At 70.0% G+C, this 56369-nt stretch carries 52 protein-coding genes, 1 pseudogene and 1 riboswitch; of the genes and pseudogenes, 29 read left to right on the top strand and 24 right to left on the bottom strand.

Annotation, left to right across the window (positions count from 1 at the left end):
* Positions 1 to 48 precede the first annotated feature (48 nt).
* Positions 49 to 390, bottom strand: a complete 342-nt coding sequence (locus ACWDV4_RS25235; protein ID WP_449983281.1) for an RNA polymerase-binding protein RbpA — start codon at positions 388 to 390, stop codon at positions 49 to 51.
* Between the two features lie 182 nt (positions 391 to 572).
* On the bottom strand, positions 573 to 1715 hold the full coding sequence (locus ACWDV4_RS25240; RefSeq protein ID WP_449983284.1) for a hypothetical protein: 1143 nt from the start codon (positions 1713 to 1715) through the stop codon (positions 573 to 575).
* A 266-nt stretch (positions 1716 to 1981) separates the two neighbouring features.
* Here ACWDV4_RS25240 and ACWDV4_RS25245 point away from each other — a divergent pair, with 266 nt between their 5' ends.
* From ACWDV4_RS25245 to gcvP, 4 genes are all read left to right on the top strand, one after another.
* Entirely contained in the window at positions 1982 to 2392 is a 411-nt protein-coding gene (locus ACWDV4_RS25245; protein ID WP_449983287.1) for a group I truncated hemoglobin, read from the top strand.
* A 2-nt stretch (positions 2393 to 2394) separates the two neighbouring features.
* Positions 2395 to 3567, top strand: coding sequence for a globin domain-containing protein (locus ACWDV4_RS25250; RefSeq protein ID WP_449983290.1), 1173 nt, complete (start codon positions 2395 to 2397; stop codon positions 3565 to 3567).
* 10 nt (positions 3568 to 3577) lie between these two features.
* Positions 3578 to 4318: a DivIVA domain-containing protein gene (locus ACWDV4_RS25255; protein ID WP_449983293.1), complete on the top strand. Its 741-nt coding sequence runs from the start codon at positions 3578 to 3580 to the stop codon at positions 4316 to 4318.
* Positions 4319 to 4460: 142 nt separating this feature from the next.
* Positions 4461 to 4558, top strand: a riboswitch (glycine riboswitch).
* 82 nt (positions 4559 to 4640) lie between these two features.
* Positions 4641 to 7481 (top strand): aminomethyl-transferring glycine dehydrogenase, encoded by a 2841-nt coding sequence (gcvP, locus tag ACWDV4_RS25260; protein ID WP_449983295.1) that lies wholly within the window; start codon positions 4641 to 4643, stop codon positions 7479 to 7481.
* Positions 7482 to 7566: 85 nt separating this feature from the next.
* On the opposite strand, the gene ACWDV4_RS25265 is transcribed toward gcvP, so the two are convergent.
* The gene (locus tag ACWDV4_RS25265; protein ID WP_184538567.1) at positions 7567 to 7767 is read right to left on the bottom strand and encodes a DUF5999 family protein; all 201 of its coding nucleotides are present in this window, start codon (positions 7765 to 7767) and stop codon (positions 7567 to 7569) included.
* A 125-nt stretch (positions 7768 to 7892) separates the two neighbouring features.
* On the opposite strand from ACWDV4_RS25265, the gene ACWDV4_RS25270 reads away from it, so the two are divergent.
* On the top strand, positions 7893 to 9107 hold the full coding sequence (locus ACWDV4_RS25270; protein WP_449983298.1) for a chorismate-binding protein: 1215 nt from the start codon (positions 7893 to 7895) through the stop codon (positions 9105 to 9107).
* A gap of 16 nt (positions 9108 to 9123) precedes the next feature.
* Here the strand turns inward: ACWDV4_RS25270 and ACWDV4_RS25275 are convergent, their stop codons facing one another.
* From ACWDV4_RS25275 to ACWDV4_RS25290, 4 genes and pseudogenes are all read right to left on the bottom strand, one after another.
* Positions 9124 to 9708: a GNAT family N-acetyltransferase gene (locus ACWDV4_RS25275; protein ID WP_449983301.1), complete on the bottom strand. Its 585-nt coding sequence runs from the start codon at positions 9706 to 9708 to the stop codon at positions 9124 to 9126.
* Positions 9709 to 9790: 82 nt separating this feature from the next.
* Positions 9791 to 9922 (bottom strand): annotated as a pseudogene (locus tag ACWDV4_RS25280) (pyridoxamine 5'-phosphate oxidase family protein); the annotation flags it as partial.
* Between the two features lie 29 nt (positions 9923 to 9951).
* A complete protein-coding gene (locus ACWDV4_RS25285) occupies positions 9952 to 11253 on the bottom strand; it encodes an SWIM zinc finger family protein (RefSeq protein ID WP_449983304.1) in 1302 nt (433 codons plus the stop codon).
* Positions 11250 to 13898, bottom strand: coding sequence for a DEAD/DEAH box helicase (locus ACWDV4_RS25290; protein WP_449983307.1), 2649 nt, complete (start codon positions 13896 to 13898; stop codon positions 11250 to 11252). The genes ACWDV4_RS25285 and ACWDV4_RS25290 overlap by 4 nt, the downstream gene beginning before the upstream one ends.
* A 482-nt stretch (positions 13899 to 14380) precedes the next feature.
* Between ACWDV4_RS25290 and ACWDV4_RS25295 the strand changes: the two genes are divergently transcribed.
* Complete coding sequence (locus tag ACWDV4_RS25295; RefSeq protein WP_449983310.1) at positions 14381 to 14764, top strand: hypothetical protein; 384 nt, start codon at positions 14381 to 14383, stop codon at positions 14762 to 14764.
* A gap of 102 nt (positions 14765 to 14866) precedes the next feature.
* On the opposite strand, the gene ACWDV4_RS25300 is transcribed toward ACWDV4_RS25295, so the two are convergent.
* Both ACWDV4_RS25300 and ACWDV4_RS25305 read right to left on the bottom strand, forming a co-directional pair.
* Positions 14867 to 15616, bottom strand: coding sequence for an isocitrate lyase/PEP mutase family protein (locus ACWDV4_RS25300; RefSeq protein WP_449983313.1), 750 nt, complete (start codon positions 15614 to 15616; stop codon positions 14867 to 14869).
* Positions 15613 to 16275: a hypothetical protein gene (locus ACWDV4_RS25305; protein ID WP_449983316.1), complete on the bottom strand. Its 663-nt coding sequence runs from the start codon at positions 16273 to 16275 to the stop codon at positions 15613 to 15615. Before ACWDV4_RS25305 ends, ACWDV4_RS25300 begins: the two co-directional genes overlap by 4 nt.
* Before the next feature lie 128 nt (positions 16276 to 16403).
* On the opposite strand from ACWDV4_RS25305, the gene ACWDV4_RS25310 reads away from it, so the two are divergent.
* The 3 genes from ACWDV4_RS25310 (at position 16404) to ACWDV4_RS25320 (ending at position 18543) form a co-directional block, all read left to right on the top strand.
* Positions 16404 to 17039, top strand: coding sequence for a helix-turn-helix domain-containing protein (locus ACWDV4_RS25310; protein WP_449983511.1), 636 nt, complete (start codon positions 16404 to 16406; stop codon positions 17037 to 17039).
* A 96-nt stretch (positions 17040 to 17135) separates the two neighbouring features.
* On the top strand, positions 17136 to 17645 hold the full coding sequence (def, locus tag ACWDV4_RS25315) for a peptide deformylase (RefSeq protein ID WP_449983319.1): 510 nt from the start codon (positions 17136 to 17138) through the stop codon (positions 17643 to 17645).
* 85 nt (positions 17646 to 17730) lie between these two features.
* Positions 17731 to 18543: a TIGR02452 family protein gene (locus ACWDV4_RS25320; RefSeq protein WP_449983322.1), complete on the top strand. Its 813-nt coding sequence runs from the start codon at positions 17731 to 17733 to the stop codon at positions 18541 to 18543.
* Between the two features lie 198 nt (positions 18544 to 18741).
* Here ACWDV4_RS25320 and ACWDV4_RS25325 read toward each other — a convergent pair whose 3' ends face one another.
* On the bottom strand, positions 18742 to 19509 hold the full coding sequence (locus ACWDV4_RS25325) for a sulfite exporter TauE/SafE family protein (RefSeq protein WP_449983325.1): 768 nt from the start codon (positions 19507 to 19509) through the stop codon (positions 18742 to 18744).
* Between the two features lie 236 nt (positions 19510 to 19745).
* Between ACWDV4_RS25325 and ACWDV4_RS25330 the strand changes: the two genes are divergently transcribed.
* Complete coding sequence (locus tag ACWDV4_RS25330) at positions 19746 to 20540, top strand: endonuclease/exonuclease/phosphatase family protein (RefSeq protein WP_449983327.1); 795 nt, start codon at positions 19746 to 19748, stop codon at positions 20538 to 20540.
* Positions 20541 to 20768: 228 nt separating this feature from the next.
* Here the strand turns inward: ACWDV4_RS25330 and ACWDV4_RS25335 are convergent, their stop codons facing one another.
* Complete coding sequence (locus ACWDV4_RS25335; RefSeq protein ID WP_449983330.1) at positions 20769 to 21347, bottom strand: TetR/AcrR family transcriptional regulator; 579 nt, start codon at positions 21345 to 21347, stop codon at positions 20769 to 20771.
* Between the two features lie 131 nt (positions 21348 to 21478).
* Positions 21479 to 22480 carry a tyrosine-type recombinase/integrase gene (locus ACWDV4_RS25340; protein ID WP_449983333.1) on the bottom strand — a complete coding sequence of 334 codons (1002 nt, stop codon included), beginning with the start codon at positions 22478 to 22480 and terminating at the stop codon, positions 21479 to 21481.
* Between the two features lie 88 nt (positions 22481 to 22568).
* On the opposite strand from ACWDV4_RS25340, the gene ACWDV4_RS25345 reads away from it, so the two are divergent.
* Positions 22569 to 23330 carry a class I SAM-dependent methyltransferase gene (locus ACWDV4_RS25345; RefSeq protein ID WP_449983335.1) on the top strand — a complete coding sequence of 254 codons (762 nt, stop codon included), beginning with the start codon at positions 22569 to 22571 and terminating at the stop codon, positions 23328 to 23330.
* A gap of 118 nt (positions 23331 to 23448) precedes the next feature.
* On the opposite strand, the gene coaD is transcribed toward ACWDV4_RS25345, so the two are convergent.
* Entirely contained in the window at positions 23449 to 23886 is a 438-nt protein-coding gene (gene coaD / locus ACWDV4_RS25350) for a pantetheine-phosphate adenylyltransferase (protein WP_449983338.1), read from the bottom strand.
* Between the two features lie 237 nt (positions 23887 to 24123).
* Here coaD and ACWDV4_RS25355 point away from each other — a divergent pair, with 237 nt between their 5' ends.
* Complete coding sequence (locus tag ACWDV4_RS25355) at positions 24124 to 25116, top strand: LLM class flavin-dependent oxidoreductase (protein WP_449983340.1); 993 nt, start codon at positions 24124 to 24126, stop codon at positions 25114 to 25116.
* A gap of 55 nt (positions 25117 to 25171) precedes the next feature.
* Here the strand turns inward: ACWDV4_RS25355 and ACWDV4_RS25360 are convergent, their stop codons facing one another.
* Positions 25172 to 25900: an SDR family oxidoreductase gene (locus ACWDV4_RS25360; protein WP_449983343.1), complete on the bottom strand. Its 729-nt coding sequence runs from the start codon at positions 25898 to 25900 to the stop codon at positions 25172 to 25174.
* 98 nt (positions 25901 to 25998) lie between these two features.
* On the opposite strand from ACWDV4_RS25360, the gene ACWDV4_RS25365 reads away from it, so the two are divergent.
* The 3 genes from ACWDV4_RS25365 (at position 25999) to ACWDV4_RS25375 (ending at position 29493) form a co-directional block, all read left to right on the top strand.
* Positions 25999 to 26484: a peroxiredoxin gene (locus ACWDV4_RS25365; RefSeq protein ID WP_449983346.1), complete on the top strand. Its 486-nt coding sequence runs from the start codon at positions 25999 to 26001 to the stop codon at positions 26482 to 26484.
* A 97-nt stretch (positions 26485 to 26581) separates the two neighbouring features.
* Positions 26582 to 27277 carry a hypothetical protein gene (locus ACWDV4_RS25370; protein ID WP_449983349.1) on the top strand — a complete coding sequence of 232 codons (696 nt, stop codon included), beginning with the start codon at positions 26582 to 26584 and terminating at the stop codon, positions 27275 to 27277.
* 74 nt (positions 27278 to 27351) lie between these two features.
* Entirely contained in the window at positions 27352 to 29493 is a 2142-nt protein-coding gene (locus tag ACWDV4_RS25375) for a WD40 repeat domain-containing protein (protein ID WP_449983352.1), read from the top strand.
* 195 nt (positions 29494 to 29688) lie between these two features.
* On the opposite strand, the gene cydB is transcribed toward ACWDV4_RS25375, so the two are convergent.
* Both cydB and ACWDV4_RS25385 read right to left on the bottom strand, forming a co-directional pair.
* Positions 29689 to 30684 (bottom strand): cytochrome d ubiquinol oxidase subunit II, encoded by a 996-nt coding sequence (cydB, locus tag ACWDV4_RS25380; protein WP_449983354.1) that lies wholly within the window; start codon positions 30682 to 30684, stop codon positions 29689 to 29691.
* Positions 30685 to 30699: 15 nt separating this feature from the next.
* Positions 30700 to 32115, bottom strand: a complete 1416-nt coding sequence (locus ACWDV4_RS25385; RefSeq protein ID WP_449983357.1) for a cytochrome ubiquinol oxidase subunit I — start codon at positions 32113 to 32115, stop codon at positions 30700 to 30702.
* Between the two features lie 183 nt (positions 32116 to 32298).
* Between ACWDV4_RS25385 and ACWDV4_RS25390 the strand changes: the two genes are divergently transcribed.
* Complete coding sequence (locus ACWDV4_RS25390; protein ID WP_449983360.1) at positions 32299 to 33084, top strand: lysophospholipid acyltransferase family protein; 786 nt, start codon at positions 32299 to 32301, stop codon at positions 33082 to 33084.
* A 63-nt stretch (positions 33085 to 33147) separates the two neighbouring features.
* Here the strand turns inward: ACWDV4_RS25390 and ACWDV4_RS25395 are convergent, their stop codons facing one another.
* Positions 33148 to 33687, bottom strand: a complete 540-nt coding sequence (locus tag ACWDV4_RS25395) for a LuxR family transcriptional regulator (RefSeq protein WP_449983363.1) — start codon at positions 33685 to 33687, stop codon at positions 33148 to 33150.
* Complete coding sequence (locus tag ACWDV4_RS25400) at positions 33684 to 36254, bottom strand: LuxR C-terminal-related transcriptional regulator (RefSeq protein ID WP_449983366.1); 2571 nt, start codon at positions 36252 to 36254, stop codon at positions 33684 to 33686. Before ACWDV4_RS25400 ends, ACWDV4_RS25395 begins: the two co-directional genes overlap by 4 nt.
* Positions 36255 to 36460: 206 nt before the next feature.
* On the opposite strand from ACWDV4_RS25400, the gene ACWDV4_RS25405 reads away from it, so the two are divergent.
* From ACWDV4_RS25405 to ACWDV4_RS25425, 5 genes are all read left to right on the top strand, one after another.
* Positions 36461 to 37978, top strand: coding sequence for a dynamin family protein (locus tag ACWDV4_RS25405; RefSeq protein WP_449983368.1), 1518 nt, complete (start codon positions 36461 to 36463; stop codon positions 37976 to 37978).
* 28 nt (positions 37979 to 38006) lie between these two features.
* Complete coding sequence (locus ACWDV4_RS25410; protein WP_449983371.1) at positions 38007 to 39905, top strand: dynamin family protein; 1899 nt, start codon at positions 38007 to 38009, stop codon at positions 39903 to 39905.
* Positions 39902 to 40585 (top strand): hypothetical protein, encoded by a 684-nt coding sequence (locus ACWDV4_RS25415; protein ID WP_449983374.1) that lies wholly within the window; start codon positions 39902 to 39904, stop codon positions 40583 to 40585. The genes ACWDV4_RS25410 and ACWDV4_RS25415 overlap by 4 nt, the downstream gene beginning before the upstream one ends.
* Positions 40586 to 40691: 106 nt before the next feature.
* Positions 40692 to 41459 (top strand): glycerophosphodiester phosphodiesterase, encoded by a 768-nt coding sequence (locus tag ACWDV4_RS25420; RefSeq protein WP_449983377.1) that lies wholly within the window; start codon positions 40692 to 40694, stop codon positions 41457 to 41459.
* A gap of 19 nt (positions 41460 to 41478) precedes the next feature.
* Complete coding sequence (locus ACWDV4_RS25425; protein WP_449983380.1) at positions 41479 to 42867, top strand: MFS transporter; 1389 nt, start codon at positions 41479 to 41481, stop codon at positions 42865 to 42867.
* Here the strand turns inward: ACWDV4_RS25425 and ACWDV4_RS25430 are convergent.
* Positions 42830 to 43303, bottom strand: a complete 474-nt coding sequence (locus ACWDV4_RS25430; protein ID WP_449983383.1) for a hypothetical protein — start codon at positions 43301 to 43303, stop codon at positions 42830 to 42832. The two genes, ACWDV4_RS25425 and ACWDV4_RS25430, sit on opposite strands and share 38 nt — an antisense overlap.
* Positions 43304 to 43419: 116 nt before the next feature.
* Positions 43420 to 44670 (bottom strand): serine hydrolase domain-containing protein, encoded by a 1251-nt coding sequence (locus ACWDV4_RS25435; RefSeq protein ID WP_449983386.1) that lies wholly within the window; start codon positions 44668 to 44670, stop codon positions 43420 to 43422.
* Between the two features lie 115 nt (positions 44671 to 44785).
* Between ACWDV4_RS25435 and ACWDV4_RS25440 the strand changes: the two genes are divergently transcribed.
* The 4 genes from ACWDV4_RS25440 to ACWDV4_RS25455 all read left to right on the top strand — a co-directional run bounded on the left by ACWDV4_RS25440 (position 44786) and on the right by ACWDV4_RS25455 (position 48768).
* Entirely contained in the window at positions 44786 to 45442 is a 657-nt protein-coding gene (locus ACWDV4_RS25440) for a response regulator transcription factor (RefSeq protein ID WP_449983390.1), read from the top strand.
* Positions 45439 to 46551: a sensor histidine kinase gene (locus ACWDV4_RS25445; RefSeq protein WP_449983393.1), complete on the top strand. Its 1113-nt coding sequence runs from the start codon at positions 45439 to 45441 to the stop codon at positions 46549 to 46551. Before ACWDV4_RS25440 ends, ACWDV4_RS25445 begins: the two co-directional genes overlap by 4 nt.
* Positions 46552 to 46709: 158 nt before the next feature.
* Positions 46710 to 47399 (top strand): thymidine kinase, encoded by a 690-nt coding sequence (locus tag ACWDV4_RS25450; protein WP_449983514.1) that lies wholly within the window; start codon positions 46710 to 46712, stop codon positions 47397 to 47399.
* 4 nt (positions 47400 to 47403) lie between these two features.
* Positions 47404 to 48768 (top strand): CoA transferase, encoded by a 1365-nt coding sequence (locus tag ACWDV4_RS25455; protein ID WP_449983396.1) that lies wholly within the window; start codon positions 47404 to 47406, stop codon positions 48766 to 48768.
* Positions 48769 to 48804: 36 nt separating this feature from the next.
* Here ACWDV4_RS25455 and ACWDV4_RS25460 read toward each other — a convergent pair whose 3' ends face one another.
* Positions 48805 to 49263, bottom strand: coding sequence for an Rv0361 family membrane protein (locus ACWDV4_RS25460; protein ID WP_449983399.1), 459 nt, complete (start codon positions 49261 to 49263; stop codon positions 48805 to 48807).
* Between the two features lie 159 nt (positions 49264 to 49422).
* On the opposite strand from ACWDV4_RS25460, the gene ACWDV4_RS25465 reads away from it, so the two are divergent.
* Positions 49423 to 51129, top strand: a complete 1707-nt coding sequence (locus ACWDV4_RS25465; RefSeq protein WP_449983402.1) for an acyl-CoA dehydrogenase family protein — start codon at positions 49423 to 49425, stop codon at positions 51127 to 51129.
* Between the two features lie 94 nt (positions 51130 to 51223).
* The gene (locus tag ACWDV4_RS25470; protein WP_449983405.1) at positions 51224 to 51595 is read left to right on the top strand and encodes a VOC family protein; all 372 of its coding nucleotides are present in this window, start codon (positions 51224 to 51226) and stop codon (positions 51593 to 51595) included.
* Between the two features lie 53 nt (positions 51596 to 51648).
* On the opposite strand, the gene ACWDV4_RS25475 is transcribed toward ACWDV4_RS25470, so the two are convergent.
* On the bottom strand, positions 51649 to 52500 hold the full coding sequence (locus tag ACWDV4_RS25475; protein WP_449983408.1) for a nitroreductase/quinone reductase family protein: 852 nt from the start codon (positions 52498 to 52500) through the stop codon (positions 51649 to 51651).
* Positions 52501 to 52884: 384 nt separating this feature from the next.
* Complete coding sequence (locus ACWDV4_RS25480) at positions 52885 to 53859, bottom strand: LysR family transcriptional regulator (RefSeq protein ID WP_449983411.1); 975 nt, start codon at positions 53857 to 53859, stop codon at positions 52885 to 52887.
* A 109-nt stretch (positions 53860 to 53968) separates the two neighbouring features.
* Between ACWDV4_RS25480 and ACWDV4_RS25485 the strand changes: the two genes are divergently transcribed.
* Together ACWDV4_RS25485 and ACWDV4_RS25490 are read left to right on the top strand one after the other, a co-directional pair.
* Complete coding sequence (locus tag ACWDV4_RS25485) at positions 53969 to 54595, top strand: LysE family translocator (protein WP_449983414.1); 627 nt, start codon at positions 53969 to 53971, stop codon at positions 54593 to 54595.
* 66 nt (positions 54596 to 54661) lie between these two features.
* Positions 54662 to 55252: an alpha/beta fold hydrolase gene (locus tag ACWDV4_RS25490; RefSeq protein ID WP_449983417.1), complete on the top strand. Its 591-nt coding sequence runs from the start codon at positions 54662 to 54664 to the stop codon at positions 55250 to 55252.
* A gap of 31 nt (positions 55253 to 55283) precedes the next feature.
* On the opposite strand, the gene ACWDV4_RS25495 is transcribed toward ACWDV4_RS25490, so the two are convergent.
* Complete coding sequence (locus tag ACWDV4_RS25495) at positions 55284 to 56291, bottom strand: tyrosine-type recombinase/integrase (protein ID WP_449983420.1); 1008 nt, start codon at positions 56289 to 56291, stop codon at positions 55284 to 55286.
* Positions 56292 to 56369: the final 78 nt, after the last annotated feature.

Below are 56369 nucleotides of genomic sequence, written 5' to 3' on the forward strand. Positions count from 1 at the left end.
GTCGTTACCGGGAATTCCCGGTAACGACGGCGGCGATACGCCTGTCGATCAGGCCCGGCCGCGCCGGGTCCGGACCTCCTGGAGCCGTTCGGAGAGGATGTCCTCCAGCTCGGCGACGGAACGACGCTCCAGCAGCATGTCCCAGTGGGTACGCGGCGGCTTGGCCTTCTTCTGCTCCGGCTCGTTACCGTCGACCAGCCGGGCCACGCTGCCGTCGAACTTGCATTCCCAGGTGGTCGGTACCTCGGCGTCGACGGCAAAGGGCACCTCGAACTGGTGGCCCTTGGCGCAGAGGTACTCGCGAGTCTGGCGCGGCGCGAGCTCCGTGTTGCGGTCGGACTCGTAGCTGACCGCTCCCAGACGACTTCCGCGCAGCATGCGCTCGCCCATGGTCGGTTTCCCCCTTGTTTCCGGTGCTGGTCTTCTTGGTGTAACGACATGTCCCGGGCGGGCGATTCCCGCTGCGACAGGAAAGGTACCCGGAAAAGCTACCTGTGGTGCAACGATGCGAGCGTAGCCGGCCATTGCGACTGGTGAGTCGCCTCACCCGGTTCCCGCTGCCGAACGTCACCTCACGCGGTGCCACCGCCGTCGCTGGCGGGCCGGACAGCAGCGGCACCGAGGCTGGCCAGCGCGGCGGCAAGATCGCCGACCTGCGCCGACAGCTGTGCCGCCCGGGCTGCGGTGGCGTCACGATCTGCTTCCGCCGCGCGTAGTCGTACGGCCAGCTCGGTGAGGCGCCCCTCGAGGCCGGTGGCGCCGTCGCGGGCGGTGCGCAGTTCACCCCGGGCCTGGTCCAACTCGGCGGTGGTCCGGTCCAAGGTGACGCGGGTTCGGTCAAGTTCCCCGGTCGCCGTGGCCGCCGTGGCTCGGGCCTGCTCGGCGGCGACGCGGGCCAGTTCCACCTCGCCCCGGGCGGTCACCGCGTCGCGGGCGGCGGCCTCGGCCGCGTTGCGCGCCTCGACGGCGACCGCCTGGAAGTGGCTGGCCTGGCCGAGCGCCTCCGTCGCCGTGTGGGCGGCCCGTTCGGCGTCGCCGCGGGACGCGTCCCGTTCCCGGGTCAGCTCAGCGATCTGCCGTTGCGCGGCTTCGATCCGGCCACGCAACGCCTGCACGTCCTGGCGGGCGGCGTCGCGGTCCTGCTCGGCCTGCGTCCGTAGGGCCTGTGCCGCGCTGGCCGTGCGCTGCGCCTCGTCGCGGGCGGTCTGCGCTTCGGTCGTACGGTGGTGGGCCTCGGCGGTGGCCTGGGCGGCAGTAGCGGCGTCCCGGCGGGCGGCGTCGCGTTCGGCGGTGGCGTTCTGCGTCTCCTGCCGTGCCTCGGTGGCGGTACGGCGGGCCGCCTCGGCGTCCCGGCGGGCCTCGTCGCGTTCGGTCTGGGCGGCGGCGACCTGGGCGGCTGCCTCGGCCCGTACCTGCGCGAGTTGCCGTTCCACCCCGGCCGGGGACAGTTCCGCGTGCAGCGCCTCGGTCAACGTGTCGACCACCTGGTCGAGGCGGTCGACCGCCTCCCAGGTGCGGGCGACCTGGCCGGCCAGCCCGGGGGCGTTGCGGTGCCGCATCCGGCTGTTACGGGAGGCACGCTGGCAGGCCCCGTCGTTGTCCCGGCAGTAGCGGAACGGGCGGCCGGCGGCGGCCCGCTGCGGCACCGGCCGCCCGCAGTGTCCACAGGGGCGGGTGACGGCGGGCGACTCGTCGATGGGGGCCTGGGTGTCCATTGCCGCGGAAGTCTAGTGCCCGGCCTGCGAGCGGCCTCGGGCCACCACGGGTGCGACGCGTCCAGGGCGGACAGGTGCCGGGCCGAGTCCCGAAGTTCGATCTTGTCCCGGATAAGACGCTACGGGCATGACACGACATGATCCGCACGCTATCGTCCGACAGGCGGCTTTTGGCGTCGACCCAGCAACAGGCAGGGAGGCCCCTGCACGGTCGACGCCAGCCACGTTCCCACCCGGACAACCCCTCCATGCCGGAAGGACACACCGTGACGGAAGTTGACGCAGACGCCACCCGTACCGCCCCGGGCAGCGCACCGAAGTCGCACTACGAACGCATCGGCGGAACACCTGCCGTGAAGACTGCTGTCGAACTGTTCTACGACCGCGTACTCGCCGATCGCGACCTGGTGGGCTACTTCGGGAAGACCGACATGGTGGAGCAGCGGCGGCACATGGTGCTGATGCTGACGGCCGTGCTCGGTGGCCCGAACAACTACACCGGCCGCAGCCTGACCGAGGCGCACCAGCCGTTGAACATCCCCGTCGAGCACTACGCCCGGGTGGGACAGCACCTGGTCGCGACCCTGACCGCACTCGGGGTGCCGGCCGATGTCCTGGCTGACGTACAGGTGGTCCTCGCCCAAGTCCAGGACCAGGTTGTGGCAACCGGGCACTGACCGTGGACATCGCCCGACTCAAACAGAGCTGGTCCCTGGTCGCTGCCCACGGCGACCAGGTGCCGCTCTACTTCTATTCGACGCTGTTCCTCACCCACCCGGACACCCGGCAGATGTTCCCGACCAACATGGCGGGCCAACGGGACCGGCTGGTCACCGCGCTGGGCCACATCGTGTCCCACGTGGACCAGCTCGACCAGCTCGTGGGCTACCTGCAGGACCTCGGCACGGACCACCGCAAGTTCGCGGTGGCGGCCGAGCACTATCCCGCGGTGGGCGAGGCGCTGGTGGCCACCCTGCAACACTTCCTCGGCGACCAGTGGACCGACGAACTCGCCCAGGACTGGACCGGGGCGTACGGGCTGGTCGCCCAGGTGATGACCGACGCGGCCAAGGCGGCGGAGAATGTCGCCCCACCCTGGTGGGTCGGCGAGGTCGTCGCACACGACCGGTGCGGCTTCGACGTCGCGGTGCTCACCCTGCGTCCGCAGTACCTGCTGCCCTTCGTACCTGGGCAGTCCGTCGGGGTGTCCATCCCCGCCGCCCGGGCGTGGCGCTACTACTCGCCAGCCAACGCACCCCGGTCCGACGGCACCCTCGAACTGCACGTGCGGGCCGCCCCCGGCGGGGTGGTCAGTTCCCGGCTGGTCTACGGCATCAACGTCGGCGACCAGCTGCACCTGGCCGCCCCGGTCGGGCAGCGGCTGACCCTGACCCGGGCCGGCACCAGTGACCTGCTGCTGTTGGCCGACGGCACCGGCTGGGCCCCACTGAAGGCACTCGTCGAACAGGTCGCCGGGACGGGACCGGGCCGGCGGGTCGACCTGTATGTGGGTGCCCGATCCCGGATGGAGTTCTACGACCGGGATGCGATCGACAAGCTGGCCGCCGCGTACCCGTGGCTGCGGGTCAGCTACGTCGTCGGGGCCGACCCGGCCCACCCCGGCGAATCCACGCACGTCATTGACCGGGTTCTGGCTGACGGTGACTTCCGTTCGCGGCACGTCTACCTGTGCGGGTCGGACCCGATGGTCGTCGGGGCGGTCGACCGGTTGCTCCGGGCCGGCTACCACAGCGGTCAGCTGCACCACGAAAGGTCCGGTACGCACTGGTACGGGCCGAGTTGGCGTACGGCCAGCGGTCCACTGGAGAACAGGTCTGCTTCCGAGGCATAGGAGGTGCTCAGTGAGCGCAGCCCCGATCAGCCGATACGACGGCACCCAGATGTCCGGCTTCACCACCACTGCCCGGATCCGCATCACCGCCGACCGGGTCCGCCGATGGGAGTTCGACTCCTCGTCGTTCACCCGCCGTGGCTACGACCATCGGGATGTGGACCGGTTCCGCCTTCAGGTGGCCGACGAATTCGACCTGCTGGCGGCGCAGATCGCCGATCTGCGGGCGGAGAATGAGCGGCTGCACGACCACGTCGAGTTGCACCGGCACGGGGTGCTGGCCAGCTCCCAGGCAAAACAGCCGGCGGCCAAGGAGGTCAACCTGCTTTCCTCGGCCCAGCGGGAGGCCGAACAGATCATCGCCCAGGCCCACGACTACGCCCGGCGGGTGGCCGAGTACGCCCGCACCCAGTACGAAAGCTATCTGCGGGCCGCCGCCGAGGAAGCCCGGCAGGAGGCCGAGCGGGCGGTACAGGAGTACCGCGCCTCGGCCGGGGCGCGGTTCGACGATTCCGTCGCCACCCGGGAGGCGTTGCGGATCTTCGGCGAGATGATGATGTCGCACATGCAGGCCGCGGCCCAGCATCTCAGTGAGGGCCGGGAGCAGCTGGCCCGCACCATGGGCCGGCTCGACGTTCCACCCGGTCCCACGCCACCCGGCCCCACCCCGGCTGGCCCCGTTCCCGTTGTGGCGCGGGACGGGGGTGGCCCGGCGGCGTTGCCCCGCAACGAGCCCCGCTGGGTGGGCTGACGAACCACACGAATCCGGGGCCGGCGCGATGTCGCGCCGGCCCCGGATTCGTGCGCTGACCAAGAAAGGAGACAGGCGACCGCACACCGTACGGGTAGATCATCAACCGCTGATCAGGGCTGGTACCGTGGCCAGTGCCGGTACCACCCACGCGGGAGAGACCACCTGAAACCGTTCAGGCGGCGCCGAAGGGGCAAATCCTCCCCGGAACCTCTCAGGCAAAAGGACCTCGTGGGCAGGCGCTGTGGAGCGTCTCCACCTCGCGTGGACGCGACAGAGGGGGAGGCCGCCCTGTCGACCTCGCCCTCCGGGAGCGCCCCCGATGACCGCTGAACCCTTCGTCGTCCGCCACATCGGCCCGGACCCCGGCGAGGAACGCCGGATGCTGGAGACCGTGGGCTACGCCTCCGTCGACGAGCTGATGGACGCCGCGATCCCCGAGGTGATCCGCTGGCACGGCACCCTGGACCTGCCGCCAGCCGCCACCGAGGCCGAGACCATCGCCGAACTGCGGGCCATCGCGGCCCGTAACACCGTGGCGGTGTCGATGATCGGGCTCGGCTACCACGGCACCCACACCCCGGCGGTGATCCGCCGCAACGTGCTGGAGAACCCGGCCTGGTACACCGCGTACACGCCGTACCAGCCGGAGATCAGCCAGGGCCGGCTGGAGGCGCTGCTCAACTTCCAGACCATGGTCACCGACCTGACCGGGCTGGCCACCGCAAACGCTTCCATGCTCGACGAGGGCACCGCCGCGGCGGAGGCGATGACCCTGGCCCGCCGCGCCGCCAAGACCAAAAGCCCGGTGTACGTCGTCGACGCCGACACCCTGCCGCAGACCATTGCGGTGATCGCCACCCGGGCCGAGCCGCTCGGCATCGAGGTGCGGGTGCTGGACCTAGCCGCCGAGGCACTGCCGGAGGAGTTCTTCGGCCTGCACCTGCAGTACCCGGGCGCATCCGGTGCGGTACGCGACCACACTGCCCTGACCAGCGCCGCGCACGCCGCCGGGGCCCTGGTCACCGTCGCCGCCGACCTGCTCGCGTTGACCCTGCTGCGCTCGCCGGGGGAGATCGGCGCCGACATCGCCGCCGGCACCACCCAGCGTTTCGGCGTACCGCTGGGCTTCGGTGGGCCGCACGCCGGCTACCTGGCGGTACGGGCCGGCCTGGAGCGGATGCTGCCCGGCCGTCTGGTCGGGGTGTCCCGGGACGCGGACGGCAACCGGGCTTATCGGCTGGCGTTGCAGACCCGCGAGCAGCACATCCGCCGGGAGAAGGCGACCAGCAACATCTGCACCGCCCAGGTGCTGCTGGCCGTGATGGCCAGCATGTACGCCGTCTACCACGGCCCGGACGGGTTGACCGCGATCGCCTGGCGGACCGGCACGCAGGCCGCGACCCTGGCTGCCGGGCTACGCGCTGGCGGGGTCACCGTCGCTCACGACGACTTCTTCGACACCGTGACCGCCGTGGTGCCCGGCCGGGCGGAACAGGTGGTGGCTGCCGCCGCCGAGCAGGGCATCAACCTGCGGCTGGTCGACGACGACCGGGTGGGGATCGCCTGCGACGAGACCACCACCGAGGCGCACCTGGCGGCGGTCTGGGCGGCCTTCGGGGTGCCCCGGTTCACCGGTCGGGCCGAACCGGCGCTGCCCGCCGGCCTGGCCCGCGGCAGCGACTTCCTGACCCACCCGGTGTTCCACGCCCACCGGTCGGAGACGGCGATGCTGCGGTACCTGCGGCGGCTGGCCGACTCCGACTACGCCCTGGACCGGGGAATGATCCCGCTGGGCTCGTGCACGATGAAGCTCAACGCCACCACCGAGATGGAGCCGGTGAGCTGGCCGGAGTTCGCCGACATCCACCCGTTCGCGCCGGCCGAGCAGACTGCCGGCTACCGCGATCTGGTGGCCTCCCTGGAGGGCTGGCTGGCCGAGGTGACCGGCTACGACGCGGTCAGCGTGCAGCCCAACGCCGGCTCGCAGGGGGAACTCGCCGGCCTGCTCGCGATCCGTGGCTACCACCGGGACCGGGGCGAGGGGCACCGTGACGTGTGTCTGATCCCGTCGTCGGCGCACGGCACCAACGCCGCCAGCGCGGTGATGGCCGGCATGCGGGTGGTCGTGGTGGCTTGTGACACCGAGGGCAACGTCGACCTGGTCGACCTGGACCGCAAGATCGAGGCGTATCGGGACGTCCTGGCCGCGATCATGGTGACCTACCCGTCCACCCATGGGGTGTACGAGACGGGCATCGCTTCGCTGTGCGCCAAGGTCCACGACGCTGGGGGCCAGGTGTACGTCGACGGCGCCAACCTCAACGCGCTGCTCGGGTTCGCCAAGCCGGGTGCGTTCGGTGCCGACGTGTCCCATCTCAACCTGCACAAGACGTTCTGCATCCCGCACGGCGGTGGGGGTCCCGGGGTCGGTCCGGTCGCGGTCCGGTCGCACCTGGCCCCGTACCTGCCCGGCGACCCGCTGACCGCCGCCACCGCCGAAGGCGATGCGACCGTAGCCCGGCCGGCGATTTCCGCAGCTCGGCACGGGTCGGCCGGCATCCTGCCCATCCCGTGGGCCTACCTGCGGATGATGGGCCCGGATGGGCTGGCTCGGGCCACCGGCGCGGCGGTGCTGGCAGCCAACTATGTGGCGGCCCGGCTACGCGGGCACTACCCGGTGCTCTACAGCGGCAACAAGGGGCTGGTCGCGCACGAGTGCATCCTGGACCTACGACCGTTGACCAAGGCGACCGGGGTGAGCGTGGACGACGTGGCGAAGCGGCTGATCGACTACGGGTTCCACGCGCCGACCATGTCCTTCCCGGTGGCGGGGACGCTGATGGTGGAACCGACCGAGAGCGAGGATCTGGCGGAGTTGGACCGGTTCTGCGACGCGATGATCGCGATCCGGGAGGAGATCGACCGGGTCGGGTCGGGGCAGTGGCCGGCGGGGGACAACCCGCTGTCCAACGCGCCACACACGGCGGGGATGGTCACCGCCGACGAGTGGAACCGCCCGTACCCGCGATCGGTGGCGGCCTACCCTGCCGGGGTGGATCGGGCGGCGAAGTACTGGCCGCCGGTACGTCGTATCGACGGTGCGTACGGCGACCGTAACCTGGTCTGCGCCTGTCCGCCGCCGGAGGCGTTCGAGAACTGAGCGGCGTGCGCATCGGGGCGGGTCCGGTCGGAGGGCCCGCCCCCCGCTACGTCACCGACAGCGGCGACTACCGCCAGTAGCGGGATCAGGCGGCCAGTGCGTGCCGGGCCGGGCCGCGGTGCGGGGCGATCGGGCTGCCGTCGGGCAGTAGCTCACCGGTGTCCTCGAACACGATCACACCGTTGCAGAGCAGACTCCATCCCTGCTCAGGAAAGCAGGCGATGACCCGGGCAGCATCTCGGTCGGTTGCTTCGGCGGAGGGACAGGTGGGCTGGTGCTGGCACATCGGGGATCTCCGGACTGTGGGGGGTGCTGTGGCATGGTTCACATGACCAGTGACGCACAGTACCAAGCGAAACCGCACTACATCGAGCAATATCCGACAGCAACCCCGCAGAATCCACCCAACGGATGAGGCAGATAGGTCCACTCGTCGTGCGAACACTGACAGCCCCGGCAGTCGTACCGCCGTTGTGCGCCGGATTCCTGCGGGAACGTGACCGGTTGCAGTGGTGGGTGGGCGACGGCGGCGACCCGGCCGTCCTGGCCGGCGACTTCCTGGCCGGCCACGGGCTCGCCAGGCAGCTGACCGGAAACCTTCCGTCCGTCGTCCGGCCCGGCACCGCCGCCCATGATCCGGGCGCACCCTGCGGAGCGGCCCTGTTCATCTCCGCCGCCGCCAGCGCGATCCTGGCCGGTGCCCCCACCTGCCCGCCCAGCCCGGCACCGGCCGTACCCGACCTGGTGATGGTCGTCTACGAACACCACCAGGCACCCCCCGAACCGGCGACCACCATCGGGGGCGCCCCGACCGGCTGGCGGCTCGGACCCTGGCAGGCGAGCTGGACCGCACAGCAACACGCCGACGCCGTCGAGGCGGCCAGGGCCGCCATCGGCCGAGGCGACGTCTACCAGGTCAACGTGGTCGGACACAGCGCCGCGCCGTACACCGGTGATCCGCTGCCCGCCCTGGCCCGGCTCAGCCGGCTACCCGGGGCCCGTTACGGCGGGGTGCTCACCGGCCCCGGCTGGGCCATCGGCTGCGCCTCACCGGAAACCCTGGTCGAGGTCACCGGCGGGCGGGCCATCACCCGGCCGATCAAGGGCACCCGACCGGCCACCGATACCGGCCGCCGGGAACTGCTCGCCTCCACCAAGGAACGCGCCGAACACGTCATGATCGTCGACCTGGAACGTAACGACCTGGCCCAGGTGGCGCGTACCGGGTCGGTGCGGGTCGACGAGCTGTACGCCGTACGCCGCTGGTGTGACCTGTGGCAGGCGGAGTCGACGGTGTCGGCGCAGCTCGCCGACGGCGTCGGCCTGGCCGACCTGCTGCGCGCGGTCTGCCCCGGCGGGTCGGTCACCGGCGCCCCCAAGCTCGCCGCGCTGGACCAGATCGCCGCCCTGGAACCCGTCGGCCGGGGAGCCAGCATGGGCGCGTTCGGCTGGGTCGGAACCGACCGCATCGACCTGGGGTTGACCATCCGCACCGTCGCGGTCGACACCGACCGGGTCCACCTGTGGGCCGGCGGCGGGATCACCTGGGGCAGCGACCCGCACGCCGAGGTGGCCGAGGCGGCGGCCAAGGCCGCGCCGATCCGCGCCGCCCTGGCCACCCCGTGAACCGCACACCACCCGATCAGCGGCCCCCGCCGGCCACCCATTCGTCCCGGGTCAACGCGTACTCCACCTCGCCGTGCTCGCTGCCCGGAATCGGCTGCGGCCACTCCGGATGGAAGGTACGGACATAGCGCAGGCCGGCCTTCTCCATAACCCGCCGGGAGCCGATGTTCACCGCCATCGTCTCGGCGTACACCCGCTTGACGTCCCCCTCGGTGAACCCCTTGTCGATCAGTGCCCGGGACCCTTCGGTGGCGTACCCCGTGCCCCACGCACAGCGGCGCAGCCGGTAGCCCAGCTCGATCCCGTCCCGGCGGCTGCCGTCCGAACGTGTCTCCTGCTGGTATGGGCGGAAGTGGAACCAGCCAACGAACTCGCCGGTTGCCTTCTCGACGGCCGCCCAGAAGCCGTACTCCTCGTACTGGTCGTAGTAGCCCAAAAACCTCGGGATGATCTCGTCGCGGACCACCTGCCGGGGCGTGGGCTCACCACCGGTCAGGTACCGCATCACCTCCGGGTCAGCATTCAGATCCACGAGGTTGCCCACATCGTCGACGGTGAACCGGCGCAAGACCAACCGCTCGGTCTCCAGAAATATCTGCACCGGAACATGCTCGACAGCACGCTCACCGGCCGCAACACGATTACCGGCTTACCCCAGCCGGGTCCCGGGACCATAACTGACGCGGTGAGACGGTGGCCAGCACGCACATGTTCTGCGACGACAGCAGGTTGAGGATCCGCTCCGCCAACTGCTCGCGGGGCAGTCGCTTCTTCGGGGCCGGGCCGACCAGCCACGGGTTCGCCACGTTGACCATGAGGAACCCTACCCCTGAAGCCCCACCTGTCACGCGTCGAGTAGCTCGGCGAGCGCGGCGGCCGGATCGGGGCGGTACGGGCCCGCCGGCCACCAGTCACCCGTGTTCTCCTCCCGGTACGGATACCAGCGTCCGTCTGGCCCGTACCGCACCTGCACCCCCCGTCCAGGCAGGGTCCACCGGTTGCGCCACACCGTCACCTCCGGCGGATCCTCGCCCTCCCAGCCACTGGCCAAAGCCGCGGCGGCCCGAGCCAGCACCGCCCTCGGTGGACTGGCCGGCGTCTCCAGCACATCCAGGCCGGCGGCCCCGCCGTACTCCCAGGCCCGGGCGGCCCGGGCCAGGTCCACCGCGACCCAGCCACCGGCCCGGCACAACCGGGCCGCCACCGCAACGTCCGGATACGACGCGGCCAGCCGCACACTCTCGCGCCACAGGTCGGTCTCCCCGGGCGGGCTACCGACCCCGTCCCAGGCGAGCAACTGCACCGCCCGGGTCGCGGCATCGGCAGCGAGCATCCGCAGGGCGTCCGGATCCACCCCCGGCGCGGCCGGCACACCCGGCCACGTCCCACCAGCGGGCAGGGCAGGCGGGTCGGCCGGCAGCGGCGGCACCGGCCGGGCGTACGCCTCGAGCGCTGGCGTGCCCGACCCGACCAGACCGGAACCGGCGTCCAACCCGACATCCCGACCGACCGCGCCAGCATCAGTGTCCGCCCCGACCGGAGCAGCGGTGGTCGGCCCCACCCGCACACTGCGCCGCCGCACCGCGTCGCGCACCTCCTGCTCACTGCGTCCCCGGATCAGCAGCAACACGAACGGGTCCGCGTCGAGCAGCCAGGCCACCTGGTAACACAGCGCGGCCGCGTGCCGGCACGGAAACTCCCAGTCCGGGCAGTCGCAGTCCGGTTGCAGGTCACCCAGACCGGGAAGCAACCGCACCCCGGCGTCGTCGGCGGCAGCCACCAACTCGCGGGGCATCTCCCGGTCCAACAGCGCCGCAACGTGCCCGGCCTTACGCGTCACCTCGTCAAGAAACCGGGCCCACTCGGCGTCGGTCAACGGTTCGACCCGTACCCGGGTCTGGTAGTCGACATCCTCGGTGCCGTCGTGCACCGACGCGGCGATCCGGCCGGGGGAGACGGTGATCGCCCCAACCCGGCCGGTGCCCGCGTACCGCCGGCCCTGCCGCAGCGGCTCCCGATCCAGAGACGTGTCCTCCAACGCCCGCACCCAGGCGGTGCCCCACCAGGTACGGGCCCGCCGCCCGCCGCGCCCGGCCGGCGGAAACGCCGGAAAGCCACGCACCGGCCCGTCGTCGAACGTACTCACGGTGCCCTCCGCAACTCGACCAGCTCCGCCAGTTCGGCATCGGTCAACTCGGTCAACGCCGCCTCCCCAGACCCCAACACCGCATCAGCCAGATCCTGTTTGGCGGCCAGCATCGCGGCGATCCGGTCCTCCACAGTGCCCTCGGCGATCAGCCGGTGCACCTGCACCGGCCGGGTCTGCCCAATCCGGTACGCCCGGTCGGTGGCCTGCTGCTCCACCGCCGGATTCCACCACCGGTCGTAGTGCACGACATGATCGGCACGGGTGAGGTTCAACCCGGTACCGGCCGCCTTCAACGACAGCAGGAACACCGGCACCGCACCGTCCTGGAACCGGCCGACCAGTTCCTCCCGCCTGGCCACCGGAGTGCCACCGTGTAACAACTGCGACCCGATACCCCGGTCCCGCAGGTGCCGTTCGATGAGCCGGGCCATCGCCACATACTGGGTGAACACCAGCACCGCCCCGTCGGCGGGCAGAATGATGTCCAACAGTTCGTCGAGCAACTCCAACTTGCCCGACCGGCCCGCCAACCGTGGCTGCGGCTCTTTCAAATACTGCGCGGGATGGTTGCAGATCTGCTTCAACCCGGTGAGCAGCTTGACGATCAGCCCACGCCGGGCCATCCCGTCACTGTCCCGGATCTGCGCCATGATCTCCCGCACCACCGCCTCGTACAGGCCGGCCTGTTCGACGGTCAGCGACACCGGCCGATCGGTCACCGTCTTCGCCGGCAGTTCCGGGGCGATCCCCGGATCGGACTTACGCCGACGCAGCAGGAACGGCCGCACCAGCCGGGACAGCCGCGCACTCACCTCGGCGTCCCGGTCGGCCTCGATCGGCCGCGCCCAGCGGGCCCGGAACCCGGTGAGCGTGCCCAGCAGCCCCGGAGTCGTCCAGTCCAGAATCGACCACAGCTCGGTGAGGTTGTTCTCCACCGGGGTTCCGGTCAACGCCACCCGGGCCCCGGCTGGAATCGCCCGCAACGCCTTCGCCGTACCCGACAGCGGGTTCTTCGCGTGTTGCGCCTCGTCGGCCACGACCAGCCCCCACCGCGCCGCCGCCAACCGGTCGGCGTCCAACCGCATCGTCGCGTACGTGGTCAGCACGACACCGTCGCCGCTGATCCCGTCCAGGGACCGCCCGCCGCCGTGGTATCGCCGTACCGGGGTGTCCGGGGCGAACCGGCCGATCTCCCGTTCCCAGTTGCCCAGCAGGGAAGCCGGGCAGACCACCAGCGTCGGCCCGCCCGGCCCGCCGTCAGCCGGGGTAGTCTCGGCCTGCCGGTGCAGGTGCAACGCGATCAGGGTGATCGTCTTACCGAGTCCCATGTCGTCGGCGAGACACCCACCGAGCCCCAACGACGTCAGCCCCGCCAACCAGCGCAACCCCTGCAACTGGTAGTCGCGCAACTGGGCCGCCAACCCGGCCGGTGCCGACACCTCCCGACCGCCGCCACCGTCGGCCAGCCGCTGCCGTACCGTCTCCAGCCAGCCGCTCGCGGCCACCTCGACCCGTTCTCCGTTGACCTCCACCGACCCGGTCAACGCCGCACCGAGCGCATCGATGGCGGACAACGGTTTCAGGTGGCGCTCCCGGGCCCGACGGACCAGTTCCGGGTCCACCAGCAGCCACTCGTTACGTAGCCGCACCATCGGTCGGTGCGTCTCGGCCAGGACGTCCAGTTCGACCTCGGTCAACGGCTGCCCGCGCAACGCCAGCCGCCAGTCGAACGACAGCACCCGATCCCCACCGAAGAAACCCGGTACGTCCGACAGCGGCCCGTCCCCGCCACCCACCACGACACCGAAGGTCAACTCCCGCACCAGCTCCCGGGGCCAGTGCACGGCGATCCCCGCCTCGGCGAGCCGGTCGGCAACCCCGTCGAGCAGTTCGGTGACCTCCTCGTCGCCGAGGACCAGTGGCTCGGGTACGGCGGTGTCCAGCAGCCGCCCCAGCACCGGCCACAGCCGCGCGGCCCGACGTACGGCCAGCATCGTGTCGACCCGGTCCGACTCGCCGAACCCGTGACCGGTCGCCGCCCACAGCTGTCCGGCGTCGACGACCAGGCTCGGGTCGGTACGGCTGTGCACCTGCGCCACCACCCGCAGCGCCGCCTGTTCGATGTGCGCGTCGGTGGTTTCCAGCCGCAGCGACACCCGGATCCCCGAGTCGTGCCCGGCGCGTATCTCGTCGGCCCACGCCCGCAGGTCAGGAACCTGATGGGCCGCCGTGTCGGCGAACACGGTCGCACCGGTGGCCCGGGCCAGTGCCACCGTACGGGGCATCGTGTCGGCGACCGCGTCCAGGAATCCCCGCAGCAGGCTCTGCGCCTCGGGCAGTTCCAGTGGGCGGCGGCCCGGCACCGGTACCGCCCGGGCCGCCGCCGGCATTGCCGCTGCCAGTTCCGCGATCCGGGTGACATCGCTCGGGTCCAACGGGCCGACCCGCCAGGCATCCACACCGGCGGGGGAGAGGCCGGGCAGGATCCGCTGCCGGGCCACCAGATGCAGCGCCAGCCGGGCCGCCGCAGCCCAGAACGCCACCGCCGGGCCAGCGGCGCCTTGGGCTGCCGCCTCGCCGCCCTTTGCATCCCGGGCCGCCGCGAGCAGCAGCGCAACCCCCGCACCGACTGGCAGACGCACGGCCGGCACCGTACGTAAGTCGACCGCCCCGGGTTCGGCCACGACCACCGTCAGCTCGCCCGGTTGTCCCACGCCGACCGGGAGGTCGATCCCGTCGGCGGCCCAAAACGTCAGCGTCCCCGCCCTAGGTGGGTCCGCCGCCTCGAACACCACCCCACCGCCAGCCACATCAACAGCTTGTTCCGCCAATGCCCCGCCTTCCGCCTGACCTGTGCACGCCCACCGCACAACACGCCATACGCCGTACAGTATTCCGCTTGGTGGTCACCTTTTCCCTATGGGCCCACCCGTAGTTTCCGGACCACAAACAACGCCAAGGATCAGCGGCGGCGGTTGTCGTGGTTACCGAGGATGCCGGGGGCTGACGCCGACCGTGGTTAATCGAGTCGCACTCCGCGTCGCCGGTGACGGCGGGTGTCGGGCAGCGAGTACGCGCAGCTCGCCCGCCGGTGGCTAGACAGACCTGGGGGACCGGGGCCGAGATGCCGAAGCGGACCGTTTCAGGGACGGTCTGCGCGGGCCTCGCCGCAACTTTACGGTGCCAGGGCGGCCGAATCGGCGTGGTCGTCGGCACCTGCCGCGCCCTCGGCGGCTACGAACCCGACCTGCGGCACCGCTCCAGCGACGCCGACGTCCAACTCGAACTCGTCCGTGCCGCCACCGCCGTCGCCCTGATGCCAACCCTGACCCTGCCCAGCAAAGACCCCGCGCTCGCGATCCGCGACATCGCCGAAACCACCCTCAAACGCCTCCTGGCAGCCGCCACCCGAGACACACCACCCGCTCCCGCACTCACTGCCCTCCTGGCAGCCGTGACGGACCAGGTGCACCACCTCGATCCGAAAAAGCCCTGGTCAACCGCCTAGCGTTGTTTTCGGGCGGAAACCTACGGGCGGCCCCCATGGCGGGTACGTTCGCGGCGCGAACATACCCTGATCCTCCTCGCCGTCAGCGAGCCGCAGATTAGCTCAGACAGGTCCGAGGCCGCCGAAAATCGGACAGTTGACCTGCGCATAGGACGGAAGATCAGAGCGAAGTTCACCCCCGTCACGGACAGCCAAAGCGGTGTCCACAGTAGCGGCCAGGGCAGCGCGAAACAGCAAGGAACCCATGCTGATCCGCCGCACCCCCAGGTCGGCCAGCGCGGCCACGGTGTGCCGGCCGGGCAGAAACAGCACATTGACCGGCACGTCAACCGCCGCAACCACAGCAGCGATGTCGGCAGGTTCGGCCAAGCCGGGCACGAACACGCCATCAGCGCCGGCGTCGGCATAGCGCCGTACCCGATGCAAGGTCTCGGCCAGATCACCGGGACGCTGCCAGTACGTGTCCGTCCGGGCATTGACGAACAACCCCGGCACCTCCCGTTTCACCGCGGTAATCAGCGCCGCATGCGCCTCGGCACACCCCATACCGTCCTCCACGTTGACCCCGACCGCACCAGCGGCGGCCACCTCCACCGCGGTGGCAACCGAGCCGGTCTCAATGTCGACGGTGAGCGGGACCGGAAGCTGCGCCAGTCGACGGGTCAACCGCACCGCCTCGAAGTCGGTGGCACCCACCCCGTCGGGCAGCCCGCAGGCGGCGGCGAGGCCGAGACTGGTCGTGCCCAACGCAACGAAACCAGCCGCAACGAGCCATCGGGCCGAGGCAACATCCCACACATTAGGCAGAACCAGCGGGTCACCATGCCGGTGCAGGTCAGCGAACTCTGTCATCCACGGGCCCCCTCGGCCAGCGCAAGCGCATGAGCACGGCCAGGACACCGGCGGGCACCGGCACCGAAGGCCAGCCCGCCCCCCAGACCGACCCGCACCACCTCGCCAGCGACGATGGTGACGCCCCCCAAAGAGGTGGTCACCGTCGCCTGTCGTTTCGTGGCCGCCACCGGCGGATCGGCATACAGCACCTCCTCAATAGGGCGGTGCCGAGCCCGGGCGATCAGGATCGTGGTCGCGTCGTGCGCCTGCACAAGCACTCCGATGCGGGCCGCGGTCTGCTCGTCGAACTCGCCGCCGCAAACCGGGACAAGCCTCGTCAGCGCCGCATCGGCCACCCGCGGGTCACCTGTGCCCGGCTGATACGCCTGCGCGACGTCCCGCACCAGCGGCACGACAGGCTCACCGATTCCCATCGCCTCGGCCAGAACCGCCACCGGATGCGCCCGTCCGACCTCCCGCAGGGCAGCCAGCGGCACCCTGTCCAGGATCGCGGTGGCCAGGGCACGGCGACGTAGGTGCGCCTCTCCGTTGCTGAACCGACCGACGTTGGCCCGTAGCCAGGCGACCCCACCGGATGCCGGGGCCACAGTAGGCACCACGAAGGTCGGGTCACGCAGGACGGCACGGGCGACCTCGGGACTGCTGAACTCTCGCATGACAACGACGCTAGGACCACGACCCTTCGGTACCCGCCGAAACGAACCGACCGCAGAATGGCCTGGTGAACCCCGCCTCCGACCTTGCCGCATTCGCGGCAGCGCTCGCCGACCCCACCCGGGCCACAATGTGTCTCGCGCTGCTCGACGGCCGGGCGTGGACCGCAGGGGAACTCGCCCGACAAAGCGGAGTCGCCCCCTCCACCGCAACCGAACACCTACACCGACTCATCGACGCGGGCCTGTTGGTACAGCACCACCAAGGCCGCCACCGATACGTACAACTGGCTGACGCGTCCGTCGCGGCCCTCCTCGAGGACATGGTTGCCCGAATCAACCCCACACCCACCCCGACCCGTGGACTGCGCGCGGCAACCACGAACGAGGCACTACGCCGGGGCCGCACCTGCTACGACCACCTCGCCGGGCGGCTCGGCGTCATGCTGACCGACGCGATGACCGAGGCAGGACTGCTAGACCAAACCAGTGGCTTCGCGTTAACCGCCGCCGGACACGCATGGTTGACCGGCCCACTCGGGCTACCCCCAGACGAACTGCGGCCCGGCACCCGCCCCCTGGCGCGAGCGTGCCTCGACTGGACCGAGCGACGGCCACACCTCGCCGGAGTAGCCGGGGCAAAGCTGTGCCACACCTTCCACCACAACGGCTGGCTGACCCGAATCGGATCGAGCCGAGCAGTACGACTGACTCCCACCGGCAAAGCCGCACTACACGACCTACTGGGCATCACCGGCATCGACTAACCCCGCACCCCACGCGCCGGCCCTGCCCCACGCCACCCGGCACCCATACCCGGGTCGCGCACCACCTGCCGGTAACGAACCGATAGCCTCTCGGTCATGACCATGCGGCCCATCCGGATCATCGGCGACCCCGTACTGCGCACCCCGTGCGAACCCATCACCACCTTCGACGCCGAACTGCGTAACCTGGTTACCGACCTCATGGACACCATGCTCGGCGCCCCCGGCCGGGCCGGCGTTGCCGCCCCACAGATCGGGATCAGCGCCCGGGTCTTCGTCTACGACGCCGACGGGCACCGCGGTCACCTCATCAACCCCACCCTGGAACTGTCCGAAGAACTCCAGGACGACGACGAAGGCTGCCTGTCCATCCCCGACCTCTACTTCCCGACCCCCCGGGCCATGCACGCCACCGCCCACGGCTTCGACCAGCACGGCGAACCCCTCACCATCACCGGCAGCGGCTTCCTCGCCCGCGCCCTGCAACACGAAACCGACCACCTCAACGGACGCCTCTACGTCGACACGCTGCGCGGCGACACCCGTCGTCGGGCCCTACGCGAGATCCGCGCCGGCCGGTACAGCGCACCGAACCAGCAAGGGTAAGCCGCCAAACCCCGTTGAACGCCCACCCGGTACGCCGATAGCCTGCCCGCGTGCGACAGCAACCAGCCGACCCACGCCCACCCCGATGAGCGGCCGGCTCCGGGAGATCGCCCGGCAAACCGTAGCCATCGCCGAAGCCGGCGAATACCACAACCCATCCGGCAAACCGATCCCCATCGGCGACGCAGTCACCGCCGCGGTCACCGGCACCCGCCACCACCTGCCCGACGAGGCACTGCCGACACCCACCACGCCGGCCACCACACCCACCATCGAGGTGACCCGCGAATCGACCCTCATGGCCGCCCGGCGGCTCGGCGGCGACGCCGCATGCCTGGTGTTCGCCTCGGCCAAGAACCCCGGCGGCGGATTCCTGGGCGGTGCCAAAGCGCAGGAGGAGAGCATCGCCCGCTCATCAGCCCTGTACCCGTGCCTGCTCGCCGCACCCGACTTCTACGCCTACCACCGAGAGCAGCGGGACCTGCGCTACAGCGACCGGGTCATCTACTCGCCGGGCGTACCCGTCTTCCGCGACGACAAGGGAAACCTGCTCGACCAGCCGTACCGGACGACGTTTCTGACCGCCGCCGCCCCCAACCTCGGCGCGATCCTGCGCAACCAGCCCGCCCACACCGCCGACGTACCGGCCGTGCTGCACCGCCGGGCCCGACGAATCCTCCAGATCGCCGCCGCACACCGGCACCGCACCCTCGTGCTCGGCGCCTGGGGCTGCGGCGTGTTCCGCAACGACCCGACGACGGTCGCCAACGCCTTCGCCGAGGCCCTGCGGGAGGTCGACCGGTTCGACCGGGTGGTCTTCGCGGTCTACGACAACCTGCCCCACACCCCGGTGTACGCCGCCTTCGAAAAGGTCCTCACCACCCCGCCCGGAAACTGAGCACAAGAGGGAAGCATCCTTCGCACAGCACCCCCAACGACACCCGGCAGCCACGACGACAGCGGCCCCTGCTGCTCGGTGGCGCTCGGCGACCCGTCTGAGCTGCCGCCTGTGGCACGCCCCAGAGCGAGGCCACCACCAGACCTCGTATTGCTTCCAGCAAGCCGTTGCCGACAGGTCCAGCTCCCCGCCGCATGATCACGCCCACTGGTCGTAGGCCAACTTCACCACCAGGACGATCACCACGACCAGCAACACGATCCGGACGAAACCCGAACCGCGCCGCAACGCCATCCGCGCCCCCAACGCCGCCCCGATGATGTTGCACACGGCCATCGCCGCGCCCAACGTCCACCACACGTGACCCGCTGACGCGAACACCACCAGAGCACCCAGATTCGTCCCCGCGTTGACCAGCTTCGCCATCGCCGAACCATGGACGAAGTCGGCCCCCACCAACGTCGTGAACGTCAATACCAGGAACGTGCCCGTACCCGGCCCAATCATCCCGTCGTACACGGCGATGCCACCACCGGCCACCGCCACCGCCGCGGCCATCCGCCCCCGGGTCCGTCGCTCCGGCTGCGCCACCACCCCCAGCCGAGGACGCAACGACACGAACAGCGCCACCGCGACCAGCACCCCGAGCACCACCGGGCGATATGCCGACGCCGGCACACTGCCAGCCAACGCCGCCCCAACCCCAGCAAAGACCACCGCCAGGCCAGCAGCCGGACCCGCCACCCGCCAATCGATCTTCGTACGCCGGGCGTACGTCAGCGCCGCCGTACTCGTCCCCGCGATCGCTGCCAGCTTGTTCGTCCCCAACGCCGTCGCCAACGGCACCCCCGGCGCGGCAATGAGCAGAGCGGGCAGCAGCAACAAGCCACCCCCGCCAACGACAGCATCCACCCACCCTGCCGCCGCCGCAGCCGCCAGCAGAGTAATCAGCGAACCAGCATCCACGAGGCGGCATTCTTCCCGCCCCACCCACCACCCGAGGCCAGCTGTGTCAGGTCTCACCGACCCGCCAAAACCCTTACATCAGCCGCCATCACCTGCGGCTCAGCGCCTCACCGACCCCGCCGCCGACGCAACCACACACCCACCGCACCCACCGCCACGAACAACAACACTGACCACACCAACACCTTGAACATCAGCCGACAAAACTCCCATAACAACGCAGTAAAGTGGCAAATGTGCGGCTAGCGACCTTCAACCTGCTCCACGGCCGATCCCTGCACGACAACCTCGTCGACCAGACCCGGTTCGCCGCCGCCGTCACCGCCCTCGACGCCGACATCCTCGCCCTCCAGGAAGTCGACCGCGACCAAGCCCGCAGCGGACACCTCGACCTCACCAGCATCGCCGCCCGAGCCATGAACGCCCCCACCCACCAATTCGCCGCCGCCGTCGTCGGCACCCCAGGCGAACACATCCGCCCCCTCACCTCCGACGACGACGGCAACGGCGAACCCCTCTACGGCGTCGGCCTCGTCAGCCGCTACCCAGCCCACACCTGGCAGGTCACCCGACTCACCCCAGCCCCCATCCGATCACCTGTCTACGTGCCCGGCCCCGGCGGGGGACTACTCCTACTCCGCGACGAACCCCGCGTACTCCTCGCCGCCATCCTCGACACCCCAGTCGGCCCCATCACCGTCGGCGCCACCCACCTGTCCTTCGTACCCGGCTGGAACCTCCGCCAACTACGCCAGGTCATCCGTGCCCTACGCACCATGCCCCCGCCGCGCCTACTCCTCGGCGACCTCAACCTGCCAGCCAGACCCGCCGCGCTCGTATCCCGCTGGCGATCACTCGGCCGCCAACCCACCTACCCGGCCGGACAACCCCGAGTCCAACTCGACCACATCCTCGCCGACCCACGCGGCGCCGAGACACTGCCACCGGTCACCGCCGTCGGCGCACCCCTGTCCACCATCTCCGACCACCGGCCACTCGTCGTCGACCTCGCCCAACACCCCCTGAGCTGACCCGCCCACCGATCACGAGTCAGGTCCGCCCCGTCCTTGCTGGTGCCACATCGATTCCGAACGACTCTCCGAAGACCCGCTCGCCGTCCGGTGTGACCATCAGCGCCCGGCCGGACCCGATCCGCTCAACCAGGTGCCGGCGCAGCGCCCAGTCGCACATCGCCGCCCCAACCGCACCGGCAGGTACAAAACAAGCCCACAAAAAGGGCCAACGTTCGACAGTGCTGACTAAAGCGACCCCATCGCCGCGTCCACGACCCGCTCCAACTGCGTGGCATCCTCGGCGGTCTTCGCCAGTATCCGCATGCCGATCACCGTCGCGAGCAACCAGGCGGCCACCGCCGCCGCATCGCGGTCACCATTGATCTCGCCAGCCCGCTGGCCTTCCTCGACAGTCGCCCGGAATGCGCTCTCCGTACGCGCGAACATCTTGCGCACAGTGTCGGCCGTCTCGGCATCCGAGGAGGCCGACTCGGCGGCGGTGTTGACTGCCATGCAGCCGCGCCGATCCTGGTCACCCAAGTCAAGCTCAACCAGGGCTTGCAGTGCGCCCCGCAGCCGGTCCTTCGCCGAACCGGGATGGTCGAGAAGCTCTGTCAGCCAAGCGGCCTGTGCGTCGCGGTAGCATGCCAGCGCGCGTTCGAACAATGCGTGCTTGCTGCCGAAGGTGTTGTACAGACTGCCCTTGCCGATGCCGATCTCGTCCACGAGGTCCTGAGGTGTCGTCGCCGCGTACCCCTTACGCCAGAACACGCCCATCGCGCGCTCCACCGCCACGTCTGGATCGAACTGCTTCGGCCTGCCCACGGCGCTACCGTAGCACGGTATTTGACCTTCGGTTCAAATACCGTGCTACGGTAGCGCCGGCACGTCGAGCGTTGACGTTCCAGCTGGGCCCCTCTGGTGGTTGAATCACGACTCCGCCAAATCAACCCCGCTTACGATTCCGCGCCCGGCAACAGCCCGACCAACACCCGGTTCGTACGGTTAGCCCGCACCGCCGCCCGCTGCTGACCAGCCGTCACATCGATGTAGTTCTGGCTCGTCGCCAAACTCGAATGCCCCAACAACCGCATGATCTCCGAAGCGCTTGCGCCATCCTCCGCCAACCGCGTCGCGAACGTATGCCGCAGCGCATGCAGCCGCGCCCCCTTCGGCACCCGATCAGCGATCCCGGCCCGTCGATAGCACGAATCAACGAGATACTGCAGCCCACCCCGGCGCAGCGACTCACCATGGCGATCCACCAGCAGCGCCGAATCGCGTACCACCGACCGTGCCCCGAACCGGCGCCGCCGACTGTCCAGGTAACCGGTCAGCACCTCGTCCAACTCCGGCTCGATCGGGATCACCCTGGGGTGGCCCCCCTTGCCGAGCACCTCCACCCGGCGCTCGCCGGGCCGTCCCGCCAGCGATCCCACCCGCAGCGACAGCAGCTCCGACAGACGCAACCCCGCGCACAGCGCCAACGCGAGTACGGCGAGATCCCGTTCCGGCCAGGGGTGTCGCTGTCGCTGATCGTCCCGAGACACCGCGGTCAGCAACTGCTCCGGAGTGTCCTCGCCCCGCAGCGGCTTGGGCAGGGGAGTGGCCACCTTCGGTTTACCCACCGCCGGCATCGGATTACCCGGGACGATCCCGTCAGCCACCAGGAACGTGAAGAAGCTGTTCCAGGTCGACCAGGCGCGATAGATGGAAGCGGCAGCCCGGGGAGCGGCGAACCGGCTGAACGCCGTACGCAGAGACCTTGCGGTCAAGGCGGTGATCGACAACTCGGCCAGGGGGAGGGGAGTGGTCGGATCGTCGGCCACCAGTTGCGCGATCGCGATCAGGTCGCGCCGGTATGCCTGCAGCGTGTGCGGAGAAGGCTTGCGGGTGGCCCGGTCGGTGAGAAAGTCCTCCACCAGCAGCAAAACTCGACTGTCCACTTTGTCCTGCATAAGAGATATTATGCATTATTTTCGGGTATTTGCCCAGGTGTGGAGCGCCCCAACCGGGAAGGGGAGACATCTTGTTCCAATGCTCGACATGCCAACCAAACCGCTCCACGACGTCGATCCCGCGTACGGCGACCAGCGGCTCGCCGTACTCTACGACGCACTCAACCCGTGGGCGCCATCCGACGACTTCTACCTGGACCACGTCATGGCCGCCAGATCCGCGCTCGACGTGGGCTGCGGCACAGGCGAACTGCTACGCCGAGCCCGCCAGGCGAGCCACCCAGGGGACCTCGTCGGCCTCGACCCTGCAGCCGCAATGCTCGCCGTCGCCCGCGCCAAACGCAGCGATGTCACCTGGCTCCAGGCGGAAGCGCGGACCCTCGACATCGGGCGGTCCTTCGAGCTGATCACCATGACCGGTCACGCCTTCCAGGTGCTGCTCAACGATCAGGACTTCCACGCCGCGCTCGCCGGCTTCCGCCGCCATCTCACCCCGGGTGGACGGCTCGTCTTCGAGACTCGCAACCCCGCCGTACGGGCGTGGGAACGCTGGACACCTGAGCTGACCCGTACCACGGTGTACGCGCCAACGGGTGAGGAGGTGGAGGTCAGCCACGAGCTTCGCGGAGCCCGCGAGCCGGACCTGGTCGACTTCGCCACCAGCTACCGGTGGCCGGCGACTGGCCACGTGGCGGTCAGCGGCAGCACACTCCGGTTCGTTGACCCGAGCCGTCTGCGATGCCTGCTTGCTGTGGCCGGCTTCCACGTCGACGGCTGGTGCGGCGACTGGGACCGTAGCGAAGTCAGCGACACGAGCCCGGAAATCATTGTGGTCGCCAGCCGGGCTTGACGCGGCCTGTCACGCCTCTGCGGGGCACCGGTTCAGCCACTCCAGAACCGCTAGGTTGACATAATGTACATTATCGAACCAAGGAGTTGATGGGGCAACATGCGCAAGAAGGGTCCGGCTAGATCGCAGCGGCGCGGACCGCAGTCGAGGAAATCGCCGCAAGTTCGGCCCGAGCCGGCATGAACAGGGTCGTGATACCCAGCGTCTCGTTCATGGCTGCCAGCTGATTCTCACGCACCACGTCGATAGCGTTTCGCGCGCCACGAATGATCACTCCGGCTCCGTGTTGCTGACAGTAGGCCACGGTCAGCCCGCTCCAGGCTGCGACGGTCACGTTCCCCCAGTCCGCCGGGAGAACGGCACGGATGTTCAGCGCCCGTTCCGTACCGGTCTTGGTGGGCCGCTTCTCATCGTTGACCGCGACCAGCACCGTTACGTGTTCGAACAAGCGCCGCGCCCGATCGACGAGATCTCGATGACCGTCAGTGAAGGGGTCGAACGTTCCGGGATAGACAGCTCGGGAGCTTTGGGGATCGCCCACAGCCTTGTGCAGCATCGACACATGCTAGCTACCCATACGGGTCGAGCGTCTCCTCTCCGCATAGAGGCGCTTCCCCAACGAACGCCGGTACTGCTGGAGATCGCTTCGCGCGTCATATGATCACCCTCGGTGAGCTGACTGCTTCCTGGTCACTGGCGGAATAACCCAGGCTCTGCTGGGCGCTGGTCCTGGCAGACTCGTATGCGGCACCGCGCCTGGTACGCCGCTGCTCCTGCACGAAAGGTTCGCCCGTTGACTGTTCCTCTCTCCATCCTTGATCTGGCTACCATCGGCGCGGGTGAGAGTGCCGCCGAGAGCCTTCGGGGCAGCGTGGAACTCGCCCAGCTCGCGGAGGCGGTCGGCTATCGGCGTGTCTGGTACGCCGAGCATCACAACAGCGCCTCCATCGCGTCGTCGGCTCCCGCGGTACTTATTGCGCACATCGCCCAGCAGACCAGCACCATCCGTCTTGGCGCGGGTGGTGTCATGCTCCCCAACCACTCCCCGCTCACTGTTGCGGAGCAGTTCGGCACTCTGGCAACCCTGCACCCCGACCGTATCGATCTTGGGTTGGGTCGGGCGCCTGGTACTGACCAGAACACGCTGCGTGCGCTGCGCCGCACCCCGCATTCCGCTGATTCCTTTCCGCAGGATGTGCAGGAGCTGCGGGGTTATCTCAGCGGAGACAGCGTGATTGCGGGCGTGGACGCCATCCCGGGTAAGGGCACCAATGTCCCCCTTTACATCCTCGGCTCCTCGCTCTTCGGTGCGAAGCTTGCCGCCGCGCTGGGACTGCCGTACTCCTTTGCCTCCCACTTCGCGCCGAATGCGCTTGAGGACGCCGTCGCGCTCTACCGTCGCGAGTTCCGGCCTTCTGATCAGCTGGATCGACCGTATGTCATTGCCGCTGCCAACGTGGTCGCTGCTGACTCGGATGTCGACGCCCAGCGTCAGTTCCAGGCCCTCAAGCGTCGTTGGGTCCGGATGTTTCTGGGCCGGGGCCGTTCCATCACCGATGAGGAGGCTGATCAGATTCTCGCCTCTGCGCATGGCCGGACGATCGAGCACAACCTGAAGTACACCGCTGTGGGCACGCCGCCGGCGGTCAGGGAGTTTCTGACCGGCTTTGCCGACCACGTGGGTGCCGACGAGCTGATCGTCGCGCACCAGACTGCTGCTGTGGCCGACCGTCTGCGTTCGGTGCAGTTGACGGCTGAGGCGTTGGGTCTGTCGACTGGGCCGTAACCAGACCGGACTTGCCGGCCTGGTTACGGCGCCGGGCTTGTCGAGCGGTGGTGTTCTACTGGCCGCCGGCAACCCGAAGGACGGCCCCGGAGGTGTACGACGCTTCGGGGCTGAGTAGCCAGGCGATGGCGGCGGCGATTTCGTCGGCGTATCCGGCGCGGCCGAGCGGCACGCGGTTGGCGACGCGGGCGGGGCGGTCGGGCAGCCCGGATACGGTGTGGATGTCGGTCCAGATGGTGCCGGGTGATACGGCGTTGACCCGGATTCCTTGCGGGCCGAGTTCCTTGGCCAGGCCGATGGTGAGCGTGTCGGTGGCGGCCTTGGCGGCGGCGTAGTGGATGTATTCGCCGGGGCTGCCGAGGGTGGCGGCGGCTGAGGAGACGTTGACGATGGCCGCTCCGGTGGACATGCGGCGTACGGCATGTTGGGCGCAGAGTACGTAGCCGATGAGGTTGACGTCGATGACCCGACGTAGGTCGGTGATGGTCAGGTCGATGAAGGGGCCGATCTGGCTGGTCACTCCGGCGTTGTTGACCAGGCCGGTGATCTCTCCTAGCTTGGCTGCCGCCTCGAACAGGTGGCCGACCTGGTCGGGGTCGGTGGTGTCGGCGCGTACGGCGATGCCCTGCCGGCCGGCGGCGTGTACGTCGGCCAGGACGGCCTCGGCGGCGGCGCTGTCCTGCCGGTAGCACAGGGCTATGTCGTGGCCGGCGGCGGCGAGTCGTCGTACGGTGGCTGCGCCGATGCCGCGGCTGCCGCCGGTCACTACGGTTACTGGATTCATGGTGTCTCTCCCCCGCTGTTGTTAGCTTGATCGTCGGGTATGGTGCGTACGCTCCGCTATGTGACGGTGCTCTCGGTGGTGCCGGTGGGAGGTGTCTGGTGTCGTCTGGTCCAGTTCGTGGTGACCTGGTGGATGACTTCGTGTTGCCGGACCAGTCGGGTACGCCTCGGCGGCTGTCCGACCTGCTGGCGACCGGGCCGGTGGTGCTGTTCTTCTATCCGGCGGCGTTGACTCGTGGGTGCACGGCGGAGAGCTGCCACTTCCGGGATCTGGCGGCGGAGTTCGCGCAGGTTGGTGCGCATCGGGTGGGGATCAGTCGGGATGCGGTGGACCGGCAGCGGGAGTTTTCGGGGCGGCACGGATTCGACTATCCGTTGTTGTCCGACCCGGATGGTGTGGTGGCGCGCCAGTTCGGGGTGCTGCGGCGGTTGCCGTTGGGGCCGCTGAGCACGAGGCGGATGACGTTCGTGATCGGCGTGGACCGGCGGATCGTCGAGGTGATCCACAGCGAGCTGAGCATGAATGAGCATGCGGATCTGGCGTTGCGGGCGTTGCAGGCGGGGTCGACGTCTTCGGACGGGTGACGCTGGCGCTTTTTCGGGCGGTGGGGGTCGGTTCGGGCGTGTCGGACGGGCCTGGTAGTAAGGCAGGAATCAAACAGGTGTACGGAAGAAGGATCTGATGACTGCCGCTGCCGATGTCCATGGACTGTCCGATGACGAGTTGCAGAGCATTCGGGACACGTTGGCTGCTGGCCGTAAGCCGAAGGTGATGTTTACGGAGGCGGCCGGGCAGATTGCCGGCCAAATCGGCCAGGTGGTCGAGTTGTTGGATCCGGCGGTGTCGGACGAGTGGGTGGTGGTGCGGTTCGGTCGCGACGAGCTGCCGTTCTCCCCTACCGATGTGGGTATTCCGCCGAAGGGTGCGGGTAAGCGGGCGGAGTCGAAGCCCGAGCCGGCTCCGGAGCCTGACCCGGAGCCGGAGTTCATGATCACCAGGTCGCCGGTTCCGGCGGCGCGCGAGGAGGCAAGCGTGACCACAGTAGACACTCCCCCGGCTGAGGCGAAGCCGGCGAAGCGGGCGGTGAAGGCGGCGAAGCCGAAGGCTCCTTCGGGTTTGACGGTGACGCTGGCCTATGCCGATGGTGAGTGGACGGTGGCCGCGACGCAGGGCAGTAAGTCGTTGGCGAAGCCGTACGTGATCAAGCCGGCGGAGGCGTTGAAGATGGTGGGTCTGATCGACGTGCCGGGGGTGCAGGAGGCGGTCGAGCAGATCATGTCGGTGGAGCGCAACGAGGCGGAGCAGCAGGCGGAGAAGCTGCGGGCGGAGTTGGCCGAGATCGAGGCGCGGTTGGCGGAGCTGCGCGACGCGAGCTGAGGTGTGGTGGTCCGGCGGCGGGGAGGGTGTTCACCCTCCCCGCCGCTGGCTTTTGGTCTTCGTGGAGTGACGGGATGGGTCCGTGGCGTCTGGCCGAGGCGGTGGACGGTCAGGGCGGGGCTGGTGCCTGGTCGGTGCGGTGGTTGCGGGTTGGTCAGCGGCCCTGCCCGCATCGGGTGCTGCACGGGGAGCCGCTGTCGTCGGTGGCGGTGGGGCGGCTGGCTGATGGTCGCCCGGTGGCGGTGCTTGGTGGGCGCGTGGGTCTGGATGTCTACGACCTGATGTCCGGCGAGCATCTGGCGCGGTTCGATGCCGGGCACGGCGAGGATTGCGTGGTTGCGGTGAGGAACGGGGCGGACGGGTGCCTGGTCGCGGTGTCTGGGGGCGCTGATGGTGTGCTCCGGTCGTGGTGCCTCGACGGTGGTTTCAACCCCGGGTGGGCGTCGATGGTGCCGGGCGGCGGGGCGGTGAACGCGGTCGCCGTGGGTGTGCTGCCGGATGTCGGACCGGTGGCGGTTTCTGGCGACGCGGACGGCATGGTTCGGGTGTGGCGGCTGAGCACCGGCGAGTTGGTGCGGGCGTTTGGTGCTGACGAGCAGGAGACAGTGGGGGCGTTGGCTGTCGGGGAGTTGTCCCCCGGCCGGCCGATTGTGGTGGTGGGTAGCGACTCCGCCGTGCTTGCCTGGGACCTTGCCTCGGGTGTGCTTCTCGGTGACGGCTATGGCGCGCACAAGCGGCCCGTGTTTGGGGTCGTGGTGTCCCGGTTGCCGGATGGTCGGGTGGTGTTCGCGTCGGTGGGCGGCGACGACCACATCTCGATCGAGGATGTGGCCAACGGGGAGCATGTTGCTGAGCAGCATTGGGTGTGGGGTTACCAGCAGTGGGGCAACGGGGTGGCTTCGATGACACTGCCTGGTGGTGGTGCTGGCTGGGTGACTGCTGGTGAGGATGGGTCGCTGCGGTTGTGGACGGTGACGGGTAGGCCGTTTGGTCCGCCGTTGCTCGGTCATCTTGGGTGGGTCAGGGCTGTCGCGGCCGGTGTGCTGTCGGATGGTCGGGTGGTGGTGGTTTCTGTCGGGGACGACGGGGCCCGGGTGTGGGATTTGCCCGGGGACTGGGCCTCGGGTGGGGATGGTGACGCCGCCGCCTGGCAGGGGCATGGTGACGACCGTGGCAGCGGTCCTGGTCACGGGTATCGCTCGTCCGCCGGCGTGATCGCAGCCGTGTCGTCGGTGGCGGTTCTTCCGTCGGCGGGGTCCTCGTCGGGGGCGGTGTTTTCGCCGGGGCTGGAAGCGGTGTCGGTGGTCGTTTCTGCTGGTCCGGACCGTACGGTGCGGTGTTGGGACGTGGTTACGGGGGCGGCTGCCGGAGGGCCTCTCACCCCTCATGTTGACCTCTCTGGGCGGGGCGTCAGCAGTGTGCGGCGGGTGGCGGTGGCCGGCCTACGCCAGGCTGACGGCCGGGAGGTCGTTGTCTGTGTCGCGGAGGAATACCCGCACGGGCTCGCCTCCATCCTGCGCAGCTACGACCGGGTCACCGGGGAGCTTTGCGGTGCGCCGGTCGTCTGGCCGGGCCGGTCGACCAGTGTGCTGCTGTCGGCTTGTCTTCCCGATGGTCGGCCGGTGCTGGTCGTCGGTGGGGGTGACGAGGGTGTGCAGGTGCTCGCCGAGGATGGGACGCCGTTGGGTCGGCCGTTCGCCGATGCGCGGAGCGGTTACGGCTATGTGCATGCGTGTGCTGTGGGCGAGGACCGGCCTGGGCGGGTCGTCGTGGCCACCGGTCACAGCGGTGGTCGGGTCGCGTTGTGGGATCTGGCCGATCGTCGGTTGATCGGGCAACTGGATGTTGTGGGCGGCAGCCATGTGCAGTCGATGGTCTTTGGGCGGCTTGCCGACGGGTGTCGGGTGTTGGTGTGTGGTGCTGACTGGGCTGTTCACGTGTGGGACCTGGCCGCTGGCCGGCTGGTGTGTCCGCCGTTTGGTGGGCACGAGTACGGTGCCGTGGCGCTGGCGATGGTGTGCTTACCGGACGGGGCGAGGGTGCTGGTCACCGCTGGTGCCGACGCTACGCTGCGGCTTTGGGAGCCGGCTACCGGTTGTTGCCTGCGGACGATCGCGTTGCATGCCGCCGCGACCTGCCTGGCTTCGGTGGCGCCGGCTTCGCTGGTGGTCGGCACGACCCAAGGTCTGCTGCGTATCGACATGCACCGTGTGTGATGTGGCGCTGGGTCGCGTCGTGGCCTGGTGCGCGGTGTGGCCGCCGTGGCTCTCGACAGGTGTGGTCGAGCCGGGCGGCCGTCGTCGTGCCGATGTGGCTGGGGCCCCGACGTCGAGCGGTGGGAATGGGAAACCCGGGCGTGGCCGACGGTTCGGGGGGATGTCGTCGGCCACGCCCGGGTTTGGGAGGGGGATTTAGCTCGGGATGTGGGTGACGCCGATGCGCTTGCGGAAGACCCAGTAGGTCCAGCCCTGGTAGGCGAGCACGATCGGGGTGAAGATGACCGCCACCCAGGTCATGATCTTGAGGGTGTAGGGGGTGGATGCGGCGTTGTCGACGGTGAGGGTGCCGGCGGGGTCGAGGGTGGAGGGCATGACGTTGGGGAACAGTGCCGCGAAGAGGGTGATCACGGCGAGGCCGGTGGCCAGGGCGGTGCCGGTGAAGGCCCAGCCTTCGCGGCCGGCGTGGGCGGCGAAGACGCCGGCGGCGAGCGCGAGGGCTGCGGCGACGGCTAGTGCGATGGCGGCCGGGGTGTTGCGGATGGTGAGGGTCCAGGTGAGGAAGGCGCCGGCGAGGATGATGCTGGCGATGCCGGTGCGGACGGCGAGGTTGCGGGCGCGGTGTCGAATGTCGCCGGTGGTCTTGAGGGCGATGAAGACGGCGCCGTGGGTGAGGAAGAGGGCGGTGGTGGTGAGGCCGCCGAGCAGGGCGTACGGGTTGAGCAGGTTGAACAGTCCGCCGGCGTATTCGTGGTTGGCGTCGATGGGGACGCCGCGCACGATGTTGGCGAAGGCGACGCCCCACAGGAGGGCGGGGACCGCGGAGCCGAAGATGATGGCGGCGTCCCAGCGGCGTTTCCAGCTGGCTTCGGGGCGCTTGTGGCGGTACTCGAAGGCGACGCCGCGCAGGATGAGGGCGATGAGGATGAGCAGTAGCGGCAGGTAGAAGCCGGAGAAGAGGGTGGCGTACCACTCGGGGAAGGCGGCGAACATGGCGCCGCCGGCGGTGAGTAGCCAGACTTCGTTGCCGTCCCAGACAGGTCCGATGGTGTTGATCAGTACTCGGCGTTCCCGGTCGTCGCGGCCGAGCACGGGCAGGAGCATGCCGACGCCGAAGTCGAACCCTTCGAGGATGAAGTATCCGGTGAAGAGGACGGTGATGAGGAGAAACCAGACGGTGGTGAGTTCCACGGTGGGGCTCCGGGGTCAGTAGGCGAAGGCGAGTGGGCGGTCTGCGTCGTCGTCGGTGTCGTCGGTTTGTGGGGGTGGGGCTTCCTCGGGGAGGCCGTTCTTGGCGTATTTGACGAGGAGGCGGAATTCGATGACGGCGAGGGTGGCGTAGACGAGGGTGAAGGCGGTGAAGGAGGTGAGGACTTCGGTGAGGCTGACGGTGCGGGAGACGCCGTCGCGGGTGAGCATTTCGCCGAAGACGATCCAGGGTTGGCGGCCCATTTCGGTGAAGATCCAGCCGAAGGAGTTGGCGGCCAGCGGGAGGAAGGGCATGACGAGGCCGGCGCGTAGCAGCCAGCGGCTGGTGGTGCTGCGGTCGCGGCGGTGGGTCCAGAGAACCAGTAGGGCGATGGCGGCGGCGGCGAGGCCGAACGCGATCATGAAGCGGAAGCTCCAGTAGGTGACCGGGATGATCGGGGTGTAGTTGCCGGGTCCGTATTGGGCGGCGTACTGGGCTTGTAGGTCGTTGATGCCTTTGACTTCGCCGTCGAAGCTGCCGGTGCTGAGGAAGGACAGCAGGCCGGGGATCTTGAGGGCGTACAGTTCGCGGCTGCCGTCGAGGCTGCCGACGGTGAGTACGGAGAAGTCTGCCGGGCCTTCGGTTTGGTAGAGGCCTTCGGCGGCGGCCATCTTCATGGGCTGCACCTCGGTCATGATCTTGCCCTGGATGTCGCCGGTGAGCATTACGCCGGCGGCGGCGATCAGGGTGACCCAGGAGCCGAACTTGGCGGCGAAGCGGTAGGTGGAGGTGTCGCTGTTGCCGGGTCGCCGGATGAGGTGCCAGAGGGCGACGGTGACCATCAGGGAGCCGGCGACGAGGAAGCAGCCGAATACGGTGTGCGGGAACGTGATCAGCGCGACTTTGTTGGTGAGTACGGCGACGAAGTCGGTGAGTTCGGCGCGGCCGGTCTCGGGGTTGATGCGGTAGCCGACGGGGTTCTGCATCCAGGAGTTGGCGGCGAGGATGAAGTAGGCGCTGAGGGTGGAGCCGATGGCCGCGGCCCAGATGGTGGCGAGGTGGATGCGTTTGGGTAGCCGGTCCCAGCCGAAGATCCACAGTCCGAGGAAGGTGGATTCGAGGAAGAAGGCGACGAGGGCTTCGATAGCCAGTGGTGCGCCGAAGATGTCGCCGACGAAGCGGGAGTAGTCGCTCCAGTTCATGCCGAACTGGAATTCCTGCACGATGCCGGTGACCACGCCCATGGCAAAGTTGATGAGGAACAGTTTGCCGTAGAACTTGGTGAGTTTGAGGTATCGCTCGTTGCCGGTGCGATGCCACATGGTCTGGAGGATGGCCACAAGCACGGATAGGCCGATGGTCAGCGGCACGAAAAGGTAGTGGTAGACGGTGGTTACACCGAACTGCCAACGGGCCACATCTAACGCGTCCACCAGGACCCCCAGGTCTACGTACTACGAGATGTAGTAGATCCTACTCGTCGTCGGGGACGTTGCCGCAGGGGCGGGGGGCCCGACGTGCCCGGGCCGAAGGCCCCGACCGGTACGGGACGCCGACCCGGGCCGGAAGGCCCTGACTGCCTCAGAACCCCCTCGACGTGCGACGATCAACAGCTGATGAGCACCCCCCACTCCCCCTGGCAGCCGCCCCGGTTGTGGCGCTGCGCACAGGTCGCCGCCCGGGTCGTCGTCGGGCTGGTCGCCCGGCTACAGGTCACCGGGGACGTGCCCGACGAACTACGCCGTGGCCCGCTGATCCTGGCCGCCAACCACATCAGCCCCTTCGACCCGGTCGTGCTCACCGCCGCGACCGGCGTACGGGGCATCTCTCCGCGGATCATGGCCACCGGTGGGCTGTTCCGGATTCCCGTCGTCGGTGCGGCAATGCGGCACTGGGGGCACATCCGCGTCGACCGGGGCACCACCGCCGTCGCCGATGCCCTACGGGACGCCGCGTCGGCAGTGGCCGGCGGCTCGGTGGTGCTGGTCTACCCAGAGGGCCGCATCGGCCTCGACCCCGGCATGTGGCCCGAGCGGGGCAAGACCGGTACCGCACGACTCGCTTTCGCCAGTGGTGCCGTCGTCGTACCCATCGCCCAGTGGGGCGCCCATGAGGTCCTGCCGTACCGGGCCCCGAAAGGCCTGCTGCGTGGCGTGACCCGAGCACTGGTCCGCCGCCCGGTGATCCGGGTGCACTTCGGCACCCCCATCGACCTGGACGAGCCCGACCCGGGCGTACCGGGTGCGGCGCTACGGGCCACCGACCGGATCATCGACGCGCTCACCGACACCCTGGCGCCGCTGCGCCCGAACGAACCCGACCGGCCCCGACACGTCGACCCCGGCCGACCGGCAGACACCGCCCGGATGCACCGCCGCCGGCCGCAGCCACCAGCCGAATAGATTGGTGCGCGGCACCACCGGCCGCACAGAGCGCCACGACGACGCGAACCTACGAGTCGCGGCTCACGCCTGCGGGTCGCGTTGGCGCAGGTAGGCCAGGACCGCCTCCCGGGTGGTACGTACTCCCAGCGCCGCCCGGGCCTCGGCGATGCGCCGATTGGCCGTCCGCAGGGACAGGAACTCCGCCGCCGCCGCAGCGGCGATCGTCTCCCCGTTGGCCAGCCGTTCCAGCAGGGCACGCTGCTGCGGCACCAGCCGGTCCACGGTCGTTTCGGCCTCGGACGTCGGCCCGGCGTCCGAGGCCCGGTACACCAGCCCCAACCGGGACAGGTCATCGACCAGGGCCCGGCCTATCTCACCGGTCGCGTCAAGGATCGCCACCACCGCCGCGCCCCGCGCGGCAGCCAACAACACCAGCCGAGCCGTCTCCAGGTCAGGTACGCGACCGAACACCGCCAGTCGCGCCCCGGTCAGGTCCCAGGTCGACTCGGGCAGGGCGAACCCGTCCCGGGTCTGCCAGCCCTCCCGGGCCAGCCGGCGCAGCACCGCCGTGGCGTCCGCAGCCGACGACAGCACATAACAGGGCGGCCCGGGAGCGCTCACGGTTGCACCACCTGCCACTGACCCGGTACCCGGTTCTCCCGGGGCGCTCCCCCGGCCAGCACCAGTGCCGCCGCTTCGGTGCGGGTACGGGCCCCCAGCTTGCGCATCCCCGCCCGGATGTGGGTCTCCACCGTCTCGGCGGAGATGCCCAACTGGCCGGCGATGCGCCGGCTCGGCTCACCGGCCGCCACCAGGTGCAGCACGTCACGTTCCCGCATGGTGAGTGCACCATCCGTACGCGGGCCGCGCCCGTCGCGGCGCACCGCGTGCCGGCGCAACGCCCGCCGGGTGCGGCCCAGCAGCACCACCAGACCCGCCTCTTCGGCCATCCGCTCGGCAGCCAGCAGCGGCGGCACCGCCCGGGCCGGATCGCTCTGGTGCAGCCCGGCAGCCAGCAGACACCGCACCTGCTCGCGGACCGCGAGATCGTGCCAGCCGTCGGCGGCCTGGGCGAACCGGTCGGCGTCGAGGGTGTGCCAGGCAGTCAGAGTCTGCCCCACCGGCGGCACCGCCGAGCCGGTGCCGACCCGGTCGAAGGCGACCGGTCCCCCGTCGTACGCGGCCCAACGGGCGGTGATCCGGCGCAGCCCATCGATCAGCGGTGGCCCGGTCGGAGGTTCGACCTCCGTGGCCGCCCGCTCCGGCTGTCCGTCGAGCCAGGCGGCTTCCCGATCCACCCAGTCGAGCACACCGGCGGCCGGTAGGGGGACGTCGGTGGCCCCGGCCAGCCGGGCCCGGGCCGGGGCGAGCAGCCCGGCGTCAGCCTCGATCAGGCTGGCGGCAGCTGCCGCATAGCCGTGGGCCAGCGGCGGCACCGTCCGGTCGGTCAGGTCCACGGCGCGGCGCAGCGTCTCGTCGGCGGTGCCGCTACCGGTGCGGTCACCCCGCAGCGCCGTGCACCACAGTTCCGCCGCCAGGAACCGGGTCTGCCAGCTGTACGCGTGGTCCGCTGCGCAGGCGTGCCCAGCGGATCGCGCCGTCTGGGTCGCCTCGGACAGCCGACCATCGGCGGCAAGTGTCTCCACCAGCAGCCAGGCGCTCCACCGGCTGGTCAGGAGCTGGCCGGCGGCGGCGCTGTCGGTGGCCGCCGACGCGAGCGCGTCCTCCCAGCGGGGGGCGCGGGTGTGGGCGGCGACGGCGGCCAGCGCGGCCCGCAGCCCGGCGTGGGTGGGGGGCGGGCCGGTCCGGGCGGTGATCTGGGCGGCGGTGGCCGCCGCAGCGGTCGGGTCGTCGGCGAGTTGGGCCAGCAGCCGAATCCGGTCGCGGGTGGCGACCACGTCCGCCGCCGCATCGTCCGGTACGGCGTCGGCGGTGGTGCGGGCGGCGGTCGGGTCGCCCAGGTGCAGTAGAGCTTCGGCGTGCAGAACGGTCACCGCCGGGTCCCCGTTGAGGTCCCCGGTGGGGGTGGCGGCCAGGAGTTGGGCGGCGGCCCGGGGCCGGCCGCTGTCCAGCGCGGCCTGTGCTGCGGCGAGCCGGACCTGTGGCGCTGGGGTGACATCGGGCAGCTGGCAGGCGAACAGGAGCAGTTCGGCGCGTTCCCCGCCGCTGATGCCGGGGGTGTCGGCGGCGGCCAGCGCGTGCTGGTAGGCGGCGGGGCCGTCACCGGCGGCAGCCAGGTGTCGGGCGGCCTCGGCGGGGGGTACCAGTTCGGCCAGGCGTCGGTGCAGTGCACGGCGGTTGGGCTCGTCGAGCAGCCCTGCGGCGACCTCCGCCACGTACGGGGACACCGGGCCGACTGTGCCGGCCGGGTCGGTGTTGACCAGACCGGCGCGGGTCAGTTCGGGTATGCCGACGCCGAGCAGTCCGGTGGGGGCTGGGTGGCCGAGCAGTCCGAGCGCGGCCATTGCGGTACGGGCGGGGCGGGTCAGGTCGGCCAGTGCGGTGGCCACCGCGTATTCGACCTGGGTGAGGTCGTGGCCGCCGGTCGGGTCCACCGGTGTGGGGTGTGTGGTGGCGTGCCGGGCCAGGGCCTGTACTGCCAGGGGCAGACCGCCGGCGCGGGTCACCACGTCGGTGAGGGCGGCTGGGGTCAGGTCGGGGGCGGTGGCGTGGGCCAGTTCGGTTGCGGCGGCTGGGTCCAGGGCCGGTACGGCCAGCCAACCGGCGGCGGCCGTACGCAGGGCGGTCTCCACCGGTGGGGGCAGCCGGTGCGGGGTGCGTAGGGTGACCGCCACCCGGCAGTGCCGGGCCAGTGGCACAAGTGTGGCGAGGGTGGCCGGATCAGCCCACTGGACGTCGTCCAGGAGCAGCAGGCCGTCGCGGACCCGGGACCGGACCGCTTCGGCCAGTAGCGGCGGGTCGTGTTCCGGTAGGCGTACCCGCAGCGCGTGGGTCAGGGCGAACGCCGGCACCGACCGTAGGGTGGCCAGCGCGCCGCCGTGGAACACCGGTCCGCGGAACGTGGTGGCCAGCTGCCGCAGCAGGGTGCTGCGGCCGCAGCCGGGGCCGCCGTGGATCACCACCAGGCCGGGCGTGGCGAGTAGGCGCGTCGCTTCCTCGGATAGGGAATGCCGGGGCTGGCTGTTGGCCGAGGGCTGGCCGGTGACGTCGCTGGGTGCGTGTGGCACTGCTCCTCCCCCTGCCGGGACTCGTGGCCACCGGGGCGTGAGACGGTGGCACGAACATGGGATCCTGCGCCGGCAGGATATTCGTAGTGTGAGGTCCGGCAGGGGCGCCCCGCCCTGCCGTCGTGGTGGAGGGACCCGATCGGTATGAGTGAGTGCGGCCTGCGGATTCCCCCTATTGTCGCTGACCGCGCCGAGGGGTGACACAGATGGGTCCAGGTCCGCTCAGTGTCCGGATTGCCGCCCTGTGTGATGAGGTGGGGCCGCAGGTCGGCCCGGCCACGCAGGCGCGGGTGCGTGGGGTGCGGCAGCGGCTTGGCGAGCCGCTGCGGGTGGCTGTCGCGGGCCGGCTGAAGGCCGGCAAGTCGACTTTGGTCAACGCGTTGATCGGTCGTCGGGTCGCCCCCACCGAGGTGGGCGAGTGCACCCGGGTGGTTACCCAGTTCCGCTACGGTACGGCCGACCGGGTCGATGTGGTGCGCCGCGACGGTGCGCGGGTCAGCCTGCCGTTGGACGAGGCCGGCATGATTCCGCAGCGGCTGGGGGTACCCCGGGCGGAGGTCGCGTTCGTTGACGTGACGTTGACCAGTGACCATCTGCGGGACCTGACCGTGGTGGATACTCCCGGGTTGGCATCGACGAACACGTCGGTCAGTGCCGGGGCGAGCCGGTTCCTGTTCGAGGGTGGGGCCGCGCCGCTGGACGAGGACCTCGACGACGATTCGGCGGGGGCGATTTCCGGTGCCGAGGCCATCCTCTACGTGTTCACCCAGGCGGTACGCTCCGACGACGTACAGGCGCTGGCCGCGTTCCAGGCCGCGTCGGCGCGGCTGGCCAGCAACCCGATCAACTCGTTGGGGCTGTTCAACAAGGTGGACAAGCTGGTCGGTGGGGCGGCCGATCCGTGGCCGGGGGCCGGGCCGCTGGCCGTCGAACAGTCCCGGGTGCTGCGGCGGGTGGTGTCGGACGTGGTGCCGGTCGTGGGGCTGCTGGCCGAGACGACCGAGGCGGGGCGGTTGACCGCCGCCGACTGTGAGGCGCTGCGGGCCCTGGCCCGCCTGCCGGTGGCCGAGCGGACGGTGCTGCTGGCCTCGGTGGACCTGTTCACGGGGCGGGACTGTGCGGTGCCCGGGGCGCAGCGGGAACGGTTGCTGCATCGGCTGGACCTGTACGGGATCGGGTTCGCCATCGCGCAGCTCGCCGCCCGTCCCCAGTTGGCCAGTGGGGAGCTGGTCCGGATGTTGTTTCAGGCGTCCGGGTTTCCCCGGTTGCGGCACACCCTGGAACAGGCGTTCCGGTGGCGCACCGACGCGATCAAGGCCGGTTGGGGGTTGTCCAGCCTGGAGCAGTTGGCGGGGCGTACCCAGCGGGCCGAGGACCGGGAGGTGTTGCGGGACGCGATCGAACGGGTGGTGCGGGAGCCGGAATACCACCGGCTGCGGTTGCTGGAGGTCGCCCAGCTGGTCACTGCCGGGACGGTGGAGCTGCCCGAGCCGATGGAACAGGAACTGACCCGGCTCGCCCTGTCGACCGACCCGCGGTGGATTCTCGCCCTGCCCGACGCTGCCCCGGAGCAGCTGGCGCGGTCGGCCCGGGAGGCGGCGACCCGGTGGCGGGCGTACGCGGTAGCCGGGGCCGGTCCCGCCCAGTCCCGGGTGGCCCTGGTGGCGCACCGTGGTTTCTATCTGCTGTCCCAGCGGATCAGAACGGAGACGGGGGCACGGTGAGCAGCTGGAACGGGAACACAGTAAACAGGTGGATCATCTCGGACGAGGGGGCGAGACGATGACTGGCGCTACCGCGCAGGCCCGGCCGGAGGCGGCCCTGGACAAGCTGCTCACCGGTGCGGTCGACATTTCACTGGCGTACCTGCGCAAGGCGGATGCGGACGCTGCCGCCGAGGTGGACGGGATTCGTCGTCGTACCGTCACCCGGCCGTCGATTGTCGTCGTCGGGGAAACCAAGCGCGGCAAGAGTTCCCTGGTCAACGCCCTGCTCGGGGTGCCCGGGTTGTCGCCGGTGGATGCCGCTGTCGCCACCTCCACATATCTGGAGTTCATACCGGCGCAGCAGCCGGAGGCACGGGCCTGGCTGCCGGGCCGGGCCGAGCCGGTGCCGCTGAGCGTGGCCGACCTGCGGGACTGGGCCACTGTCCTGGGTCAGCTTCCCGAGGGGCTGCGCCCGCCGCGCCGTATCGAGGTGGGGCACGACGCCCCGCTGCTGCGGTATCTGACCCTGGTGGACACCCCGGGCACCGGTGGACTCGATCCGCTGCACTGCGAGATCGCCCTGGACGCGGTGGACCGGGCCACCGCGCTGATGTTCGTCGTCGACGCTTCCGCCCCGTTCGCCAAACCCGAACTGGATTTTCTGATCGAGGCCAGTAAACGGGTCAACTCGGTGGTGTTCGCGTTGACCAAGACCGACGCGTATCCGGGGTGGCGCACCATCTGGGACGACAACCAGGCCCAGTTGCGGACCCACGCACCACGGTTCGGTAGCGCCCCCTGGTTTCCGGTGTCGGCCCGGCTGGCCGAGTTGGCGATGACCCTGCCCGAGGCGGCGGCCGCAGAACTGGTCCGGGAGTCCCGCATCGCCGATCTGCAACACGCGCTGATCGATCTGGCCGGCAAGGGCCACCTGCTGCATCAGGCCAACGTGCTGCGCACCGTACGCAGCGAGTTTATTCGGCTGGACCTGCAGTTCGGTGACCGGATCAAGGCCAGCGACCCGGATCCGGCGGACATGACCCGGGCCAAGCAGGAACGGGCCGACCTGGCCGCACGTAAACGCACCGAGTCGCGGCAGTGGTCTTTGGCGTTGAGTACCGAGACGCAGCGGGTCCGGGTGGAGGCCACCGGTCGGCTGCGTACCGCCGTCGGGCAACTGCAGGAGGACTTGCTCAACCGTATCGACAAGGGCAGCCGGGGCGACCTGAAGGGGCTACCGCAGCAGGTTGACCAGGCGTTGCACGCGCTGTCCATCCGCCTGTCGCAGGATCTGCAACTGCGGTTCCGGCAGGTTGGCGAGCGGGTGCTGGCCCAGGTGTTCCCACCGCATGAGGTGCAGTACGTGCTGCAGGGGCTCAACGCCACGCTGCGGCATGCGCTGGCCAGCAAGCCTCGCCGGGAGGGCGGTCAGGACAATCTCATGGTGGCCATGTCCGCCGGTGGGATGGCGTTCATGGCCGGCCGGGGCGCGATGGCGGGGGCGTCCGCGCTCGGTGCCGGCGCACTGGTCGGCGGTGGGCTGCTGGTACCGGCGGCGGGTCTCGGGTTGGGGCTGGCTGCCGGGGCGTTCATCCTCTACCGGCGGCGGGTGCACTCCGACCGGCAGCAGGCCCGCACCTGGCTGCGGGAGGTGCTGGCCGAGGCGCGCGCCGCCCTGTCCGACGAGGTCACACACCGGTTCACCGATCTGCAGTACGCCCTGACGTTGGCTCTGGACGACGCGATCGAACGCCGGTTGCGTCAGCTCGACGCGCACATCGCCGAGATCGACAAGGCGATGGCGGAGGACAAGGTCGACCGGACTCGGCGTAAGGCCGAGGTGCAGTCCGAACGGGACACGTTGCGGTCCCGCCTCAAGCAGGTCGACGAGGTGCTGGTCCGGGCCCGGGCGTTGACACCGGCCCCGGCCGGGGGTGGCCGGTGAGCGAGGGCTGGGACGGGTGGCCGGAGGAGGACGGGTCGGACTTCGACGCTGCCCCGGACTTCGACGATTCCGACGGGCCGGTCGATTCCGATGGGCCGGTCGAGCCGGACGACTGGCCGCAGTACCCGGTTGAGGGGTTCGGGCCGGCCGGTAACAGTGGGTTGTCCGAGTTCGACCAGACAGACGAGGATCCGGCCGGCGGCACCGGGGCGGCGGACCGGCCCATCGGGTACGGCGACGACAGCGCCGACGAGCCGTTCGAGGTGGACCCCGTTGACCCGGAGCCGGGCCCATGGCCGGACGACGACGTCCCGCGGGTGGGATTCGGGCCGGCTGCGGTGCCGGTCGGTGCAAACCCCGACGTGGACCCGTACGCCGACGACAACTCCTGGTCGGACCCGCAGTTTCCGCCCCGGCTGGAACTTGCGCAACCCCCCGAACCCGTCGACGGCTACCCATGGGCGGACCCGGCGACGCTGGGCACCGACCCGCAACCCGTCACCTGGGACGACACGCCGCCGCGACCCGATCCGGCCGGGCTGGCCGCCTACGCCGGACTGGAACTGCCCGCCGGGGCCGACCCGTGGCCGCTGCTGGCCGCCTCCGACGATCCGGCGACCAGCACGTTGGCCCGGTTCTGGTCCGCCCGCAGCGATGCCTTCCCACCGGATGTGACCTGACCCCCGGACCGGCTACGCCGACCGGGTCGATCCGCCAGGTAGGCGGACCAGGTCGATCCCGCCGGGCGGGCCGGGCCGATCCGCCCGGTCGGGCATACTGCGCTGCGTGACAGCGCACTTCGGTTACCTCGACGCACCCGCTCCCCTGGCCTTCGCCCACCGGGGCGGGGCCGCGCACGGTGACGAGAACACCACGGAGGCGTTCGCCCGGGCGGTCAGCCTCGGCTACCAGTACGTGGAGACCGACGTGCACAGCACCGCCGACGGGGTGGCCGTGGTGTTCCATGACGCCACACTGCACCGGTTGACCGGCGAGCCGGGGCGCATCGCCGACCTGCGCTGGGCCGACCTGGCCACCGTACGCGTCGGTGGGGCGGCCGCGGTGCCCCGCCTGGACGACGTACTCGGCGCGTGGCCGCAGGTCCGGTTCAACATCGACGTCAAGGCCGACGGTGGGGTCGACCCGACGGTGGCGACCGTCGAGCGGGTCGGCGCGGGTGACCGGGTGCTGCTGGCCTCGTTCAGCGATGCGCGCCTGGCCCGGATGCGGGCCCTGGCCGGTCCGAAGGTTGCCACGTCGTTGGGCATGCGCGGGGTGGCCCGGCTGCGGCTGGCGTCGCTGACCGGCCAGCGGTTGCGGTTACCCCCGTCGGTGGTGGCCGCCCAGGTGCCGGTGCGTTACGGGCGGATACCGGTGGCCGACCGCCGGTTCATCCGCTACGTACAGCGGTTGGGGTTGCAGGTGCACGTGTGGACGATCGACGAACCTGCCGAGATGCACGACTTACTTGATCTCGGTGTGGATGGCATCATGACCGATCACGTCGACGTGTTACGTGACGTCTACCGCAGCCGCGGCCACTGGGCCGCCTGATCCCCGGCAAAGGACCCCGATGGCCGACACCCTAGCCCCCACCGACGCCGCGAGCGCCCCGGCCAGTACCCGGCGCGAACGGACCGGCTGGTACTTCTACGACTGGGCGATGTCGGCCTTCAACACGACGGTCATCACCGTCTTCCTCGGCCCGTTCCTGACCAGCATCACGAAGGTGGCGGCCGGCTGCGAGCTGGGTGCCGACAAGTGCGCCGGGTACGTCTATCCACTGGGTATCAAGGTCGCCGCCGGCTCCTACTTTCCGTACCTGGTGTCGCTGTCGGTGCTCCTGACGGTGTTCGTGCTGCCGGTGATGGGTGCGGTGGCGGACCGGTCCCGGCACAAGAAGCGGCTGCTGGCCGGTGCGGCGTTCCTTGGTGCCGCAGCCACCATCGGCATGCTGTTCGTCACCGGCGACCGCTACCTGCTCGGCGGGGTGCTGTTCGTGATCGCCAACATCGCCTTCGGGGCGGGTGTGGTGGTCTACAACTCGTTCCTGCCCCGGCTGGGCGGGCCGGACGAACGCGATGACATCTCCAGCAAGGGTTGGGCGCTTGGCTACCTCGGCGGCGGGCTGCTGCTGGCGATCAACCTGGTGGTGGTGATGTCGTTCAGTATCGAGGGCGACGCGCAGCGCACCCTGGACCTGGCTCGCTGGTCGATCGTGTCGGCGGGTGTCTGGTGGGCAGTGTTCACCCTGGTGCCGATGCGCTGGCTGCGGGAACACCCGACGGCGGAGGCGCTGACCGGCGGTGGCAACGTTCTCGTCGACGGGTTCCGGCAGCTTGGCCAGACGATCCGCGGCATCCGGGCGTACCCGCTGACGTTGTTCTTCCTGCTTGCCTTCCTGGTCTTCAACGACGGTATTCAGACCGTGATCTCTCTGGCCAGCCAGTACGGCACCGAGGAGCTGCGGCTGACCCAGACCACGTTGATCATCACGATCCTGCTGGTGCAGTTCCTCGCCTTCGGTGGGGCGCTGCTGCTGGGTGGGTTGGCCAAGCGGATCGGCGCGTGGAAGACCGTACTGCTGAGCCTGGTGCTGTGGACCGGGGTGGTGCTGGCCGCGTTCTGGCTGCCGGCCGAGGCCCCGGTGCCGTTCATGATCCTCGGGGCGGCGATCGGTCTGGTGCTCGGCGGCAGTCAGGCGTTGAGCCGCTCGCTGTTCAGCCAGCTCATTCCCGAGGGCAAGGAAGGCGAGTACTACGGCTTCTACGAGATCAGTGACAAGGGCACCAGTTGGCTCGGCCCGCTGGCGTTCGGTCTGGTGTTCCAACTCACCAACAGCTACCGGGTGGGTCTCGTCTCGCTACTGATCTTCTTCGTGGTCGGGTTCGCGTTGTTGCTGGCGGTGCCGATGCGTCGGGCCATCATCGCGGCGGGCAACACGCCCCCGCAGCGGCTGTAGGGGTCCCCGGACCGGCAGGGTCGCGTAATCCACCACAGCCCGCTGCACCTCGGCGATCACACGCGGCCGCTGTCTCGGTTGGGCTGGAAGCGACGCGCGCCACCAGCAGGTTGCCGACGACCTGGACCGTCAGCGTCAACGGCCCCCCGTCGGCGAGAATCGTGAGCAGATCCCGCAGCGGCATCAGGCTCAGCCGACCGGGGACGGCACTGGCTTGGTCGCCCGGCAACAGGATCATCCATACCCACGGCACGGTCCCGTAGACGATGCCTACCTCGGCCAGCGACATCCGCCATGCCCACGTCGGTGTGGTGCCGGTGACACGCCGATGGCGTGCCAGTGCCCACACCGCCAGCGCGGCCAACGGCAGTACGGCGATCGTGATGAGTGCCACGCCATTGAACGTGCCGACCCAGCCGTGCCATCCCTTGATCACGCTATTTCCGCTTCCTTCCGACCACACGAAATTCACCGGGGCCCGCTCCCCTGCCCGGCGGCTGGCCCGCCAACCGCCGGGGTCCTTCCAACATGTCGACCAGCCGTGGCCGGGCGTCAGCGCTGGCCGGTGATGGCTGCTGTCTCCCGGGTGACGATCTCCTGCATCGGCAGGCCGTCGTAGTTGCTGAGGACGACACCGACCCAGCCGGTGTCCGGGTAGATGTTCCAGTTGGCGGAGCTGCCGCCGCTGGCGCCGCCGTGCCCGACCACCCACTGGCCGTTGATGATCTTCGTCGGGATCCCGTACGCCATGAACGAGGTGTGTGCGGGTGTGGGGCCGCCACTCTGACCCAGCCCCCGAGGGATCTTGGCCCCGGTGAACAACTCGGCGAAGGGCCGGTCCAGCACCGTGCCGTTGCGCAGCGCGTGCGCGAACCGGACCAGGTCCGGCGCGGTGGCGAAGCCGCCGTCCCCGGCGTAGCCGATGAAGCTACGGCCCGGATTCAAGCCGGGCTGCTGCGGATTCGGGCTGCCCTTGTCCAGGTTGCGGACGGCGTCCACCCGACTGCCGTCGGCCTGCAGCATGTACGAGTGCGCGATGTGCTCGTCGGTGAGCCACTGCGGCCTGGTGTAGAACGCTGAGCCGGTCATGCCGGCGCGCCCGAGGACATGCTCGTGCACGTACTCCCAGTACGTCGTGCCGGTCACGGCCTCCACGATCTGCGCGGCGATGGCGACGGCGGTGCCACTGTGCTGCACGGGGCCGGTACCGGGGGCGGTCTCCAGCCTCGCCTGCCGGGTCCACTGCTGGTAGAACTCGTGCACCTCCTTCCGGCTTTGGAAGATGCGTTGCAGGTCCAACTCCGGGGTGCTCAGTCCGGAGGTCTGGGTGAGCAGATGATGGATGGTCACCTGCTCGGCGATCTCCTTGGCGAAGTGCTCCAGGTGGGTGCCCACCGAATCCGACAGTTCCACCCTGCCCTGCTGCACCAACTGCAGGATCGCCACCGCGCAGAACGGCTTGATCGCCGAGCCGAGGTTGACCGCGACGCCTTCGTGGTTGCGGATCCCCTTCTCCTTGTCGGCCATGCCGTAACTGCGCGACAGCACGGTCCGACCCCGGTGCGACAGCAGCACCACACCGGAGAACTTGTCCTCCGCGGCCAGCTGCGCCACGTACCGGTCGTAGGCCCCGCCAGGCAGGGCGTCCGGCGGGATCCGGTCGTACTCGGACGGCTCGGGTGCGGTGTGGGCGAGCGCGGTGCCCACCAGCGGCACGCCGGCTGCCGCCATGCCAGAGGCCGCCAACCCGCCCCAGCCGACCAGCCGCCGCCGGTTGATACCGCGTACCGATCTCGAATCCATGTCACGGCCCTTTCCCGATCAACAAACGGACCTGTAGGTCTACCGGCGACCGCCTATCGGCAACCGAGCGTCGACCCATACGCCACCCATATGCGGGGCTGGAGATACTGGGCGGATGCGGGTGCTGCTGGTCGAGGACGAACAGCCGTTGGCCACGTACATCGCGGCTGGGCTACGCAAGCACGGCTGCGCCGTGGACGTGGCACACGACGGTCAGCAGGCGCTGGACAGATGCAACATCACTCCGTACGACGTGGTGGTCCTGGACCGGGACCTTCCAGTGGTGCACGGCGACACCGTGTGCCGGCTGTTGGCGCAGCGCGGAACCGCCCGGGTGCTGATGCTCACCGCGTCCGGTGCCGTGTCCGACCGGGTGGACGGGCTGGCTCTGGGTGCCGACGACTACCTGGGTAAGCCGTTCGCGTTCGCCGAACTGGTCGCCCGGGTGCGCGCGTTGGCCCGGCGCAGCACGCCGGCCCGTCCTCCGGTGTTGCGCACGCGGGATGTCGAACTCGATCCGTCCCGGCGCACCGCCGAACGAGACGGCCGGCTGCTGTCGCTGACCCCGAAGGAATTCGGGGTGCTGGAACGGCTGCTCACCGCCGACGGTGCTGTGGTGAGCGCGGAGACGCTGCTGGACAAGGTGTGGGACGAGCACGCCGACCCGTTCACCAACGCCGTGCGCATCACCGTCAGCACCCTGCGCCGCAAGCTCGGCGATCCACCGCTGATCGAGACTGTGACCGGTTCCGGATATCGGATCGCCCCATGAATCGGCGGCTGACCGCCCGCAGCCGGCTCACCCTGGTGTACACCGGCCTGGTGCTGGCCGCCGGGTTGTTGCTCCTGGCACTGACATATTTACTGCTGCTACGGGGTAACCTGCGGCTGCCTCCCCCGGCACCCGGCGACGACATCGGCGGGCGGCTGCGTGGGGAGGCGATCTCCGACCTGCTGACCCGGGCCGCGCTGGCGCTGCTGGTGGTGACCGCGCTGGCAGGGCTGACCGGCTGGCTGGTGGCCGGGCGGATACTGCGGCCGATCCGGACGATATCCGGTACCGCGAACCGGCTGTCCGCAGAGAACCTGTCCGAACGGGTACCTGTCCGCCAGCCCGCCGACGAACTCGCCGCACTGGCCACCACGATCAACGGCATGCTGGACCGCATCCAGCACGGCATCGCCGAGCGCGACCGGGCCCTCACCAGCCAGCGCCTGTTCGTCGCCAACGCCGCGCACGAACTGCGTACCCCGCTCACCACCATGCGCACCGCCGTCGACGTCACCCTCGACGGCGAACCTGACCAGGCTGAACTCATCGCGATGGCCGGCGACATCGCCACCGCCGTCGAAACCAGCCAACGTACCCTGGACGGGCTCCTGGTCCTGGCCCGCAGCCAGGCCGGCCCGCGCCGGCGGACGCCCGTGGACCTTGCCGCGGTCGCCGCTGCGGCGGTCGCCGACGCCGTCGACCGGGCGGCGAACGGGGCCGTGACCCTGCAGGCCGACCTGCGTCCGGCACCGGCCAGTGGTGAGCCGGTGCTGCTGGAGCGGATGGTCGGCAACCTGCTGGAGAATGCGCTGCGCTACAACCATGCCGGCGGGAACGTCACGGTGACCTCCGGCACCGCGAACGGGCACGCGTTCCTGCGGGTCGTCAACACTGGTCCGCTGGTCGCACCGGACGAGCAACGACGGCTGTTCGAGCCGTTCGTCAGAGGCACCGCCAACGGTGTCCGTGGGGCCGGGCTCGGCCTGTCCATCGTCCGCGCGGTCGTCACCGCGCATGCCGGGGAGATTTTCAGCACTCCCCGGTCGACCGGCGGCATGGACATCGCCGTACACCTGCCGCAGGCCCTAGCGGCCGCTACTTCCGGGTGATGCCTCGACGTAGCGATGTCGGCGACGGCGGCTTCTTTGGAGGTGCAGGAGATTCGTCACCTTATGGACGGGACAGGGTACTTGTTGACCATGCGTTAGGCTGCCCGACCGTGACCCACGACGACGCCCTCGCTCCCGCCTGCCCGGCACACCCGCCGATTGGCGTGGCCGACCCCCACCTGAACTGCGCGGATGCCGCCATCACCGACGGCCGGCCCCGGCACGCCGCCGCGTTGAAGTTCTTCTGGGGGCCGATGGACTGCGGCAAGTCGACGATGGCGTTGCAGATGAACTACAACCACGCCCGGCAGGGCCGGCGCGGGCTGGTGCTCACCCGCATCGACCGGTCGCTCGGCCCGCGGGTCACCAGCCGCATCGGCCTGGCCCACGAGGCGATCGAGGTCACCGACGACCTGAACCTGCTGACCCTGGTGCAGGGTCGCTGGGCCGAGGGGGAACGCGTCGACTACCTGATCTGCGACGAGGCGTGCTTCTACAACGTCGAGCACGTGGAGCAGATGGCCGAACTGGTCGACCGGTACGACGTCGATGTGTTCGCCTTCGGCCTGGCCACCGACTTCCGGGCGTGCCTGTTCCCGGCCGCGCAGCGGCTGTTCGAACTGGCCGACGAGGTGACCCGTATTCAGGTCGAGGTGCTGTGCTGGTGTGGCCGGGAGGGGCTGCTCAACGCCCGGGTGGTAGACGGCACCGTGGCCCGCGAGGGCCAGCAGGTGGTCATCGGCGATACCGTCGACACCGCCGAGGTGCGCTACCAGGTACTGTGCCGGCGGCACCACCGTACCGGCGACCTGGGCCCGAACAAGCAGACGACGCGACTGGGAAGCTGATCAGATGATTCACTCCGGCGACGTAGCGACTACCCACGCCTGGGCGGCTCTCGGCGGGCCAGGCGAGCTTGTCGAGCGGGTGTCGTACGAGGCTGCCAGTAATGTGCTGCCGGCACGTCTGCCGGTACGGGAGCTGGCCCGGGCGAGCGTGGGCGTCTGCTCGCTGGCCGCCGCGGAACTACTGGCCCGGCGCAACGCCGGTGCGGTGCCAGCGGTACGGGTGCGGGAAGCAGCGGTGGCAACGGCCTTTGTCAGCGAGCGTCACCTGCGCATCGACGGTCGGGCTCCGACCTCCTTCGCGCCCCTGTCCGGCTTCTGGCGTACGGCTGACGGTTGGGTACGTACCCACGCCAACTATCCGCACCACCGGGCTCGGCTGCTGAGCGCCTTGGGCATCTCCGACAGCGGCGACGACCAGGCATTGGTCAAGGTGCTGGCTGGCGAGTTGGCGACGCGCCCGGCTCAGCCAGTCCAGGAAGCCGTCTACGCGGCGGGCGGCTTGGCCGTCGCCGTGGCCGCTGCCCCGCCCGAGGCCAGGCTTCCGCTGGTGGAGACACGGCTGCTGGCTGACGGCAGCCACCGGACGCTGCCGGCAGCATCACTACCAGCCAGCGGAGTACGGATCCTCGACCTGACCCGGGTCATCGCCGGTCCCGTCGCGACGCGGACCCTCGCCCTGCTCGGAGCCGATGTGCTACGGGTCGACTCACCGAAGCTCCTGGAGGACCACGACGCCCACGCCGATACTGGCATGGGTAAACGCTCGACGCTGCTGAACCTCTCCACCCCCGCCGACCGGAGGATCTTCGAAGGTCTCCTCGACTCGGCCGATGTCGTGCTCACCGGCTACCGGCCCGGCGCACTGGACCGGCACGGTCTGGCACCCGATGCGCTGCTGGCCAGACGCCCCGGCGTGATCGTCGCCCAGCTCTGTGCCTGGGGCTGGTCGGGACCGTGGGCTTCGCGGCGTGGCTTCGACAGCCTCGTGCAGGCCGCGAGTGGTATCGCCTCGATCGAGGCTTCCGCCGACGGCCGCCCAGGGGTGCTACCTGCGCAGGCCCTGGACCACGGCACCGGGTACCTGCTCGCCGCCGCCATCCTGCGCGCGTTGAGCGACCGTCAGGAGACTGGTGGCGGATGCCATCTGCGGCTGTCGCTCGCCGGCACTGCCTCCTGGTTGTTGCATGACATCCGTCCCACTCCCGTTGACGGCGACGACGCCTACATCCCGCAGCCGTGGCTGGGCAGGACCGCGTCGCCCTATGGGGTACTTGACCACGCTCTTCCTCCGGTGAGCTACGACGGCGCGCCCCGGAACTGGACCCGTCCACCGAGTCGGTGGGGAACGGACCTGCCGGCCTGGATCTGATCGTCGTCAAAGAGGCACGACTATCGGCCGAGCCGATCAGAACGGGTCGCCGCAGACCCGCCACCCGTCGTCGGACTTCACTATTGGCAGCTCGTGCCGGTCCGGCGTGTCGTGTCCCCGGATCAGCTGGGCGGTGACCGTGGCGCGCAGCTGACCGTCCTCGGCGGCGACCGAGGTGTCCTCGATGGTGTACCGGCTGATCTTTTCGGGGCTGACCGCCCGCCGGACGAAGTCCTCCCGGGTCCACCGCTGCCGGGTGTCCGGGCACAGCCGGTCGTAGGCTCGGGCATGCTCGCCGGCGGCGAGGTCCGCGAGGAAGGTGTCGGCGGCGGCCTGCGCCGGGCCGGTGGACCGTTGCACCGACTGGAAGTTCCACAGGCCCAGCCCGGCGGCCCCCACGCAGCAGATCAGCACGACGAGACCGGCGACGCCGAACACGGCCCGCCGGCCACGCCGGGGCCGAGGCCGGGGTGGCCGGGCCCACTCGTACGCCATGGGTAGACGGTAGACAGCGGCGGGCCGGTGGCGCGGGAAAGCGCGGCGGCACCACCCGGGCGCGTTCCCGTCGTCAACGGGACTGTCGCCACCCCGGCCGGTGGTCTACCGTCAGCGCATCCCGCCCACCATTCCCCCGATCGGCGGAGGAGCTTGTCGATGGAACGCTTCGTGCAGCCGGTCCACGTGCCGGCCGACCCGTACACCGACGACCGGCTGCTGCGGTCCTGGCTGGACCGGCAGCTCGGCCCGGACGGGCACGCCGCCGCCGTCGACCGGTTGACCGCCCTGTCTGCCGAGGTCGCCGGAGCGCTGCGGGCCGCACACGTAGACGCCGAGGCGTATCCACCCACCCTGACCCGGTACGACCCGTGGGGGGCCCGGATCGACCGGATCGACACCTCCGCCGGCTGGCAGGCCCAGCGGGCCGCCGCCGCCCGGCATGCGGTGGTCGCCCTGCCGTACCTGGCGTCGGCGCGGACCACCTGGGGGGCGGCGGCGCGGGTCGTCCAGCACGCCCTGCTGCACCTGTACGGCCCCGAGTCGGCCACCTTCTCCTGCCCGGTGGCAATGGCCGACGGCGCGGCGGCGCTGCTGTCCCTGCCCGAGGTGGATCCGGCGGTACGGGATGCCTGGCTGCCCCGGTTGATCAGCACCGCCCCGGAGACAGCGAGCGTCAGTGGCCAGTGGATGACCGAGTCGCAGGGCGGCTCCGACCTGGCCCGCTCGTCCACGCTCGCCCGCCCGGCCGGGGACGGTTCGTGGCGGCTGACCGGCGAGAAGTGGTTCTGTTCGGCCGCTGACGCCGACATGGCGGTCGCGCTGGCCCGCCCCGAGGGGGCTGGGCCGGGCAGCCGGTCGCTGGTGCCGTTCCTGGTGCCGCGCTACGCGGCCGACTCGCCGCTGGCCGCACCGGGGGTCGATCCGTTTGCGCCAGCACCCGGGGTGATCGTGCACCGGCTCAAGGACAAGCTCGGCACCTGGGCGCTGCCCACCGCCGAGATCGGGCTTCGGGACGCGTACGCCGTGCCGTTGGGTGATCCGTCCCAGCCGGGGCTGAGCCGGGCGATGACGCTGGTGGTGGTCACCCGGCTGCATAACGCGGCCGCCGCGGCGGGCGGGATGCGGCGCGGGTTGGCGTACGCGCGGGCGTACGCCACACAGCGTCAGGTGGCCGGGGGCCGGCTGGCCGACTCGCCCCTGCACCGGGCGACGCTGGGCACCCTGGCTGTCGACGCGGCCGGAGCCTTCGTCCTGGCCGGGCACGCGTTCGCCCTGCTGGGCCGGGTGGAGGTCGGCGCCGACCCGGTGGCCGCCGCCGAGCTACGGATCGTGGCCCCCCTGGCGAAACTGGCCACCGGACGGTTGGCGGTCTCCTCCGCCAGCGAGTACGTCGAGTGCTTCGGCGGTGCCGGCTACGTGGAGGACACCGGCGTGCCACGGCTGCTGCGCGACGCGCAGGTGTTGCCGATCTGGGAGGGCACCACCAACGTGCTCGCCCTGGATGTGGTGCGGGCCATCGTCCGGGAGGACGCCGCCGGCCCCCTGCTGAGGCGGCTCGACGCGGCCACAGACACGGCCCGGCGGATCTCCCCGACCCTGGCTGACGCGCTGGCAGAGGCCACCGCCGAGCTGCGGGCCACGGTGGCCGAGGTGACCGGGGCACCGGCTGCGGCGGCGGTCGTCGCCGGGGCACGTGGCCTCGCTCTGCGGTTGGCGTACGCGCTGACCACCGCCCTGCTGGTCGAGCAGGCGGCCGGGGGTGACGAACTGGCCGAGGTGGCGGCCCGGCTCTGGGCCCGACGGTGGCTACGGCGCGAGGACATCGCCGTCGACGCGCACCAGCACCTGGACGTGCTGTGCTGACCTGACCAGCCTTGCGACGATCCCGGCGGACCAGGCGGATTTCGTTTGGCGATCCTGACAGAGGATGTCAGGTACGGCCGGCAAGCTGCCGGGCATGACAGCAATCGGCGACCTCATCATGGTCAACCTTGACAGTCCGGACCCGAAGGCTCACGCCGAGTTCTACCGCCGGGTGCTGGACTGGGAGGTGACCCACAGTGAAGACGAGTACGTGATGATCAGCAACGGAAGCAATTCGATCGGCTTCGGTCTGGTCGAGGCGTACCAGCCTCCGCAGTGGCCGGACACCTCGTCCGGTAAGCGCTACCACCTCGACCTGTACGTCGATGATCTGGACAAGGCCGAGGAGTCCTGCCTGGAGCTGGGGGCGGCGAAGCCCGAGTTCCAGCCCGGTGGCGAGCGGTGGCGGGTGCTGATCGACCCGGCCGGGCAGCCGTTCTGCATCTGCCCCCGGCCGCAGAGCTGACCGTCCTGCCGTGTCGGGTGCCACCCTTCACAAGGGCGGCACCCGACAGGTGCTCAGCTCGGCGCAGTGGCCGCGTCGAGGATCGGGATCAGCCGCTCCTCCTCGTAGACCAGATGCTGCTCCAGTTCCTCGGTGAGTCGATCCACCTCGGCCAGCACCAGCTCAGGCTCCGCCGTATCGGTGGAGATGACCTGCTGTAGGTCGGCCAGCAACGCGGCGATCTTCTCGTGTTCCACGCCCAGCCGGTCGATGGTGGGTGCCAGTTCGGGGTGCTGCGCGGCCAGGGCCGGGAACATGCCCATGTCCTCGCTGGTGTGGTGGAAGTGCAGCCCTTGGCAGACGGTCAGGCAGTTCACCCGCAGTTGGGCCCCCAGTCGGGGCCCCGACGTCGCGATCTCCTTACGGATCAGGGCGAGTTCCCGGCGGAACGCGTCGTGGATTCGCTTGAGGGCGGTCCCCATGGACACCGGCCCGCCGGACATTTGTGGCGGGCCGGCCGGGATCTGTTCGAGGGCGACCACGGGAATCACTCGGCTGGTCTTGGCCTGATATGCGGCCCAGCCTGGGTCGGCCTCCACTGCGCGGGCGAAGAGCTGGTCACGTTCGTCGCCGGTCAGCACGGTCGCCTGCGCCTCGTAGACAAAAGTTCCGTCCTCGACGGTGACCTTGGGGTTTGCCACCAGGTTGTGGAACCAGTCGGGGTGCTTCGGTGCCCCGCCGGCCGAGGCGATGACCAGGACCCGGTTTCCGTCGGGAAGATAACCGACCGGGTTGGTGTGCGGGGTGCCGGACCGCGCTCCGACGGTGGTCAGCAGGAGTAGCCGGCCTCCCTCGAACGGGCCGCCGACGCGACCACCGTTGGCCCGGAACTCGTCGATGATCTGCTGGTTGAAGTCAATCGGCATACGTTGTCTTTCTGTTGTGGGGAATGGAAGCTAGTGACCTTGCCCGGGTACGGGCGCAAGAGCGGATGTCGCCGTCCGGTGTGGGCACGCGGACTCAGCAGCGGTCGCCGCTGTCGAGGTACGAAAGGTGATCTCACGCAATCAGTGCGGAGGAAGGAAAAGGCGGCCCTCGGGCCTGCCCGGCGCTCACGCCGTGGCCGGGTGCCTCAATCGTTCGTGGCCTGTGGCCGACCCGGCAGTCATGTCGCCAACCGTAGTAGCCGTGCGCGTTTGAAGGCAATCCGGTTCCCCGGACCCGGGGCTGAGGAGAATCCGCTAGGTGGTCTCGCCTGGCCGCTGCCGAGGCAGTTCGGCACGCCGCACCGCGGTCGAGTAGGTGGCTCTTCAGGCTCCGTGCGGTGAGTTCGATGAGCGTTGTTTTTGTTGCCGGGGAGCCTCCCAGGTGGCGGTGATGTCGCGGGCGACATCACGTAGGAGGTCGATGAGCATGTCTGCAAGTGGTGTGAGGCTGGCGTCGGTTTTGGTCACGGCGTAGAGCTGGCGGTAGGGCCTGGGGTGGGCCAGTTCGCGATGGGTGGTGCCCGGCGCCTGGGTCAGGGCCAGGCGCGAGACCAAGGCCACTGCGATGCCTGTGCCGACGAGGGCCTGGGCGACGTCGTAGGACTCGGTCTCGAACCGCACGGTGGGAGTGAAGCCGGCCTCGCGGGCAGCGTCGTGGAACTGTTCACGGGCGGCATGGCCGGCCAGGATGGAAACCCACGATTCGTCGCGCAGTTGTTCCAAATGAAGTTCGGTGTCCGCGGGCTGCCCAGTGGCCAGTGGATGGTCATCGGGGAGAACCACGACCATCGGGTCCAACAGGAGCGAATGGGCCCGTATGTGTGGGGGCGGCGCGAGCGGCGTGCCCCAGGACGCGACGATGGCCACGTCCAAGCGTCCCGCACTGATCTCGTCCGCTCCGCGTCCGGACACCACGTCTATGACGGAGACGTCGGCGTCCGGATGACGGTGTCGCAGAGTTGTCAAGGCCGGTGGCAGCAGGTGCAGGGCAGCCGCCTGGAACGTCCCGATCCGCAGACGGAGCGAGAGGTGGCCGAGCAGTGCGGCCAGTTCCGCCTCGGCCCTGTCCGATGCCTCCTCCACAGTTCGACCGTGGGAGGCGAGCAGCGTACCGGCTGCGGTAAGTGTTGCTCCGCGAGGACCACGGATGACCAGGGGCACCTGCCAGTCGCGCTCGGCCTTGGCCACCTGCTGGGTGACCGCAGCGGGCGTGAGTTGGAGTGCGTGAGCCGCCGCCGTCAGGGAGCCGTGTCGCTCGATCAACGCGAGAAGGCGCAGCTGTCCCGGATCCACCAGCATTCACTAATCCTAATGCTGCGCCCTTCTCTTTTAACTTCTCTTAGGGGCGCGAGACGGGAAGCCTGGTGGTACACCCATCGGACGCAATCCCCGGAAGGGGTCTTTTCCCATGCCCACGCATGTGCCCGTTTTCATCGCCACCACCTTGCTGCTGGCGATGTTGCCAGGTGCCAGTCAAGCCCTGATGATTCGGCAGGTTCTGGAAGGTGGCCAACGTACGCTCCGAGGCACGCTCGCGGGCAATGCCAGCGGCTTTCTGCTGTGGTCCACGGCCGCCGCGGCCGGGCTCTCCGCCGTCCTGCTGGCCAGCCCCACCGCGTACGCGGTGCTCCAGATCGCGGGCGGCATCGTGCTGATGATCCTCGGCGTGAAGACGCTACGGACCGCACTCACCACCACCATCTCCACCCGCCCGCCCGACGAGGGCGGGCGCAGTACTGGCTTCGCGGGCGGATATCTCACCGGCCTGATCACTAACCTCGGCAACCCCAAGGCGGGCGTGTTCGCCGTCTCGGTGCTGCCCCAGTTCGTGACCTCGAAAGGCCCGGTGTTCCTGTCAACCGTCGCCCTGGGAGCGCTGTGGGCGCTCGTCAGCGCCTCCTGGTACATGTTGCTCACCTGGGCCGTCAGCCGAGGGCGCGCCCTGGTATCGCAGCCGACCGTCCTGCGGGGAATCAGTGCGACCACCGGCGTCGTCCTGCTGGGGCTGGGCGCTGCGGTGGCCGTAGGTGTCTGAGGGCCGGGCCGCTCAGTCCGGGGCCACGCGGGTACTCCGCCCGATGACACGGGAGCGAGGAAGTCGATGACGTACGCCATGACACCGGACGGAACCCATATCGCCTACCAGCTCCAGGGCCAGGGGGCGCCGCTGGTCCTGCTGGCGGGCCAGGCCAACAACCACCACGGGTGGGATGACGAACTCGGCATCGACCGGGCCGACGTCTACGGCACGTCCATGGGCGGACGAGTGGCCCAGCGGATCGCGGCCCGCCACCCCCACCGGGTGGACGCCCTGGTTCTCGGCTGCACCTCACCCGGCGGCCCGCACAGCATCGAACGCAGCAATGATGTCCGCCAAGCCCTGACACAACCTCAGCCTGGAGCCGCGCGGCAGGCCCTACTGGAGCTGATGCACGCCCCTCAATGGCTTGCCTCCCATCCCGGCCCGCACCACACCCTCGGCGACCCTCGCATGCCTGCCCACGCCCGACTACACCTGGTCCCCAATGGCCGGCACGCCTACTTCGAGGAGTGCCGCACCACGCCAGCCCCCTCGTTCTGGACTTCCTCACCGCCGCGCACAAGCGGAAGAGATCCACCCGCCAACTGTCACCCTGAGCTGCTTGTCTTTCGCCGTAGCTATGCGAGCGCAGGACCTACCTGGAGATTCTGAACCTGACGCAGAAGGCGTGTGCCGAAGACGGTCAGGACGACGCCGGGGCGCGGCGGGACCGGGCAGCCCAGATCGCGTACGCCGGATCCCGGTCCAGGTTGTGCCGGTCCCGGTCGTACCGGCGGGTGGTACGTGGGTCGGCGTGCCCCATCGCGTCCTGCACGTCCTCCAACGGCACCCCCTCGGCGCGGGCGGTGGTGGCGAAGGCGTGCCGCAGCGAGTGCGGGGACAGTTTCGCCCAGGCGGGGATGCCGGCCTGCCGCGCCAACCGGCGGACCAGGCGAAACACCGCGTGCCGGTCCAGTCTGCCGCCGCCGGCGGTGACCAGCAGCGGCCCGGTCAACTCGGGCACGGGTACACCGGCCGCTGCCGCACGCTCCGTCAGATAGGCGTCGATCGCGTACGCCGTACCCGGGGTCAACGCCCGCCGCCGCGCCTTGCCGCCCTTGCCGACGAACCGCACGCTGCGGTGCCCTCGCTCGTAGCCCAGGTCGGTCAGGTTCAGCGACACCATCTCCCCCACCCGCAGGCCGAGGTCGGCCAGGAGCGCCAAGGCAGCCCGGTTACGGGCAGCGGTCGGGCTGGTCTCCGCCTCGGCGGCGGCCAGCAACGCGTCCACCTCCTGCGGGGTCAGTCCCACGGTCGAGGAATGGTCCCGGCTGACCCGGGGCCGGTCAGCCCCGGAGACCGGGTTGGCGTCCACCGCGCGCAGTTTGACGAGAAAGTCGTACCAGCTGGACAGGGCGGAGAGTTTACGGGCGACGGTGGCCGGGGTGAGCGGACGGCCGCTACGCGGGTCGACCCGGGATTCGAGGGTTCGGGCGTACTCGTTGACGTCCAGGAAGTTCGCGGCGAGCGGGTCGAGGTTTCGTTCGGTGCACCAGGACAGCCAGCCGGTGATGTCCCGCCGGTACGCGTCCCGGGTGTGCTCGGAGAGCCGCCGGTTGACCAGCCAGGCTTCGGTGAAGTCGAGCGGGGCGCTCTGTAGCGTCGGCAGGCTGCCGGGTCGGCGCTGGACCAGGGAGGTGGATCGGGACATGCGAGAAAGGTTCTCAGCCTCGTCGTGTCGGATGCCAGAGGCGCGCCCATGAATCCCAGTGGTGGGGACAACGAACTC

Source organism: Micromonospora sp. NPDC003197, from assembly GCF_053590565.1.

What these genes read in the sequence shown, in the direction of transcription:
- ACWDV4_RS25235 (WP_449983281.1), bottom strand. Translation starts at nt 390, where the DNA reads ATGGGCGAGCGCATGCTGCGCGGAAGTCGTCTGGGAGCGGTCAGCTAC.
- ACWDV4_RS25240 (WP_449983284.1), bottom strand. Translation starts at nt 1,715, where the DNA reads ATGGACACCCAGGCCCCCATCGACGAGTCGCCCGCCGTCACCCGCCCC.
- gcvP (WP_449983295.1), top strand. Translation starts at nt 4,641, where the DNA reads ATGACCGCTGAACCCTTCGTCGTCCGCCACATCGGCCCGGACCCCGGC.
- ACWDV4_RS25265 (WP_184538567.1), bottom strand. Translation starts at nt 7,767, where the DNA reads ATGTGCCAGCACCAGCCCACCTGTCCCTCCGCCGAAGCAACCGACCGA.
- ACWDV4_RS25270 (WP_449983298.1), top strand. Translation starts at nt 7,893, where the DNA reads ATGAGGCAGATAGGTCCACTCGTCGTGCGAACACTGACAGCCCCGGCA.
- ACWDV4_RS25295 (WP_449983310.1), top strand. Translation starts at nt 14,381, where the DNA reads ATGCCGAAGCGGACCGTTTCAGGGACGGTCTGCGCGGGCCTCGCCGCA.
- ACWDV4_RS25300 (WP_449983313.1), bottom strand. Translation starts at nt 15,616, where the DNA reads ATGACAGAGTTCGCTGACCTGCACCGGCATGGTGACCCGCTGGTTCTG.
- ACWDV4_RS25305 (WP_449983316.1), bottom strand. Translation starts at nt 16,275, where the DNA reads ATGCGAGAGTTCAGCAGTCCCGAGGTCGCCCGTGCCGTCCTGCGTGAC.
- ACWDV4_RS25310 (WP_449983511.1), top strand. Translation starts at nt 16,404, where the DNA reads ATGTGTCTCGCGCTGCTCGACGGCCGGGCGTGGACCGCAGGGGAACTC.
- def (WP_449983319.1), top strand. Translation starts at nt 17,136, where the DNA reads ATGACCATGCGGCCCATCCGGATCATCGGCGACCCCGTACTGCGCACC.
- ACWDV4_RS25320 (WP_449983322.1), top strand. Translation starts at nt 17,731, where the DNA reads ATGAGCGGCCGGCTCCGGGAGATCGCCCGGCAAACCGTAGCCATCGCC.
- ACWDV4_RS25340 (WP_449983333.1), bottom strand. Translation starts at nt 22,480, where the DNA reads ATGCAGGACAAAGTGGACAGTCGAGTTTTGCTGCTGGTGGAGGACTTT.
- ACWDV4_RS25345 (WP_449983335.1), top strand. Translation starts at nt 22,569, where the DNA reads ATGCCAACCAAACCGCTCCACGACGTCGATCCCGCGTACGGCGACCAG.
- coaD (WP_449983338.1), bottom strand. Translation starts at nt 23,886, where the DNA reads ATGCTGCACAAGGCTGTGGGCGATCCCCAAAGCTCCCGAGCTGTCTAT.
- ACWDV4_RS25360 (WP_449983343.1), bottom strand. Translation starts at nt 25,900, where the DNA reads ATGAATCCAGTAACCGTAGTGACCGGCGGCAGCCGCGGCATCGGCGCA.
- ACWDV4_RS25370 (WP_449983349.1), top strand. Translation starts at nt 26,582, where the DNA reads ATGACTGCCGCTGCCGATGTCCATGGACTGTCCGATGACGAGTTGCAG.
- ACWDV4_RS25375 (WP_449983352.1), top strand. Translation starts at nt 27,352, where the DNA reads ATGGGTCCGTGGCGTCTGGCCGAGGCGGTGGACGGTCAGGGCGGGGCT.
- ACWDV4_RS25390 (WP_449983360.1), top strand. Translation starts at nt 32,299, where the DNA reads ATGAGCACCCCCCACTCCCCCTGGCAGCCGCCCCGGTTGTGGCGCTGC.
- ACWDV4_RS25405 (WP_449983368.1), top strand. Translation starts at nt 36,461, where the DNA reads ATGGGTCCAGGTCCGCTCAGTGTCCGGATTGCCGCCCTGTGTGATGAG.
- ACWDV4_RS25425 (WP_449983380.1), top strand. Translation starts at nt 41,479, where the DNA reads ATGGCCGACACCCTAGCCCCCACCGACGCCGCGAGCGCCCCGGCCAGT.
- ACWDV4_RS25435 (WP_449983386.1), bottom strand. Translation starts at nt 44,670, where the DNA reads ATGGATTCGAGATCGGTACGCGGTATCAACCGGCGGCGGCTGGTCGGC.
- ACWDV4_RS25440 (WP_449983390.1), top strand. Translation starts at nt 44,786, where the DNA reads ATGCGGGTGCTGCTGGTCGAGGACGAACAGCCGTTGGCCACGTACATC.
- ACWDV4_RS25445 (WP_449983393.1), top strand. Translation starts at nt 45,439, where the DNA reads ATGAATCGGCGGCTGACCGCCCGCAGCCGGCTCACCCTGGTGTACACC.
- ACWDV4_RS25455 (WP_449983396.1), top strand. Translation starts at nt 47,404, where the DNA reads ATGATTCACTCCGGCGACGTAGCGACTACCCACGCCTGGGCGGCTCTC.
- ACWDV4_RS25460 (WP_449983399.1), bottom strand. Translation starts at nt 49,263, where the DNA reads ATGGCGTACGAGTGGGCCCGGCCACCCCGGCCTCGGCCCCGGCGTGGC.
- ACWDV4_RS25465 (WP_449983402.1), top strand. Translation starts at nt 49,423, where the DNA reads ATGGAACGCTTCGTGCAGCCGGTCCACGTGCCGGCCGACCCGTACACC.
- ACWDV4_RS25470 (WP_449983405.1), top strand. Translation starts at nt 51,224, where the DNA reads ATGACAGCAATCGGCGACCTCATCATGGTCAACCTTGACAGTCCGGAC.
- ACWDV4_RS25475 (WP_449983408.1), bottom strand. Translation starts at nt 52,500, where the DNA reads ATGCCGATTGACTTCAACCAGCAGATCATCGACGAGTTCCGGGCCAAC.
- ACWDV4_RS25480 (WP_449983411.1), bottom strand. Translation starts at nt 53,859, where the DNA reads ATGCTGGTGGATCCGGGACAGCTGCGCCTTCTCGCGTTGATCGAGCGA.
- ACWDV4_RS25485 (WP_449983414.1), top strand. Translation starts at nt 53,969, where the DNA reads ATGCCCACGCATGTGCCCGTTTTCATCGCCACCACCTTGCTGCTGGCG.
- ACWDV4_RS25490 (WP_449983417.1), top strand. Translation starts at nt 54,662, where the DNA reads ATGACGTACGCCATGACACCGGACGGAACCCATATCGCCTACCAGCTC.
- ACWDV4_RS25495 (WP_449983420.1), bottom strand. Translation starts at nt 56,291, where the DNA reads ATGTCCCGATCCACCTCCCTGGTCCAGCGCCGACCCGGCAGCCTGCCG.